Below are 57,671 nucleotides of genomic sequence, written 5' to 3' on the forward strand. Positions count from 1 at the left end.
AGCATCTATAGAAGTTGCTACGTTTGAGTCTCCTCTTGAATCTTCAAGGTCTATAAAATCAGACGCTGTTGCTGTTCCTGTAGTAGATGCAAAGGCATTTGTTATAGTTGCTGTAGCGCCACGACGCACTTTAATTAAGTCAGAGAAATCTACTGTACTAGCTTCATGACGTATGGTTAATCCATTGATCGTAAAATCAGACTGGTTTAAATCAGTAGGTGAATTACCATCTAAGTTACCATCTGCCTCAATACCTCTAGGATCAGAAGTTACAGCGTTATAACCGTTTTCACGTATTCCATATAAATTAGTACAAGTACCTCTATATCCTTGTGTGAAGTCAAACATGTCATCTTTTGCGTTTAATACAAAGATATTATCTGCGTTTACAGACCCACCGAAGAACTCGATCCCATCATCATCACCATTTGCGATCCAGATGTTTGATAACGTAGTTCCAGAACCTACACCATTAAGAGTAAGACCGTTATGCTCTGCTTCACCATCGATACGAGCACCAGTATACTCAATGATTACATATTGCATAGATCCAGAATCGTCTGCATCATCAGTTCCACCAAATAATAAACTTGCATTTACTTCGGTTCCAGCCTCATTACCTGTTGCTGCCTGACCTGAGATTAAAGCTTTTCCGTTTAAGATAATTCCACCCCATGCGGCTGGTGATTGTTGTGTGCTTGTAAATCTAATAGGAGACGCTGCAGTACCGTTTGCTATAAGTTTACCACCTGTTTCTACTAAAAGGTAAACAGAAGTTCCTCCTGCCTGGGCAGTAATAGTGGTTCCAGCTTCTATGGTTAAGGTTATTCCATCTTTTACAAATAAAGGCCCATTTAACACATAGGGATTACCTGCGCTTAAGGTTGTGTTTTCAGTAAGGTTTCCAGATAACACAAAGTTATCTTGAACTCCACCACCTACAATGTTAATATCATCTGTCTCACAAGACGTAAATGAAATTGCTATAATAGCTACTAATAAAAATGATAATTTTTTCATGATGTTTTAAATTAATTAAGTTCTTTTTTTAGTTGTGACAAAGAAAGAACCTAAGGTTGTAATTGATGTTAAGTGTACTTTACCAAAGTTTTAAAACTGGTAGCTGTATCCTAAGCTAATGTCAATTCCACGTTTATACTGGCTTAAGATAACGTTACCTAATCCACCACTACCTTCTCTTTCTAATCGATACTCTGGGTTCAATAGGTTTCGAGCTTTAAGTGATAGTTTACTATTCTCTGTTAAGCCTATGGAACCTATGAAGTCTAAGGTAGGAACTCCTATTTCATTAATATTCTCAAAACCTCTAGTCCCTACTGAGTAAACTCTTTCTGTAAAGTAATTAAATACTAGGGCAGTATTAATGCTGCTCTTATTTATATAAGTGTTATAATTCAAATCAAAATTTACTAAGAAAGGCGCTGCTCCTTGTAACTGACTTGTAGCATTAGTAAACTGAGCTAGTGAATTAGTTTGTTCTTGCTCACTATGAATGTATGAAGCATTTAGTCCTAAGGCAAACTTATTTGAACGACTCACATCATAACCAGCAGCTGGCAATTCCTTTTCAAATATGTTTTTGCGCAACTCAAATTCTAAACCTAAAACCGTTGCTTGATCACCTACATTCAGGTAAGTAAGTGTGTTTCCACCACTTGGAATCTCGGTACGTGCAATAGGGTTATCAATAACTTTATAGAAACCTGTTAATGAAACTAACTCACCTTTTGCAGGGTAGAATTCATAAGCTAGGTCAAAGTTTGACACCTTAGATATTTCTAAGTTTCTATTTCCTTGTGTAGCTGTACCTCCAGGATTATCATATCTAAAAGGAGCGATTTCTTTAAAACGAGGCATGATATAAGACTGGCTACCAGCTAATCTGAAAATGTTTTTATCATCCATAGAATATTTAAACCCTAAACTAGGTAAAAACAGATTTTCATTAATTTCGGCTAGTCCTTCATTTGCACTATTTGCGATGTTAGTATCGTACTCTACTTCTTGAGAAACATTTTCAAATCTCAATCCAGCATTTAGCAATAGCTTATCTGTTAAACCTTTCACATAATTACCTTGCCCTGCAAATAACACTTTATCACCTATGTAATAGAAAGGATTAAACGACTGAGGATTAATAGCACTACCACGACCCGTTTCCAGTCTAAAGTTTCCGTTATTAACATTAGGCTGATTAAAAACAGTATCTGGATTATCTATATCTATTGCGATACGAGTGTCAAACGTATGATTAAAAATAGTCGCTTGGAATACGTGGTGTGTCCATCGCACATCTCCACCTACAGTGAAGTAGTTCAAACGATCATCTTCCTCATTATTATTTAAATCATACTTTAAATTGAAGTTTGCATTATAATCGTTCTCTTGAATTTTACTGAAATATCTCTGGTTGTTACCACCAGAATCTATGTTAGGAGAAAAGAACCCATCTCTTAATAAGTATTCAAAATTTCTACGATCTGGCTCACTACCTCTTAAAGCGTTAAAAGATGCTTTAATATCTAGTTCGAGACGATCAGAGAATTCATAATGAGCTAACAACTGGTTTACAAAAAGGTTATTATCATTAGTTTGTTGTCTATTAACATAAACTAGGTCACCATCTTGCTCTGGATTATTAATACCATTATAGTCTTCAAAACTCTGTGTGTTTTTATGGATATACATGGAAATCCATTCTATATTATTCTTACCAAAATTATATTTCAAATTTCCGAGAGCTATTTGTGAAGTTTCATACTGATACTTTTCAAAGTCCTGGTCTAAGAATATTCTACCTGTACTACCCGTATTACGTATCGTACCATCTATGAATCTATACCCATTATCAAAGGTTAGTAATCCATAAACATTTAAATAATTATCCCCTATATCAAATCTTTTTCCGCCTTTTAAAGAAAGACCTAAGTTGATTAAATTATTCTGATTAGTAGCTGCTAGATTATTATCAAAACTGTAGACATTTAAGTTGTTTACTGGCAACTCAGCATCGCTAAACCCAAAATAACCTTCGCCATCTATTCCTTTAAAGTCTTCACCTAAAGTTTGCATATTTGCTCCTGTAGAAACACTAACTGCTAGATCCTTTTTACCGCTAAGACCTTTTAAATCTATATTTACGTTTGCACCTGCAACGTCAGCTCCTATTTCAGAGGTAAACACTTTATTAATATCTACTGACTCAATTAAATCTGTTCCAAAGAAATCTAGAGCTATGTTCTTATATTCTGGATCTTCAGATGGTAGCGGTAATCCATTTAAAGATGTAGAGTTATAACGGTCACCTAAACCTCTTACAAAAACATTTTTTACACCTTGTTGCTTTGATACACCACTTACCTTAGTAACCGCACCTTCAGCATCGCTCACACCTTTCTGAGAAAGCTCCTCAGCACCTATAGATTGAACTATAGTCACCGCTTTTTTCTTTTCTTCTATTAGAGCAGCGGCACTTTCACGTGTTTTAGTTACGGTAATAATTATATCATCTAGGGCAGCAGCCTCTGCCACCATAGGAACTTGCACATTAGTTGTGTTGCCAGCGGTAACAGTAACTGGCATCTCTACTGTTTGCATTCCTACAAACGTTACAATTAGAGTATGTGTACCTGGAGCGATGGAAATGGTAAATTTACCATCCATGTCTGACTGTGCACCTTTGGTCGTTCCTTTTACTTGAATAGAAGCAAACGCAACAGGCTCATCATTATAATCTTTATCTATAATGGTTCCAGCAATGGTTCCGTTTTGAGCAGATGTGATTGCAGTGATAAGAAAAAATAAAATGTAAACTAACTTATTCATTATGGGTTATTTATAATTTGCAAAGAAACGTCTATAAACTACTCTATTAGGTTATCTGAATATTAACTATATTCTATTTGATTGTTAAGAAATGGTAAATAGGAGCAACGCAATTTTATGAAATAGCCTTCTTATCTTGCAGCTTTAAACTACTACTATGAACTGGGAACACCTACTTTCTTTAAAACGCCATGGAGACACCGCACCTAGACCACGTAAATCACAAGACGAGCTACGTTTAGGATTTGAAGTAGACTACGATCGTGTGATTTTCTCGCAGCATTTCCGCAGTTTACAAGATAAAACCCAGGTAATTCCATTGAGTCAAACAGGTTTTGTACACACGCGTTTAACTCATAGTCTAGAAGTATCTGTAGTAGGTCGCTCTTTAGGACGCATGGCAGGTCAGCGCATTTTAGAAAAACACCCTGAACTCGTGGCAGCTGGTTATAAAATGCAGGATTTTGGCGCCATCGTTGCTGCTGCTTCTTTAGCTCACGATATTGGTAATCCTCCTTTTGGACATAGTGGAGAAAAAGCTATAGGTAGTTACTTTTCTAGTGGTAACGGTAAAGGTTTTATGAATACGCTTTCGCGAAAGCAGCAACAAGATCTCATAGATTATGAAGGAAATGCAAATGGCTACCGACTTCTCAATCTAGATTCTCCTGGAACTCCTGGTGGTGTGAGATTATCTTATGCAACTCTAGGAGCTTTTACAAAATACCCTAAAGAATCCTTACCATTAAAGCCTACAGATCATATCTCACAGAAGAAATTTGGTGTGTTTCAAGCAGACTTAGAACATTTTAAGGATGTCGCAGAAGAACTAGGAATTAAAAACGCAGCAGGTAGTGCTGAGCCTTACATGAGGCATCCACTTACCTATCTAGTAGAGGCCGCAGATGATATTTGTTACACGATCATAGATTTTGAAGACGGAATTAATCTAGGCTGGATTGCCGAAGATTTTGCTCTGGAATACCTCATCAATCTGGTACGTAAAAACATCAAGTCTGAAGTTTACTCTAAGCTTTCCACGACTTCAGAAAGGCTGACTTATTTAAGATCACTTGCCATCAATAATTTAATAACCGATTGTGTAGATGTCTTCATGAAAAATGAAGAGGCTATATTAAATGGAACTTTTAAACATGCCCTTACAGATAAATCAGTTTTTAAACCGCAAATAGATGACATTCTTGCTATTACCGTAGATAAAGTGTACCGTAATGATGAGGTGATTCAAAAGGAAATCGCAGGTTATAAAATCCTTACTGACATTCTACATGCTGTTGTTACGGCTACTATAAATGATCTAGAAGGTCATAAAACAGCTTATGATAAATTAATACTAAACACTTGCAGCGGCTTAAAATGCGATACAGAATCTATGTATGAACGCATGCTTAATGCCTGTGGTTATGTCGCGTCCTTAACAGATAGTCGTGCGCTACAGCTCTTTAGTGTTATCAATGGTGCGATCAAACCTTAAGTATTTATATCTTTAAAAGGTCTAAAAACAGCCTCATGAATAAAATTATAAATCTTTTCATTATCACTACTTTACTATTATCCGTAGTCGGTTGTACAAATAGTAAAGCCCCTAATGACCTAATGGAGGCTAAACGCCTAATTCATAAAGATTTTCTAGCAAATAGTCCTTTTGCTCAGACTAAAAACCTATCTAAAGAGAAACGTAAAGAACTAGGATTACCGCCTAGTGCTTATAATGAGAGAGAATGGGAACTTACCATGAATCCATCCTTAGGAATTCCTACTCCTTTTCTGGTAGAATCTACCACACCTAGTTCCTTAAGCCCTAAAGCAGCACCAGGAACTAATGCAACTCCATGGCAAGAAAGAGGTCCTTTTAATACTGGTGGTAGAACTAGAGTGGCTTTTTTTGACCCTAATGATGTAGGAGTTCATAATGGCGATGGTATAGATTATAACAGAGCATTTGCTGGTGGTGTAGGTGGTGGATTATGGGTTAATAATGATATTACTAGCGCTGCCTCGCCCTGGACTATCGTTCCAGGAGTAGCAGGTGATTTAAGTGTAAACACTTATGCCATAGATCCTAATAATCCGTTAAACATGTACATAGGAACTGGAGAACAATATGCTCAAGGTGCCGCAGTAGGGAATGGTGTTTATAAAACTACAGATGGTGGCGTTACATGGAACCAAGTAAATATTCAACCAGCTGGACCTGGAACTGTAAGTGGTGGTAGTTCTTTATTTAAATCTGGTATTTTTAATGTTAATGACATTATTATCAGAGATAATAACGGTTTGAGCGAAATTTACGTAGGTATAGGATCTATTTTTTATGGCGCGCCTAATGGTAACATAGGAAATCCATCAAACATTTTAGGAGCGCAAAATGCTGGATTATATCGTAGCATAGATAATGGTGCAACGTGGAACAGAATTGAAAACACATCCATGTCATTTAACTTTTCTGGTTTAACCCTATATGTAACACCTAATGATTTTGAAATAGGAGCAGATAATACTTTATACTTCGGTAGTATTGCGTCATCTGGTTTAGGTCAAGGCGGCGGAAGAGTTTATTCCAGTAATGATGGTATTACCTGGACACTTAATCAGGTAATACCTTCTACAGATCGCATAGAACTAGCAAGTTCATCTAGTAATGCAAATCTTATTTATGCCGCTGTAGAGGCTGCCGCTGGAGCAGATTTATATGTCTCAAATGATAAAATGGCAACTATTACGGCAATGAATGAACCTATTGATGCTGATAATGGTATTCCAGCTACAGACTTTACCAGAGGTCAGGCTTTCTATGATCTAGTAATTGAAGTGGATCCTACTAATGACCAAATTATCTATGCCGGTGGAATCGATCTACATCGCTCAGTAAATGGTGGAACATCGTGGAGTCAAATCTCAAAATGGTCTAACAGCCCTAATCTTAATAGCTTAAATGTCCCATTTGTTCATGCAGATATTCATTCCCTCACTTTTAGACCTGGAAATAATGATCAAGCCCTTGTAGGTTCTGACGGTGGTGTTTCTTATGCAAGTGCACTTTCTACAGCTTCTTCAAATCCTAATAGTATCGCAAATAGAAATAATAGTTTTAATGTAACTCAGTTCTACTACGGTGACATAGCAGATACTGATATTACAGATGGTGATGATTTTGCTGGCGGTACTCAAGATAATGGCTCTCAAATAACTAATGATGCTCCTGCAAACGGTTTAGCAACTTTCTTTGATCCCATAGGTGGTGATGGTGCTTATACTAATATAGATAAGGATGGAAATTATGTTGTTTTATCAGTTACTGGACAAACACACCTTTATGTAAATTACCCAATACCACCAGGAAGTACCATAAATAGTCTTTTTGGCACAGGTAGTTTATATGCTATTTCTCAAGGCTCTGGAGGAGATTTTATCAACGTAGCAGAGCTAGATGAAAACTTAGACTTTTTCTTTGCAAATGGTCAGACTTTCAATGGTGCAAATGGTATTCTAGCCTGTTCCTTAGGAGCTAATTCTGCAAATTGTAATACTATAACCGACTCTTCAATAAGTAATTCAAGACCTACAGCTATGAAGGTTTCACCTTTAACCACTTCTTCTTCTAGGTTATTTATAGGAACGGTAGACTCTAAATTAATAAGAGTAGATAATGCAAATACTTCAATACCTACATGGACTGATATATCGGGAAGTCAATTCTTAGGTTCTGTATCAGACATTGAACTAGGCTTTACAGAACAGGAAATACTTGTGACCATGCATAATTATGGGGTAGATAGTATATGGCATTCTACTGATGGAGGAACAACATGGACAAGTAAAGAAGGTAATTTACCAGACATTCCAGTAAAAACCATTCTTAAAAACCCCTTACTTACAGAAGAGGTTATTATAGGAACTGAAGAAGGTATTTATGTAACGGGTAACTTTAATAGCACAAGCCCTACATGGACACAAACTAACAATGGAATGACTAGCGTAAAAGTAGTGGACCTAGATTTAAGGGTAAGCGATAACACCATTCTTGCCAGTACCCATGGTCGTGGTATGTTTACAGGTAAATTTAACACACTAGGTTTTGAAGAGTCACGTAGGGCTCAAAATCAAGTAAAGCTGTTCCCTACCATAAATAATGGAACTTTATATCTCGTTTCAGATATAGAACTTAATAATACTCAAGTCTCGATCTATAATTTAAGCGGCCAAGAAGTGTATCATAAAAAAAGGACCCTTACTGCTAACCAAAAAGAGATTAGTATTAAAGATGCTGCAAGTGGTGTTTACATAGTGCGCATCGCATCTGGAAATTATCATCAAAACCTAAAAATGATCATCAAATAGATAATTTTTTTATCAATCTCAATACGGTCTCACGGTCTATTCCTGCTATTTTATGCAAGTCTGCTGTGGGACCATGTTGTATAAACTGATCTGGGATTCCTAGCTTGTAAATGTTGTTTTTATACGCTTTCGCAGAAGCGTAATCAACAATCACACTGCCTAAACCGCCTATAATCGTTCCATCTTCTATAGTGATCACGTGCTCGTGATGCTCAAAAATAGCATCCAGCCTTTCAGTATCTAGCGGTTTTAAAAATCGCATATCTACCTGTGTAATTTCAAGGTTATTATCTCTGATCAAATCATCTATCATAGCACCTATAGTACCTATAGATATAATGGCAATTTTAGAACCTTTATGAATCACTCGTGATTTGCCTATTTCAAGTTCTTGAAAAGGTACTTGCCAGTTTAAAATACGACCACGACCTCGCGGATATCTAATCGCCATAGGTAAATCCATGCCCAATTGTGCGGTATACATCATATTGCGCAACTCTATAGCGTCCATAGGTGCGGCAATTATCAAATCTGGAATACAGTTCAAATAAGCAAGATCAAAATTACCATGATGCGTAGCTCCATCCTGACCTACGATTCCCGCACGATCTAGACAAAAAATGACCGGTAATTTTTGTAACGCGACATCGTGAATCACCTGATCATAAGCGCGTTGTAAAAAAGTAGAATAGATATTGCAAAATGGGACTAGCCCTTGAGAAGCCATTCCTGCGGCTAGTGTTACGGCATGCTGCTCGGCAATTCCTACGTCATAGGCACGATCTGGCATGGCATCCATCATAATTTTGAGCGAACTTCCCGTAGGCATGGCTGGCGTGATGCCTATAATATCCTCGTTATGCTCAGCTAGTTCTACTATGGTATGACCAAAAACATCTTGGAATTTAGGAGGCAATGCACTCGTATCACTAGGTGTTAAATCTCCTGTAATTTTATCAAATTTTCCTGGTGCATGGTAACGTACTTGGTCTATTTCGGCCTGTTTTAAACCTTTACCTTTTGTGGTACGAACGTGTAATAATCGTGGTCCATTTAAGGTTTTCTGACGTTGTAATTCTGGAATTAAAACATCCAGATCATGACCATCAATAGGACCTGAATAATCAAAATTTAAAGCTTCAAATATATTGTCCTGTCCAGTTTCCTTACCAGATTTAGTTTTAGTCAGATAATCTTTTAACGCTCCTACCGCAGGATCTATCCCTATGGCGTTATCATTAAGAATGACTAATAAATCTGCACCGCTCACTCCAGCATGGTTAAGCGCCTCAAAAGCCATCCCACTAGCAATACTGGCATCTCCTACTACAGCAATGTGTTTTCTATCCATGCCTTTTAACTGACTGGCCATAGCCATTCCCAGTGCAGCACTTATGGAAGTAGAACTATGCCCTACACCAAAGGTGTCATACACACTTTCTTCACGTTTAGGAAATCCAGAAATTCCATCTAATTCTCTATTGGTATGAAAAACATCACGTCTACCAGTGAGTATTTTATGTCCATAAGCTTGATGTCCTACATCCCAAACCAGTATATCATCTGGTGTATTGAATACATAATGTAGCGCTATCGTTAACTCAGTAACTCCTAGACTAGCACCTAAATGTCCTTCTTTGGTCGCTACGATATCAATGATAAATGCTCTTAATTCTTGGGCGATTGTTTTTAATTCGCTTTCGCGAAAGCGTTTTAAATCTGCCGGAGAATTAATTTGAGTAAGTAGCATGTTAGACATGGCTCAAAGATACTTGAAAAGAACTCGAATTTGAACTTGAACTTGAACTTGATATTTAGAATATTTCAAATTTAGTTTAGGTTTCAGGTTTCAGTTCATTGATAACAACTTACTACGTTTTTACAATAGGTTTATAAACTTAAACTTAGATTTCAACTTAGACTTACATTTGTAAAATGATAGAACCCTACGACCACGAGTATTTTATGAAAAAAGCATTGCAAGAAGCACAAACTGCTTTTGATCGCGATGAGATTCCTGTAGGTGCTGTTATTGTGACTAATAACCGCATCATTGCCAAAGGTCATAACCTCACAGAAACGCTAACTGATGTTACCGCACATGCTGAGATGCAAGCCATTACCGCTGGAGCTAGTTTTTTAGGTGGTAAATATTTAAAAGATTGTACGCTGTATGTAACCCTAGAACCTTGCCAGATGTGCGCTGGTGCTTTATACTGGTCACAAATCTCTAACATCGTCTACGGCGCTAGTGATGAAAAACGAGGTTACCGTGCTATGGGAACTACCATACATCCCAAAACCCAAGTAGTTTCTGGTGTTTTAGAAAATGAATGTAGTGAGATATTAAATAAGTTTTTTGAAAGGAAAAGGAAAATGTAATTTATTCCTCTTCATCATCCTTCAATACATCAGGATTCCAGATGAAAGATTTGAGTTTTTTATGTCGGTAACGCACAATTAAAAACGCCGGCATAAGAATAAAGAATAGAAATAAAGTCGCACAGCCTACAATCTTTTGCCCTAAATAATAGTCATCTACATCACCACTGTAGATATAATAAAACCCTACACATAGCGCGATGATAAAACCTATTAGGGATATACGTAGTATTTTATTTTCCATGATATGTTATTTCAAAATCACTCCTTCCCTTGAGGAAAGGCTGCGATGGGTGTTTCTAATATAATATTAAAGCCGAAGCCTTTCCCCAATACAAAAGTAAGACTCGTAAATTACCTATAGTGTTAATTGGTACTATTCAAAATTTTCGACATTCTGTATTCCTTTATCAATATTCGATATTTGATATTTGATATTCGATATTCAAAAAACTCAAATCGTTCTCGACTTTCGCTCGAACTGGAACAAAAAATCATCGAACTCAAAGCGCTCAACTACAACGTCACCTTCAAGTTCAATTCCTTTAACTGCTCTTGATCTATAGCTGCTGGTGCATCGATCATCACATCGCGACCACTATTATTTTTAGGGAAAGCTATAAAATCTCTAATCGTTTCCTGACCACCTAAAATAGAAACTAGTCTATCAAAACCAAAAGCTAGTCCAGCATGTGGTGGCGCGCCATATTCAAAAGCATCCATAAGGAATCCAAACTGCGCTCTCGCCTCATCTGGTGTAAATCCTAAATGGTCAAACATTAAGGCTTGTAATTTCTTATCAAAAATCCTTACTGATCCACCACCTATCTCGTTACCATTCATTACTAGGTCATAGGCATTGGCACGCACATTTCCAGGATCTGTTTCTAGCTTATCAATATCTTCTGGCTTAGGCGATGTAAATGGGTGGTGCATCGCATGATACCTTTCAGTATCTTCATCCCATTCTAGTAATGGGAAATCAATTACCCATAAAGGAGCAAATACTTCTGGATCGCGCAGTCCTAGACGTTCTGCTAGTTCCATGCGCAGTGCGCTTAACTGTCCACGTGTTTTATCTGCTGGTCCAGAAAGCACGCATATTAAGTCGCCGGCTTTTGCACCAGTCGCTTCTGCCCATTGTGTTAGATCTTCTTGAGAGTAGAACTTATCTACACTTGATTTAAAACTGCCGTCTTCGTTGCATTTTACATACACCATACCTAACGCACCTATTTGTGGACGTTTTACCCAATCGATTAATTTATCGATTTCTTTACGTGTGTAACTTGCGCCGCCAGGAACTGCGATTCCTACGACTAGTTCTGCTTCATTGAAGATTTTAAAGTCTCTCGCTTTCGCGAAAGCGGAAATATCTCCAAACTCCATCCCAAAACGGATATCTGGTTTATCATTGCCATATTTCTCCATCGCCTCTCGATAAGTCATGCGTGGAAAATCGGTAACGTCTACATTCTTAACTTTCTTTAATAAGTGACGTGTCATTTCTTCAAAGATGTTCAATACATCTTCCTGTTCTACAAAAGACATCTCGCAGTCTATTTGTGTAAACTCTGGCTGGCGATCTGCACGTAAATCCTCATCACGGAAGCATTTTACAATCTGAAAATACTTATCCAGTCCACCTACCATAAGCAATTGCTTAAAAGTTTGTGGCGATTGTGGTAAGGCATAAAACTGTCCTTCATTCATACGTGATGGCACAACAAAATCACGAGCACCTTCTGGCGTGGATTTAATCAATACTGGAGTTTCCACCTCTACAAAATCACGACCTGCTAGAAAATTACGCACTTCCATAGCTACCTGTGAACGGAATATCAAATTCTCACGTACTGGATTACGACGTATATCTAGGTAACGATACTTCATGCGCAATTCCTCGCCACCATCAGTTTCATCTTCTATGGTAAATGGCGGTGTTTTAGACTCACTAAGTATATCAAGCTCTTTTACTAGAATCTCAATAGCGCCAGTAGGCATTTTATCATTTTTAGATTCGCGTTCTATCACGGTTCCTTTAACCTGAATCACAAATTCGCGACCTAATTTCTGTGCTTTTTCTATGAGGGCTTTTTCAGTGCGCTCTTCATCAAAAAGTAATTGCGTCACTCCATAACGGTCTCTTAAATCTACCCAAACTATAAAACCTTTATCACGGCTCTTTTGAACCCAGCCGGCAAGTGTTACTTCTTTATTTACGTCGCTAGCTCGCAGGCTACCACAATCGTGTGATCTATACATAATTATCCATCTATTGAAGTTGCAAAAATAAGCCGATTTTACAGATGGCAAGTAGCAATAAGACAAAGTTTATGGGCTAATTATCTCCGTACGCGAACTTTACAGACTCTTTTATAAAAACTTTAATTACTGAATTACAGTAAGTTAAGCGATTAATGTAAATTTAATGTTATCTAAATGTTGTGTATAAGTATAATTAAAGTTAAATTTGGATATCTAAAAATGACGGAACGATGAAGAAAATACTTTTTTTATGTGCACTTTTTGTAGGAGTACTAGCAATGGCACAGGACGTAAAACCAGAATTTGAAAAACAAAATGACGGAACTATTAAGGCTACCTATTTCTATTCTAATGGAGATATTGCTCAAATAGGAACTTTTAATAAAGATAATGAAAGACATGGTGAATGGATTTCATATAATCTTGAAGGTCAGAAAACCGCACAAGCCGAATATGAAAACGGAAAAAAAGCTGGCAAATGGTTTTTTTGGAGCGATGAACAACTTACTGAGGTAGATTACAGTAATAATGCAATAGTCGCCGTTAACAATTGGGTAAATAAAAACCCAGTGGCTACTAATAGACCTTAAAGAGGTGACACTATAAACTTATAAAAGAGCTGGAATAACTATCCAGCTCTTTTTTTATGTCTATATTTTTGATCTAATACCTATTTATGTTTCTAATGCCGTATTCTTAATTTGAATTATTTTTTTTGACTAGATGATAAAGAAAATTAAAGCATAGCCTAAACTACGGTTTCATTTTATTTTGAAATATAGGCGAAAAAGAAACGAATTATATGCGACATTAGGAATGTAAATTGGTATAACACTTAAAGACCATCCATCAACTGATCTAAAGATTTTAATTCCTTATGCCTAAAGGAATAATTAAAAATTAGGCTATTTAATTCTTCTTATTGGTATTATTTGCTAGTTGCCCACAAGCAGCGTCTATATCTTTACCTCTACTGCGACGCACGTTAACTATAAAACCTTGTTGTTCTAAGATTCTTTCATAAGCGTCTACGGCTTGCTTAGAAGCTTGTTCAAAACGAGGATCGTCTATGGAGTTATATTCTATAATATTTACTTTACAAGGAATCACTTTACAAAAATCTACTAATGCATCTATATCTTCCTGAGTATCATTAATTCCCTTCCAGACGACATACTCATAAGTAACCCGTGTTCCTGTTTTATCATACCAGTATCGTAAAGCGTCTTTAATATCTTCTAATGGAAACTGATCATTAAAAGGCATTATCTTCACTCTTTTCTCATCAATAGCACTGTGGAGTGATAGAGCTAGATTAAACTTAGGTCCATCATCGGCCAGTTTCTTCATCATTTTAGGCACACCACTGGTAGATAATGTGATACGTTTAGGAGACATTCCTAGACCATCATCTCCTGTAATTTTATCGATAGACTTAAGAACATTATTATAATTCATGAGCGGTTCTCCCATTCCCATGAATACTATATTTGACAATGGTCGATCGTGATAACTTCTACTTTGCTGATCTATGGCAACTACTTGATCATAAATCTCATCTGGGTTTAAGTTGCGCATACGTTTTAATCTTGCAGTTGCACAAAACTCACAGTTTAAACTGCAACCTACTTGAGAAGATACACAGGCTGTAGTTCTAGTAGGAGTAGGAATCATAACTGACTCTACGGTTAACCCATCATGTAATTTCACCGCGTTTTTAATGGTTCCATCCTTACTGCGCTGCATGTGATCTACTCGTATATGATTGATCACAAAATGTTCCTGTAAAAAAGCTCTAGTATCTTTTGAAAGATTAGTCATGTCTTCAAAATGATGCGCACCTTTTTTCCATAACCATTCATACACCTGGTTACCTCTAAAGGCTTGCTGACCTTGATCCACAAAATAAGTTCTCAATTCTTCTTGAGTATAGGATCTAATATCTTTTTTAGTAGCTTTCACAAAGATTATAAAATAAAACGCGCTGCAAAATTAGACAATCTTACAGCGCGCTCTTATGATATCAAGTTAAATTCTTATTCTTTAATAAGTTTTTCTGTAACTGATCCATTTATGGTTGTTACAGTTACAAAATATAGTCCATTTGAGACATGAGATAAATTAATCCTTTTATTACCATCATTAAACACACCAGAACTGATCATTTTTCCCGCAACATTATAAATTTGATAAGAAGCTTCTTCTTCTATGTCAAAATTAAAAATAGCTCTAGACGGGTTAGGGAACACATTAAATCTCAACATAGTAGACGCATCAGTACTTAATGTGGAGTAATAATCACCGTCATACGTTACCACATTTGTGTTATCAGGGTCTAACCAGTTTTTTAATTGTCTAGAAGCTGTACCACCGCTATTCCAGCTTGTGCTCATTCTACCATAAAAGTCAGGTTGCCCATTATCATTAGTTCCTGTACAGGCTGCGCCACCACCTAATAATTGACCTATAATTTGTCCTTGAGGATTAATTAAACAACCTCCAGAAGATCCTCCTTCAGTAACACCATAATCCCAGTTTGCAACAGTCCAGCAAGCTATTCCTGAAACAGTTTGAGCTACTGTAGATTGATCGTTACGGCTCATTTTCATAATATCACCACTAGGGTGATGCATGCTTAACTGTGATGTTGCCGGTGTTGTTGAATTATTCCAACCTGCATAATATAAATCCCAAGAAGCTGGTGGTGTCTGATTTAATTCAAATAATGCAACATCACTTGCTCCTCGATTTGCTCTTAAAACAGCACCAGAAACCACCCTTGTAGGATTAAAAGGACCACTAGTATTTGAAAAAGTGGCGCAATCTGGTGTGTTAGTGAACCAATCGAAGCCGAAGCTCCAATTACTTGCCGAATAAGAGGTTCCAGCACCATCGTTAACGTTCCCCAAGCAATGATTTGCTGTCAAGAAATAAGGAGTTCCATCTTCTCTTACATTATTCACTAGAGTACCCGTACATAATCCACCACCATTGATGATTATTCGTGCAACAGAATGTCTATAATTATTTCGAATAGTTGTCCAATCTTGTCCATTTGAAGAACCTTGATTAGGATCACACATTACGTCTACATTACAATTTCCCGACTCGTTTAACTTTAAAAAACTATCTTCTAAAGATCCGAATCCTCTGTAACCGTGAACTACTTCATCTATAGAAACACGACCTAAACCTTTTACGCTAGCCGGCTCATAATACTCTAACCAGATATCATCACCGTACACGATCCAGGTTCCCAGCACTCCATCTTCTTGATTCTCAGCACTCGTATATGGTCCTATTTTATCAGTATGTTCATTATTATATAAATATAATTCTGCTCCAGCAGGTAAGTCATACCTGTCTAAAAGCAAATTGATTGTTTTAGCGCCTGTGGAAACTATATTAAGTTGCCAGATACGATCACCATTTTCGAGCGTGGTCCATGCACCAGAATTAAATAAATCCATCGAAACGTCAATATTTTTACCAAAACGATATGGTTTCAAGAGAACATCAGCATTCTTTGTAGCATCTTCTAGTAATAACTCCTCTACATTTACAACTGGCATAACCATAGGTGCTGTGTCAGGTGTAATTCCTAATTCCCAGCTAGGTGGCGCTTTTTGATTAGACACTTGTCCAAACGCATAGCTACTGCTTACAATTAATAATATTACAGTTATAAAATTTTTCATCACTATTTTTTTAGGGTGTTTAATAAATCGCAATATAATCATTAAACATAAAAAAACCGCTTAGATCAGGTCCAAGCGGCTAAATATGGTAATAGTGTAAAACTATTGTTCATTAATCTACAATCAACATAGCGTCACCATAAGTAGAAAACTTATATTCTTCCTTAATAGCCTCTTTATAGGCCTTTTTTAATAAATCATAACCAGCAAATGCAGCTGCTTGCATCATTAAAGTAGATTTAGGATGATGGAAATTAGTGATCATCGCATTTGCAATACTAAAATCAAAAGGTGGGAAAATAAACTTATTAGTCCATCCATCAAATGGGTTAAGATGACCATTACTACTTACAGAACTTTCTAGGGTTCTCATAGTGGTCGTTCCTACAGCACAGACATTCCTCCTGGCATCTATAGCTTCATTTACCATGTCACAAGTCTCTTTAGTAATTTGAGCCTGTTCACTATCCATTTTATGTTTAGAAAGATCTTCTACTTCAACCGGAGCAAATGTCCCTAAACCTATATGCATAGTAACAGCTGTTCTTTTAACTCCTTTAATTTCTAATCTTTTTAATAAGTGTTTAGAAAAGTGCAAGCCTGCAACTGGTGCCGCTACAGCTCCTTCATTAACCGCATAAATGGTCTGGTAGCGTTCCTCATCTTCTTCTTCTACCTCACGACCTAGTTCTCTAGGTAATGGCGTTTCTCCTAGGTCTTTTAACTTCTGGCGGAATTCCTCATAACTACCGTCAAAAAGAAAACGCAAAGTTCTACCTCTAGAAGTGGTGTTATCTATTACCTCAGCTACAAGACTCTCATCATCACCAAAGTATAGTTTGTTCCCTATTCTTATCTTACGGGCAGGATCTACCAGCACGTCCCACAATTTAGTGGTAGGGTTTAATTCTCTTAAAAGAAAAACCTCTATACGCGCTCCTGTTTTTTCTTTATTTCCATAAAGTCTAGCAGGAAACACCTTAGTATCATTAGTCACAAACACATCTTCTTCTTCAAAATAATCCAGTACATCTTTGAACATTCTGTGTTCAATTTCACCAGTTTTCTTATGCAATACCATAAGACGCGACTCATCTCTATTCTCTGCAGGATGTTGCGCCACTAAATTTTCTGGAAGGTCGTAACCAAATTGTGATAGCTTCATGTATTCTTTTTAATTTGAACTTACAAATATACGATTGTGAAATAGGCGTTGTCAAGTAAATCGATACTTAAATTTCTGTGATGTTGATATTTAAGCGTTTTAAATCTTCCCAAAATGTCGGGTAGCTTTTAGAAACTACTAGAGCATCCTTAATAATTAACGGTGTTTTACAGGATAATGGTGCAAATGCCATTGCCATTCTATGGTCATTATAAGTGTCTATAACCACTGCATGATCATGTGTTTTTAATGGCTCACAGCTCAGTGTTATGCTATCATGGGTAGTGGTAATCTCGCTTTCGCGAAAGCGTAATCCCACTTCCTTCATTGCTTCTAGACGATCTGTTTCTTTAATACGCAAGGTGTGCAATCCCGTTAAATATGCATTTACACCTAGGGCGAGGCAAGTCGCAAAAATAGTTTGTGCTTGATCGGGTTCATTTACTAAATTCATGACCACGCGCTGCGCCAGCTTATCAGAGATTTTTTTTAATATTAGTTTTCCCTTTTCAAACTTAGTTTGTACGCCAAAAGCCTCATAATAATCCTTTAACTTATGGTCTCCTTGAAGCGTTTTTAAAAAATAATGCTGCAATGTTAACTCATAACCTACCTGCTGTAAAGCAACCCAACTGTACCAGTAGCCAGCACTGCTCCAGTCACTTTCCACAACTAGCGCCTTAGTTATGGCACTTTTTAATGGTTTGATTTTTATAAATTGGCTTTTTGAATCAGCTGTTTCAAGAGTCTTAGAGTTCCATAACACATCTACACCTATGGACTCTAGTTGCTTTGCTGTCATTTCTAAATAGGGTCTAGAAGTAAGTTTCCCTAACAGTTCTATTTCTAGTCCATTTTTTAAGGATGGTGCTATGAGCATTAACGCTGTAATGTACTGACTAGAAACGGTAGCATCTATTTTTAAAGAACTGCCATTAATGTGGCCGCCTTTAATATAAAGAGGTGGATATCCTTCTTTATCTACATAATTTATTTGTGCTCCTATGGAACGCAATGCGTCTACTAAAATTCCTATGGGCCGTTCTTGCATGCGCTCACTACCCGTTAAAATAACTTCTCCATGATCTTTACGAGCAACATATGCGGTAAGAAAACGCATGGCTGTTCCCGCATGACCTATATTAATGGTGGTTTCTAGAGATGCCAGTGCTTGCTGCATGTGCACGGTATCATCACTATTAGAAAGGTTTGATATTTCTAGCTCTGGAAAAAGAGCTTGTAAAATAAGCAGCCTGTTGCTCTCACTTTTTGAACCTGTGATGGTAAAAAGTGGGCTTTTATTTATTGAGTTATGATGAGCTTGCAGCAGTACATCCATTTTTAACCTTTTAACTTCTCGTTATTATGGTGTCTATCGTGATCGCGTTCTGTTTTAAGTTGGAGTTTTTTTGCAAAGGCTGTTTCTAGATCGGTTCCTGTTTGATTTGCTAGACATAGCACGACAAACATCACATCAGCCAGTTCCTCGCCTAGGTCTTTGTTTTTATCGCTTTCTTTCTCGCTTTGCTCGCCGTACCGTCTTGCTATAATACGAGCAACTTCACCTACTTCTTCCGTAAGTTGTGCCATGTTAGTAAGCTCGTTAAAGTAACGTACACCGTGGTTTTTTATCCACTGATCTACTTGCTGTTGTGATTGTTTTAGGGACATATATCTTAATTAAAATTATTAAAATCACTCTCGATTCTTACTATCCATCACAATAGTAACTGGTCCATCATTCACGAGTGCTACTTTCATATCTGCTCCAAAAATGCCTGTTGGGATGGTTTTATCTAGCTTTTGCGAAAGCGTTTTTACAAAACTGTCATATAAAGGAATCGCTACATCGGGTCTGGCGGCGCTTATAAAACTAGGTCGGTTTCCTTTTTTAGTGCTAGCAAACAAGGTAAACTGCGAAACCACTAGTGTATCTCCACTCACATCACTTATGTTTAAATTCATTTTACCGTCTGAGTCTGAAAAAATGCGCATTCCCACAATTTTATTCACAAGCCAATCGATGTCTTCTTGAACATCTTCTCCAGTAATTCCTAGTAAAACGAGTAATCCATGTTTAATACTTCCATGGACTTTACCTTCTATGGTAACACTTGCCTCACTTACTCGTTGTAACACTACTCTCATGGAGTCTGGTATTTATCTGCTCTGTAGCTATCTTCATCGCCATTAACTATTTGCACATAACTTTCATAACGGCTCAGATGAATTTCTCCAGCCTCAACCGCTTCTTTTACAGCACATTTAGGCTCTTCTATGTGTAAGCAATTATGAAATTTACAATCTTGCTTGCGTTCAAAAATTTCTGGGAAATAGCCTCCTATATCTTCTTTTTCAAGGTCTACCACACCAAAACCTTTAATTCCTGGTGTATCTATAATACGGGCGTTAAAATCCAGGTCAAACATCTCTGCAAATGTCGTAGTGTGTTGTCCTTGTTTGTGTTGCAAGCTTATCGCTTTGGTTTTTAATTCTAGTCCTGGTTGTATCGCATTGGCTGTTGTGCTTTTTCCTGCTCCACTATGGCCAGCAAACATGCTGGTTTTACCTAGCATTTTTTCTTTCACAAGTTCGATGTTTTTACCCGTTGCAGCACTAATAGGGATGCACTCATACCCTACTGATTTATATAACTGTAGTAACACACGTACTTGATCCAGCTCTGTCATGGCAAGCAATTCTTCTCCTGTTTCTGGATCTAGAATAATTTCTCCTTGCTCATCATTATAAGTATCTACTTTATTAAAAAGTAGAGTTACTGGAATTTGATATGCTGCAGCGCTCACTAAAAACCGGTCAATAAATGAAGTAAATGTAGGCGGATTGTTCAACGTGATGATCAAAAATACTTGATCCACATTTGCGGCAATAATATGGGTTTGCTTAGATAAGTTAACAGACTTGCGCACGATGTAATTATCGCGCTCCTCTATTTCATTAATGATCCCTATTTCTTCATCGCCCTTTTTTTCTATTTGAAAAATGACTCGATCACCTACCGCTACAGGATTAGTGCTTTTAATTCCTTTTAAACGGAATTTACCTTTAATGCGACAGGAATACATGGCACCATCAGTTCCTTTTACTTCGTACCAGCTACCTGTAGATCTATAGACGGTTCCTTTCATATCGCTGCGCTTAAAAAAATAAAAATAAAACAAGTCATAACTAGTATGAATAGATTCAACAGCACGTTACTTTTATTTTTCATTTTACTTTTTGATTCTATTCAAACATTTTTTGTTGATGATGAATACTTTCTTGATGAATGGCTTTATAAAACGCCTCTATAAATGAATCGCTCAAACCGCCATTTGCGCCTTGTTCTTTCATTTGAGCAAGCATGCGTTTCCATATCTCGCTTTGCAAGATAGATACATTATCCTTTTTCTTCAAGGCTCCTATATCTTCAGCTAGTTTCATGCGCTGGCTCAACAGACCTATGATTTTAGTATCTAGATTATTAATGTCTGTACGTATATGCTCTAGGTTTTCAGTTGACGTTTCATCTGAAAAGTCTTTTTTCCTAATGCGCAAATCCCGCATGATTTGAATCATCTTCTCAGGCGTAACTTGTTGTGCAGCATCACTCCATGCTTGATCAGGAATAGGGTGCGTTTCTACCATTAACCCGTCAAACCTTAAATCAAGAGCGGTCTGGCTCACGTCAAAAATCATTTCTCGATTTCCAGTAATATGCGACGGGTCACATATTAATGGCAAGTCTGGATGCATGGATTTTAAATCGATCGGGATTTGCCACTGTGGATTATTTCTATAATCAGTCTTTCTATAAGTAGAAAAACCTCTATGAATCACCCCTAAATTTTTAATGCCTTGCGCTTGTAAACGTTCTACAGCTCCTAACCATAAGGCAAGATCTGGATTTACAGGATTCTTAACCAGTACAACTTTATCTGTTCCATTTAAAGCCTCAGCGATTTCTTGAACTAGAAATGGATTTACAGTGGTACGAGCTCCTAACCAGAGCACGTCTATATCATATTGCAATGCAATTTTTACATGCATGGCACTACCTACTTCTATGGCTATTTGGAGACCTGTTTCTTTTTTGGCACGCATGAGCCATGGTAACGCAATCGCTCCTACACCTTCAAAACTTCCTGGCCTAGTACGCGGTTTCCACACTCCAGCACGTAACATACTTACATCACTATCCTTTAACGCATGCGCTGTTTCCAGCACTTGCTCCTCGGTCTCTGCGCTGCACGGACCTGCTATAACCAGTGGATGTGCAAGCTGCAAGTCATCTAACCATTTTCTATTTTCCTTAGTAATTTCCATAATTGTTACAAATTTAGCACAATGCCTGCTCAACTTGCTGGTTAGGGCACTTAATTATTCCCTTTGGAATTAGGTGAGCTTTTAATTTTCATGTTACATATTCATGGCATAGCTTATAATTTAATTACGCTTTCGCGAAAGCGTAACAAACACATTTCTTATCTTTACCTTATGTCTATAAATGTTCACAACATATCTAAGTATTACGGCAGCCAAAAGGCGCTGGACGAGGTCAGTTTTTCTATAAAAAGCGGTGAGATCGTAGGTTTTTTAGGTCCTAATGGCGCTGGAAAATCTACCATGATGCGCATATTAACGACCTACTTAAATGCAAATGAAGGTAGCGCCACGGTAAACGGGCATGATATTAAAACAGCTCAAAAAGCCGTACAGCAGTCCATAGGTTATTTACCAGAAAGTAACCCATTATATCCTGAGATGTATGTGCGGGAATATTTAGAATTTAGCGCTGGAGTTTATCACCTTAAGGATTCAAAAAACCGTATTACACAGGTGATCGAGGCCACTGGATTAAGTTCTCATGAGAGCAAAAAAATAAACCAACTCTCCAAAGGTTACAAACAGCGTGTAGGTCTGGCAAATGCTTTATTACACGAGCCACAAGTTTTAATTCTCGATGAACCTACTACGGGACTGGACCCTAATCAGCTCATAGAAATACGCCAGCTTATTAAAAAAGTAGGTCAGAACACCACTATTTTACTTTCCACACACATCATGCAAGAGGTAGAAGCGATGTGTGATCGAGTTATTATTATCAATAAAGGCAACATCGTAGCCGATGATTATTTGAAAAACCTTAAAAGCGATGCAAATCAAATTATAGAAGTAGAGTTTGATTATAAAGTTGAACCAGAGTTATTACAACAAATTTCTAAAGTACGTGAAGTAACAGAAATGATTCATGTGCCTGAGTTCACGTATAGCCTTAAATTTGCAACTCAAGAAGATATGCGTAGTGCGGTTTTTGATTTTGCACATGATAATAAATTGAAGATTCTAGCCTTGAATAAGAGAAATAAGAATCTTGAAACGATGTTTCAGGAATTAACGCAGGAATGATTTAAGTTTAAAATATCAACTCATCAGGTGAGAAAACAGGAATAGTAGAGTGCTAAAACCCTTTTTCTTTCTAGTAATAATACCATCTATACCAGTAACAGAAGCAGCACAATGAAACTGAACTGCGTCTTCAAAGTCATTGAATTTGCTCAATACCGCTGATATGAGCATTTCTTTAGAAACAGAAACAATATCAACGTCTGTTAAAAATATAGCTATTTGTTCTTTTGCAGCTTGAGACCTATTTGTTTTTTTAAGTAAAAGTAAAACGTAGTAATTGCATTATCAGAGGTGAAAAGTTTCCATTTTTTAGTTTCAACACTTTCAATAGCAAGTCTATTTAAATAATTCTGTATTAACTCTGACAAGCTCTGACCAGTATCTTTAGCATATTGCTTTGCATGTTCTATAACTGCTTTTTCAATAGTAAGTGTCAACTTTGTTTTCACAATACGTGCCTTCATAACAACGATCCGTATCTTTTAAATGTATAGCAAATACACCATCTTTGTGCATGCAAAAACCGCAACGCCTTTATTACCTCATTAAGCTGCAATACCTGGGATTCCGTTTTCATGGCTGGCAAAAACAGCCAGATGTTCCTACGGTAGAGAAAATGGTGAAACGCACGTTAAGATTTGTGCTGGATCACCCTAATTTTAAAGTACTTGCCGCTGGAAGAACTGATGCAAGAGTATCTGTTAACGAGACTTTTATAGAGTTGTTTCTAGATGGAGACGCGCTGGATCTTAACACCTTTCTTGATGAGTTCAATCTCAATTTACCTAGTGATATAAGAGCACTAGATGTAAAAGAAACCACGGCAAATTTTAACGTCATACAAAATCATAAAGAGAAGGAATATATTTATTTATTCTCGCATGGAGAGAAATTCCACCCATTTTGTGCCTCATTAATGGTGTACATGAAAAGTGAATTAGATATTCCTTTAATGCAAAAAGCAGCACGCCTTTTTGAAGGAACACACAATGTATGGTCCTACACTTATAAACCTACAGATACAACAGATACGATAAGGACTATTTCTTCCTGCTACATTGAAGAAAACAACTTGTTTACGGCAAATTTTTTTCCAGAAAAGAGTTTTGTTTTTAGAGTTACTGGAATGGGATTTAAGAGACATCAAGTGCGTTTAATGATGGGCGCTTTATTTGACCTAGGGATGCATAAAATATCTCTGGAACAGTTTAAGGAAACCCTAGATGGTAGTAAAAAAATCCATCTATCACATATCGCTCCTGCCAGTGGACTCATGCTTTACAAAATGGAATTCAAGAACTAGTTTTTAATTTGTCATTAAAAATGTCAACGCCTAGAGTATGAAAGGCGCCTAGAAAGGCCTTAAAGAATTTTATGGGATATTATTGATTTTTAATAAGTAATCTACCTTCCCAGGTTTCTTCAACATTAATAGACGCTGGAGCAGATTCTAAAATAACATCTCCATAGCCCACTATGCTACCAGCGATGTTTTGTTTTACGTCCAGTTGCCAGTTATTACTACCACGATGAAATATTTGAGCATTCTGAATTTCTAATTCTTGGGCAAACAGCTGTCCGTCTCCAGAATACCATTCTAGACCAGCATTTTCCACCTGACCACTTAGATAAAAGTTGCTCAAATTATTAGAAACCAAACGTAAATTATTGACATCTAGATCTAGATAAAAATCTCCAGTACTATTAAAATCTGACTGAAAGTTCTCTGAAAATAAGGTCAGCTCATCAAATTCTAAAACACCTATAGATCTTATATCAAATCCTGTACTGCTTCTTATTTCCTTTAATTCAGGAACAGTAACTGTAACGGTAGTTAGTTGATAATCTCTCACAAGATTACAGCCATTAGTATTTTCAATAATAAGCTCATTATTAACTATAGTAACGCTTATATCATTTATAAGATGTTCTCCTGTTTCTACCATCACTTTTTGAGTGGCGCCTTGTTTAATTTTTAAAGTAATGCGTTCTCGTACTATTATTTTTTCAAAAGGAGCTACTTCAATTTCTTGTTCCATAATGGATCCTGCGCTTTGAAAACAGTCTGGGCTATTTGGGTTATCGCATTTGCTCAACACCAGTACTAATATTAAAAACCACATTATCCTCATAATCGATATCCTATCCCTATGCTCAGCGCCTCAGCGCTTGCCGCGTGTGACTTGAGCGTTATACTTGCCAGCCAGTTATTGTTTAATCTGCGCTGTAGACCTATTCTATTATAAATAGTAGAACCATAATTTATCTCATCATATATATAATACCCTAAATAAGTCAGCACACTGGTTTTACCTATATGTAATTCATGACCTGCAAAAAGACCTACTCTAGCTGTGTTTTCCTCACCTGTGATACCGCTATTAGGAAAACTATTAGCCTGAAAATCTCTATATTCTGTTATAAAATCACTGAGCATGAGCTCTGTACCGGCATGAATAGAACTTTTTTTACTTAATCGCTTGTCTGCATAAAAACTCATGGTATAAAAAGGGAACTGACCGCTACCACGCACGTTACTTTCATTACGGCCATACCTTAACACCACATTAAACCCTATAGGTTCTGAATATTTTTGCTTTTCCCAGTTTTTATATCTTGTATTTTCAGGTTCTAGCGACCAGTTAAGGCCTAGATTAAAAAGTAAGGAGTTTGTAGAAGTGTTAGGTTCTTTAATATTTCCATTAGAGTAATGAATTAAGGTCACTCCAGCATGAACACCTAGTGCACCTATGAGATTTTCTTTGCGATAACTAGCTTGCACATAAGTAGCACTGGTTAAACGCGTTCCATAAGCAACATTTCTAAAATTAGTAACCGGATCATAAGGATTAGTCATATAAGCCACGCCAGTTCCCACACCATATTGTAGCTGCCTGTTAAACGCATAAAAGTTATAATGCGCATAAATGGCTAGCGCTTCACCTAAGGACTCATTTTTTAAATCTTGATAAGAAAAAGTAACGCCAAGATCTGGAAATCCATACAGTGATTGCCATTCTTTCTTACCATAAGTACGTTTATTAAAACGGAGCAATATGCCTTCAGGATGACCGGTGATTAAATGAGATATATCTGGATTGTGTTGAAGTATCGCTCCATAAAAATAGCTTGCATCTATGGAGAATGAGCGGGATTTAATAGGCTCGTTAGACTGTGCGAGAGACGCTTTCGCGAAAGCGAAAAAAACAAACACGATGCACCAATTTTTCATAGTGCTAAAATAGAAAATAGTTTATTGCTCTGGTGCTAATTCTACTACAAGTCCTTCCAAGTCTGTAGTAATAGGAATTTGACAACCCAAGCGACTGTTATCTTTTACATGCAGTGCTTCCCATAACATAGCCTGTTCATCATCATTGCGCTCACCTAGATCGTGATCACTTTTTATATAAACCTGACAAGTCGCACACATGGCCATACCACCACAAACAGCCTCAACGGGCAGTTCATAAGCCTTACATACTTCCATGAGATTCATGTTCATATCTGTAGGTGCTTGCACAAGGTGCTCGACTCCTTCTCGATCTATAATGGTGATATTAACGTCTTGTTCCATTAAGCTCCTATTTTTTTAATAACAGCTTTTTCTGCCTCTTTACGAGAACCATCAAATCCATCTATTCCACCTACGGTAGTATATTTAAGAACGTATTTTTTATTAGGATTCATTCTTTGGTAAACACTCTGACACATTAATGTAGCTTCATGAAAACCGCATAAAATAAGCTTTAATTTACCTGGATAGGTATTTACATCTCCTATGGCATAGATCCCTGGAATGTTAGTTTGGTAATCCAGTGTGTTATCCACTTTAATCGCATTTTTCTCAATCTCAAGTCCCCAATTTGCAATAGGTCCTAGTTTAGGCGACAATCCAAAAAGTGGCACAAATGCATCACATTGAACTTCTTGAACCTTTTTAGCTTCATCATGAATCGTTATGGTAACAGATTCCACCTTTCCTTCACCTTTCACATCAGTAACCTCAGCTGGTGTCATGAGGTTGATTTTATTTTGAGTCACTAAATCTTGTACTTTTTCTACACTATCTAGCGCTCCGCGGAATTCTTCACGTCTGTGTACGAGAGTTACTTCACTTGCAACATCGGCCAGGAAAATGGACCAGTCTAGGGCACTATCTCCACCACCAGCGATGACTACTTTTTTATTTCTATAAACTTCTGGGTCTTTTATCATGTAAGCCACACCATGGTCTTCATAATTTTCTATGCTTTCTATTTGTGGTTTACGTGGTTCAAAAGAACCTAGTCCACCAGCTATGGCTACAGCGTTTGCATGGTGCTTAGTTCCTTTATTAGTGGTAACTATAAAAGTGCCATCTTCTAGTTTCTCGATATCTTCGGCACGTTCTCCTAATGTAAAACCTGGCTGGAACGGTTTAATTTGTTCCATGAGATTATCCACTAAATCGCCTGCGAGTACTTCTGGAAAACCAGGAATGTCATAAATAGGCTTTTTAGGATATAACTCGCTACACTGTCCACCTGGTTGTGGTAATGCGTCTATTAAATGACATTTTAATTTGAGCAATCCTGCTTCAAAAACGGTGAATAAGCCCGTAGGACCTGCGCCTATTATAAGAATATCTGTTTCAATCATAACTGTATACTACCTTCTTTAGATCCTAATTATAGGATATTACAAAGGTCGGAATCATAAAGGTTGTAAACAAGTGTACTGGAGTTATTTAAAAAATGAAATAACTTCTATTATTGCTTAACAATCACAAATTCAGATCTTCTATTTAATCGATGTTTTTCTTCTGTACAGTCTACATTATCAGCACATTCATTCACTAGAGCGCTCTCTCCTAAACTTTTAAAACTTAATCTGTTTGCGTTTATCCCTTTTGAAATAAGGTAATTATAAATTTTATTAGACCTTCTTTTAGAGAGCCATAGGTTATATTCATTACCTGCTCTACTATCTGTATGTGATAGAATCTCCAGCTCAACTTCTGGATGTTGCTTTAGAGTTTCTACCATATCATTTAATTTTTTAATTGTTGCACTAATCAGTACCGAGCTGTCCAAATCAAAGTATACAGGATCAAAACTTAAAGTAGTATTATTTGCGCCAGGAATTTCAGGGCTTTTTATTAATGTGATTTCAGGTAATGAAGTTGAAGTATTTGTTACAATATTAGAAAGTGTGATTTTTTGGGACTCATAACCTTCTAAACTAAATTCAACTACATAATCTTGATCTTCTAAAAACTGATTTAAATAATACTCACCCTTAGCATTTGTAGTATGAGTTGCTATAATATTACCAGTGTCATTTTTTAAAGTAATTAGGGAATTTTCTATAGGTTGGTTATTTTCATTTACTAAAATCCCACTTAATTTTTTAAATATCTTTTTAGTAATGAAACTATGGATTTTAAAATCCATTGCATCTATGGTTTTACTGCGTCCTATGAAACCTTTATCAGCATTTGCTGAGGTAAAAACCATAGAAACCTCGTTAAACTCTGTGTTTATAGATTCACCTAAATTCATTGCTCGTGCATAAGAGCCATTTTCATAAGTGGATAAGAAAAAGTCATAGCCGCCTAAGGTATTATGACCGTTTGAAGAAAAATATAAGCTGTCATCATTTTTTGCAAAGACAGGGAAATTTTCATCAGCACTCGTGTTAACGCCTTCACCTAAGTTAATGGGATCTCCTATAGCGGTTCCATCTTCATTTAATTCTATTCTATATAAATCCATGCCGCCATAACCACCGGGAATATTACTGGCAAAAAATAAAGTGTTACTATCTTCTTTAAAAAATGGTGATTCATAAGAATATTCATCTCTTATAAATGATAATTCTGTAATGTCTTCCCATTTCCCATAACGCTTTTTATTCATGGTTGATTTATATATCTTCTGATTTTTATCACCACGAGTGGCCCTAGAAAGGTAAGATGATAAACCATCTTCAGACACATAAATATTCATCTCTTGATCTATAGAGTTTAAAAATCGGGAAAAGAGGTTTGCTTTTTTAATATGCTCATTTAAACCACTTATATCATCTGGATTTTTATGTATTTCCCAACAATATAATTCGTTTGATTTTGCTTTATTATCGAGACCACTGGTAACTATTAAATCATGCCTTACTAGATAAGCAACTGGATAGCCCTCATAATCAAAATCAAAAGTATTGTAGTGTAAAGAATAATCAGGTTTAAGGTCATTATTTTGGGCAACTGTTACTGCAGTTATTAAAAAAACAACGATGTAAATAACTCTCATAAAAATTAATTAGAAAATGATTTTAGAATAAGCTTTCAAGAGATGCACTAAATAAAAAACTATTCAAAGTTTGAGGAACATTTAATCAAAAGCAGCTTATTCCATATCGCTCAAAAATATAAAATTAATCAAGATATATTTATACGGCTCAATTTCTTAACTTCGCACATTAATTTACAGGAAAGATTTGGCTGCTTGCGACCTCGTTTTGACTTCTATCAGAACACAAACGCTAAAACAGTATACTGCGGGATCGCATATAGCCCTTTATTTCTTATTTTTTTAACCTGAAAGTGGATGTTCATTCCGCTTTCGCGAAAGCGTAATAAAAAAAATATGCCTTATTTATTTACAAGTGAATCTGTTAGTGAAGGACATCCAGATAAAGTGGCTGACCAGATTAGTGACGCCTTATTAGATAATTTTCTTGCCTTTGATCCAGAATCAAAAGTGGCCTGTGAAACTATGGTTACTACTGGTCAAGTAATTCTAGCTGGTGAAGTTAAATCCAATACATACATAGACGCACAACACATTGCTCGTGAGGTCGTTAACAAGATAGGTTATACCAAAGGAGCTTACCAGTTTAGTGGTGATTCTTGTGGTGTGATTTCCTTAATCCACGAACAGTCGCAAGATATTAATCAAGGTGTAGATCGTGAGAAAAAGGAAGAACAAGGTGCTGGAGATCAAGGAATGATGTTCGGTTATGCAACGGCAGAGACGGATAATTACATGCCGCTAGCCTTAGACATTTCGCATAAAATACTGATTGAGCTGGCAAAATTACGTCGCGAGATGAAGGACATTACATATTTACGTCCTGATGCAAAATCGCAAGTAACCATAGAATATAGCGATGATAATGTGCCGCAACGCATAGATGCGATTGTGATTTCTACGCAGCATGATCCTTTTAATGAAGATGATGATGCCATGCTCTCGCAGATTAAAAAGGATCTGGTAGAAATATTAATTCCAAGAGTGATTGCACAATTACCAGCTTATGCACAAAAGCTTTTTAATGATCAAATCACGTATCACATTAACCCAACTGGGAAATTTGTTATAGGTGGACCTCATGGTGATACTGGACTTACAGGTCGTAAAATTATCGTAGATACTTATGGTGGAAAAGGTGCTCACGGTGGTGGCGCATTTTCTGGAAAAGATCCATCTAAGGTAGATCGTAGTGCTGCGTATGCTGCACGTCACGTAGCTAAAAACTTAGTCGCTGCTGGATTAGCTAGCGAAGTGTTAGTACAAGTTTCTTATGCCATAGGTGTGGTTGAACCTACTTCTATTCACGTAGATACTTATGGAACTTCTAAAGTAGATTTAACTGATGGTGAAATCTCTAAAAAAGTGGCTCAAATTTTTGACATGCGACCAGCTTCTATAGAAAGACGTTTGCAATTGAGAAACCCTATTTATTCTGAAACTGCTGCTTATGGTCACATGGGACGCAAACCACGCATAGAGACTTTAGTTTTTGAATCGCCGTATAATGGTCGTGTAGAAAAAGAAGTAGAGCTATTTACTTGGGAAAAATTGGATTATGTGGATCAGGTGAAGGAAGTTTTTTCTTTGTAGTAATTTAAAACTTATTTCTATTTATAGGTACGGACTTAAGTTCGCACCTATAAATATCAAGATATAACAAACGCCTCGTGAGATTTACGAGGCATTGTTTTTTTAATAAACCTTCTCACCAGTCTTTAAATACCGTTCCCATTCTTTAGAAAACACATGAACTTTTTCTGTTGTGTTTCCGTCGCTATCTACAACATCATTGCCAGCATCTTTCCATGAGAAAATACTACCATGCAAATTAAAAACGCGGCTAAACCCAGCATTGAGTAACTCTTCTCCAAAGTTTTCACTTCTTACACCAACTGTGCAATAAACCACAATAGGAAGATTATCTGGAATATTTTTCAAATCCTTTTTGTTCAGTTTTTCACCTACCCAAATAGCGCTAGGCAAATGGCTTACCTCGTATTCTGCTTTTTTACGGGTATCAAGAATGGTAAACTGATCGTAATTTTTTTTTAATTCCTCTACGCTTATATAAGGAACTGTTTTCTGATTATAGACAGTTAATAGGCTTTCTATAGATTGAGCTTCAACACTAAATGTAGAAATCGTAAATAAAAAAAATAGTAGTTTTTTCATTGATCTATAAATCTAACGATTTCCCTTGCAACAACCGTTCCTGCTGCGGTAAAATCTCCATGTTATCCCAAATTCCAGTTTCTAACGTAACGGCATATTCTTTAGGTAAATGGTTTTTTCTCATGTGGTGAATTGCCGTTTGATGATCATAAATCACTGGAATATGTGTCGCTTTAAATCCATTAGTATCATCCAGAATCATTGCCCAAGTATTGGTTGTTCCATCATTTGCAGGCATTCCTATCACGCCTGGATTGAGCCATAATAAGTTTTCATAGCGGTCTTTAAATGGCAATCCGCAATGTCCTGCGATGATGGTATCCACCACGAGATCTTGATAACTTTCTATCTTCTCTGCCCAGTCGCTGGACTTGAAAATAAACTGCGACACCTGATCTGCACTTCCATGCACGACTCCTATATTCCTGCCGGCATATTGAAAGGTGATGTGATCTGGCAAGGTGTTGAAATATTGCTTTGAGGATGAGGATAAGTTCGCTTTCGCGAAAGCGTACCAAATTTCACTAAATCCATCACAACGAGATCCTGCGGTAAAATCACATCCACAATCTTCCTGACCGTCACGCAACTGAATTTCTACATTACCCAAAATACTGTAAGCACCCCAATTTTTAAAGCTGTCTAAAGTTTCTTGCGGTTGACCACAATACCCTATAATATCACCAGTGCAAATGCAGTTTTCTGGAGCGATATTATGTTCATCAGCTAGCTGAATCACAGCTTCTAAAGCCTGTAAATTGCTATAAACACCACCAAAAATGAGCATTTTACCACTTTTATGACCTAAATCTTTTACTTTTTGAACCATGTAGGAATTAAAAAAACAATGAAACTAAGAATGATACCATAAAAATTTACCCATAATAATAGGGAATATTTGCCAGTTGTATGGATGAATGGTTCTGGAAATATTTCAAAAATGAGTAAAAACCCAAATACCAAACCTGTGATTACAGAGAGAAAATAACTGATTTTAGGTGCGTTACTCTGCCATAATAAAAACACAGGTGTAAGTCCTATGACCATGGTACCACTTATGGTGGTGGCACTTAAAATTTCTGCATCCAGGAAGACAGGAATGGTTCCTAAAACAGCTACTAAAACCATCGTCACTCTGCCAAAGCTAACGGTATTACCAAGTCCTAAATCTAGGGTGAGTAATTTTGAGAAACTGGAAAATGTGCTGTCTAGTGTGCTGGCCGCACTGGTAATCATGATGAAATTGATGATGAGCAATAAAACAACTCCTAGTTTTTTTGCCACCTCAACAGCAGCTTGTCCTTTTAATCCTGCTTGCTGTGCATACACACCTACTAGACTAAACAGCACAATACAAATGCCGCCTAAAAATGCTGCCCATAAAAAGCTTTTTCTAGTAATTCTGGGCGAACTGATAAAACCACGATCTGTTAATACTGGATCATGAAAGGGATAACTAAAACTTTGCAGAAACGCAGCAAAAAACAGGTTTAGTCCTAACTCCATAGTCCATGAGCCACTGTTCATCATGGTAGTAACCTGAACTTCTGGCTCACTAAAAATGACACCCAAAATAATGATGAGTAATACCGAAAATAACACCATCTGGATGACATCTGTAAAAATAGAACTGCTTAATCCACCTTTTAGGGTGTAGGCTAAAGTTAGTAAGGTAAAAACAACAATAGCCGCATAGTAAGCCGTGCTGCCCATGTCACCAAAATAAGTTCCTATCACCATCGTGTTAGACCAGACTTCATTAAACAACCTGAAACTGATTAAAACAGAAAAAAGATTCACCGCAGTTTTACCAAACTTGGTCATCAAAAAATCATGAATACTTTTAAATCCGCCTTTTACACGTAGTTGATAGATCACAATTCCTGCTACCGCAAAAGACAGGTAATAACCAGCATAAGCAACGCCACCTACGAGCCCAAATTCTAATCCTAGATTAGCAGTATTTGTAATACTTTTTGCAAAAATCCATGAGATAATCAAACTACCAGTAAGCATGAACATGCTAGGCGCTTTACCACGATGTTGTGCTTTAAAAAAAGTCGCTACGTCTTTAGCATGCGGTGCAAGTATGAAAAAAATCACACTGCTCGCTATGATGAGTAACCACTGAAGGGTTGATGTATCTTTTAAGAAGTCCAAGTTTAAGTTTAAGTTTAAAAAAATGTCAATTCGAGCGCAGTCGAGAATGGTTTAAAGAAGTATTTTCAGTTTCGACATAATTTTTTAATAATTTGCTTCTAAAACCCCCTTTGCCTATCGGTATTTCCCTCAAGGGAAACTGTTCTAAAAGCATTTCAATTTCATTATTCCTTAATCAATATTCGTTATTCAAGTTTAAGTTTATCACTCAACACCGAAACCGCTTCTTTCCCCAACCTTAAAGGGTGGAAGCTAGCCTAATAATGTTTTTCTAGACGAAACCTACCCTTTAGGGCTAGGGAAAGGTTTCGACATAATTTTTTAACAATTTGCTTCTAAAACACCCTTTGCCTATCGGCATTTCCCTCAAGGGAAACTGTTCTAAAAGCATTTCAATTTCGACATTCATTATTCCTTAATCGATATTCGTTATTCAAGTTTAAGTTCCAATTCATCACTCATCCCACCACACCGGCACATTGATATCATTATCATTTGTTGCTGCAGCTGCGGTATTATAATTATCTGCGTTTAGTGCTGCTTCTTCTGCAGGATAAGGCATTCTTACTGGAATCAAATCATTATTTAAACTAGCTGATACGTTTTTAAGTGCTGGAAAACCAGTCCTGCGCCATTCGATCCATCCTTCATAACCATTGATTATACTTGCGATCCATTTTTGGGTGATGATTTGTTCCACAGGATCGTTTCCATTTGCATTATAAGCTCCGATTGTCGTTAGATAATCAACTGGTAATTGTGTGTTCCAGTATTCATAAGCCTGTGTTACTCCAGTTTCATATAATGTTTGTGCTGGAGCTGTGATCAAACCACGCTGTGCAGCTTCAGCAAGCAAAAAATTAGTTTCCCAAGCGGTCATATAATTTGCATCTAGCATTCCTGTATTTTCTCTAAAAATGGTTCCTGCCAGTGAAAAATCGGCCAATAACACCGAGGTAGATGATGCATCAATACCGTTTAATAAACCTTCATAGTCATCACCGTTTCCATTATTAGCTCTAGGTCTAAAAAGGACATTGATACGATCATCATCTAGATCTTCCAGAATTTCTTCCATAGTTTCACTCAATACAAAATTCCCAAAATCTCCAGCTCTCAATCGCGCCATACGGAAGTTATTAGGCTCACTATCTGTAAAATTAAACACGGCGTTTTGAGTATTATCTGATATGTAATTGCCATCATCAAAAAGCGCTTGCAATCTAGCACTCACATTCTCTTTATCAGAAATACGCATCAAGGCTTTAATCTTCAAACTATTTGCAAACCGTACCCAAGCATCTAAATCACCATTAAAAAGGACATCACCATTTAATCCTATGGATCCAGAGTAGTTTTCAATCGCTGCAATTCCTGCATCTAAATTGTCTAAAATACCACCTGGTTGTAAGTAGATATCTTCTTGAAGATCATAAACTGGCTGTACAATTCCTTCTTGTCCACGGAATGCTTCACTATAAGGAACATCACCATAAATATCTGTAAGTCCGGCAGTCATGTAGGCTTTAAAAATTAATGCTGGTCCTTCATAAACAGCATCTGCTTCATTAGTTCTAGATTGATTGATAATGATTTCATTATCTCTTAAATTACGGTAAAAAATCGCCCATGGATTACCACCTAATTGCGGACTTTTCAATGCATGTCTATCAAAAAGATTGAAATCTAATGCCGTCATGTGCTGGCTTAACAATCCACCAGCGACAAAACCTTCATAAGACATTTCCTCTCCATAGTTATAAATTACCTGACGCAATAGTAAACTAGGTTGCACACTTACTGGCGCGTTGGTATTGGTATTGATTTCTTCAAAGTCTTTTGTGCAGGAATTTATGATTAGACTAATAAAAGCTAACAATGCTATATGTTTATATGTATGTTTCATTTTCTTAATTCTGATTGAAAAGTTTAAGTTTAAGCTTAAACTTAAGTTTAAACTTTGTTTTAGAATGTAACTCCAGCTTTAACACCTATACTTCTTGTGGAAGCGTAGGACATATCTTCTACTCCACGCACAAAACCTTGTCCTTGTACCGCTAGTTGTTCTGGATCAAAATGTGGTATTTCTGAAATTGCAAATAGATTTCTACCTATCAATGCAACACGCAGTTGAGCACCATCATTAAATACTCCTAAAGCTCCTTTGTTTAACTCAAAAGAATATCCTACAGAGAACTGACGCATCTTTAAAAAACTTGCGTTGTACACATTATTCTCTTCATGATTACGATCGTAAAATTGACGGTAATAACTCTCAGCACTTACTGCTGTTGTATTAGGAACATACACCGGATTTGATGCTGTTCCCGTATTCACAACACCATCTGCAATTATTCCTGCTTCTGGTCTGTTTCCCGTTTCTTCTAGTTGTCCACCTACACCAGCTAGTGCTTGTGTTCTAGAAACAATAATTCCACCATGACGCCAGTCTAGTAAAAATGACGCATCCCAATTTTTATAACTAAAGCTATTATTGAATCCCATGGTAAAATCTGCGTTATAGTTTCCTAGTTTTTGCAACTCAGGATCTGCAATAAAACGGCCATCATCTGTAATCACAAAATCACCATCCTCATTACGTAAGTATCCAGTTCCATAAAGATCACCTATGCGTCCGCCTTCCTCTACTTGATGCCATACCGTTTGATCCTGACTGTCATAAACACGAGAATATGCCAGTGTTAAACGACCATCATCTTGAGGTAAATCTTCTACAATGGCTCTATTTGTAGCAAAGTTTACGGTAGAATTCCACTGGAAATTTTCTGTTTGTACTGGAATGGTATTTAATACAATTTCAACACCTGTATTTCTTACGGCTCCTGCATTTACTACTTGCTGGCTAAAACCTGATGAAACCGCAATAGGTAAGGATAAAATCTGATCACTAGTTACAGCATTGTAATACGTAAAGTCAATATTTAATCGCTGTTTCAACAATCGCAAGTCAAATCCTAATTCTATACTAGAGGTGGTTTCTGGTCTTAGGTTTTGGTTAGGAATAAAATCCTGATTTGTAAAGGTAGGCTGTGAATTAACTGGTGTTTGTGAGATAAAAGTTCCTTGTGTTTGGAACGGATCCGTATCATTTCCTACTTGTGCATAACTGGCTCTAACTTTTACAAAATCCACAACCTTCGGTAAGTCTACCACATTACTCAATATAAAACTAGAGGAAACAGATGGATAGAAAAACGAAGTATTATCTGCTGTAAATGGCGTTGCCAGCGCACTGGACCAGTCGTTACGAGCGGTTACGTCTAGGTAAAGGAAGTTTTTGTAGTTCGCTTTCGCGAAAGCGTACAAACTATTGATTCTCTTCCTAGAAGTGAACCCAAAACTTTCAATAGGACTCGCTGCATTATTTAAGGAGAAAATACCTGGTTGCGCCAGACTAGTGGTTTGCACCTGAGTCGTAGAAGCCGTTTGATCCAGTCGGTTACCTCCAAAACTAGCGTCAAAACCGATGTCGCCTAGTTGTTTTTTATAATTCAGTAAGAAATCAGTATTGATCTCTCTGTAGGTCACATCATGTTCTGCATAAGCACCATTGCGGAATCTATTAGTAGAAAACGCTCGTAAAAAGCGACGTTTTTCATTGCTGTAATCCATACCAGTTCTAATCGTTGCGGTTAATTCTGGCGTTAACTGCTGGTTGATGGACACATTCCCAAAAAGTCGATCGCGATTAAAACTATTGCGGTTTTCATTCAGGATAAAGTACGGATTGTCAAAAAACGTATAGTTAAACGAATACTGTTGCACATCTTCTAATCCTGGTTGCCAGTAATTTCTCAAATTATCAATATTCAATGATCGCGGTCCCCATGCGACTAAGGAGTAATTGACATTTTCACTTCCATAACCATTTGACGGTCTGTTATCAGAGGTCCCATTGACATAATTAATACTAGAACGTATAGTGGTTTTTTCGCTAGGCGTGAAATTAAGTTTTGCAGCAACGCTTTGACGATCTAGATTCATTCCTGGAATAATACTTTCACTGCGTAAATCTGTAAAGCTTAAACGGTAATTTCCTTTATCAAAACCATTAAAAACGGCAATGTTATTAATAAACGTGTGACCAGTTTCATAAAAGTTTTTAAGGTTATCCGGATGACTATTGAAAGGCGTTGCAGTAATAGGCAATCCATTATATAACGCCGTATCACCACCGCGCACTACGGTTCCATCTGGTAAGGTTACCGGACTATCAAATTGCGGAATATTATTCCCTACATCTAATCGCGGTCCCCATGAATAGGTGATGTTATCACTTATTCCGCCACCTAAACCGTCTACAAATTCAAAAAGTCCACCTTGACCTTGACCGTACTCGTTTTGGAATTGTGGTAATTGAAAAGCGGTATCAACAAAAAAGCTCGTGTTATAAGAAATACCTAATCCTTGCTGTTTACCACCATTTCTAGTTTCTATAATAATCGCACCATTTGCTGCTCTAGTTCCATAAAGTGCTGCCGCGGCAGGACCTTTTAAAACAGATACACTTTCTATGTCGTCCTGGTTCATTTCTCCAGCTCCATTACCAAAATCCACTTCTTGAAAACCAGCAGCGGCTTCATTTGTAAAATTAAAAATAGTATTGTTATTCACTGGTGTTCCATCTACAATAAATAGCGGATTGTTATTTGAAAAACTAGCCTCACCACGTATGGTAATTAAAGAAGATGAGCCTACACCAGTAGCGCCAGGAGTTATGGAAACACCAGCCACCTTACCGGCTAGATTATCTAGTAAATTGACGGCTTTTACCTCTTCGATTTCTTTAGAATCTAATGTTTGAACCGCATAACCTAGCTCGCGTTCTTTACGTTTTACTCCTAAAGCTGTGACTACGATCTGATCCAGTGAATCGCCTTCTTGTAGAATAATATTTAATACTTGAGAAGTGGCAACTTCCACAGATTGTGATTGATACCCTATAAAACTAAAAACTAGTGTAGCATTTTCTTGAACCGTTATGGTATAAGTTCCGTCTACGGTTGTTGAAGTTCCATTACTCGTGGTGGTTTCTGATATATTAACAAAGGGGACTGGCTCACCTGAAGTGTCGCTTACGGTGCCCGTAATGGTAATTTGTGCTGTAGTTATGCATCCACATAACCATAGCATGAATAGTATAATTCGTTGCATGAAAAATTTAAAAAATGAAATAGTAAGCCTGAGTAGGCTGTAAAAATTTAGGCCGCTTGAAGAACTGGCGAACCTTTATTTTGTGGTTTATCGACTACCACTTTTAGATGGTAATCATTTTTATGGGTGTGGTTGTTTCGCTTTCGCGAAAGCGTATTTAACAATAAAGCTATGATAAAACGACGTGCGTCTTTCCCGGCTAGAAATTGATACAAATCTGCGTTGGAATCAATATCCTGTAGCGTTTTAAGAACTATCAAATTTCCATCATAATCATCCATATAATGATGAAAGGAAGCTGCTAGATTTGCAGTTTGCCAGGATAAATTCTCAAATTTTTGGGCATTAAAATGCGCTCGATTCATTCCTATGAGGTATAAACCACCATCACAGGATTTTCCGTTTACAGCGTGACCATTTTGAAGATGTACAGCTGCTTGCTGTATGAGATGTACCGTTAATAAAGGTGTGTCGTTCCCTAGACAAATCACAGATTTATATCCCATTGCAAAAACATCCTGAATGGAATTTGTGAATCGACTTGCAAAGTTATCACCTCGTTGTTCTTTCTGAGTAAAATGATAGTAATCTAATCCTGAATACCTAATGGTATCTAGAACTATTTTGTTCAAAATCTCGATCACACCAGTACTTGCCAGCGACTTGTGTGCAGTATCAACTGCTGCCGTCTGGGCAAATAAAAGTATGGCGGTTTTGGAATTTTGATTCATCATATTATGCTACCACACCTTGACAACTACTTCCTGCACCAGCGGTACATCCATAGCAATGTTGTGATATTTGAATGTTACGATCGTTAATTAAGTCTTCATTGTAATCCTTAATATGCTGAATTTTATGATCTATTTTTAAATCAAGCATTTGGTTGAAATCACAATCATACAACCAGCCATCCCATGAAATAGAAATGGTATTGGTACACATCACATTTTCTACAGCAGCAGGATTGTAAGCTTCTACTAATGCATACATGTAATCTTCATAGTTTTCACTAGCAACTAGGTAATCTAAGAATCTAGCAATAGGCAGATTAGTAATCGCAAATAAGCTATGAAACTGGATATTAAAATCTTCTAACAATGCCGCTTTCATTTCTTTTTCCATACTGGCCTGATCACCTGGTAAGTAAGCACCACTAGGATTGTAAACTAAATCTAATTTTAGATCACTTCCAGGCATTCCATAACCACGATCATTCAATTCTTGAAGTGCCTTTATAGATTTGTCAAAAACACCATCACCACGTTGTTTATCTGTCTTACCACGTGTCCAGTGAGGCATGGAGCTTACTACATGAATATTGTGTTTCTTAAAGAAATCTGGTAAATCGTGATATTTAGGATTGGCTCTTATTATCGTTAAGTTAGATCTAACGATGAAGTCTTTAATTCCAGCAGCGCTTGCCTGTTCTACAAACCATCTAAAATCTGGATTCATTTCTGGCGCGCCACCTGTTAAATCTAAAGTATGAGCACCAGTGGTTTTGATCACCTCAATGATCTGACTCATGGTGTCGCGAGTCATAATTTCCTTACGATCTGGTCCTGCATCCACATGACAGTGAGCGCATACCTGATTACACATATAACCTACATTCACCTGAATGATCTCTAATTTCTTAGGCCTCAACGGGAATTGATCTGTTTCTTTAATTTTTTTTGCAAATGATGGTAACTCACCATTAGAAAATGGTTCACCGTTCAGGATCTCCATTTGCTTATTGATATTTGCTAATTCACTTGCTCTCTTTTTGAGAGATGTTTTTGTGTTTACAGCCATATGGAATGGTGTGCTTTTATTGTTGTATTTACTAAGTCGGAAACTTATCTAGGATTATGCATAAATAGTCAGAATATCTCATAAATATGTTACTAATCTTATAAGGATTCCATAATAAGGAAAAACTACCATAATAAAGGTCATATCTACTTGATCAAATTAGGATTGTCTGTGAGTTTGATATTTCCAAGAAAAGAATGCAGTCATTCTAACATTACGTTCATGCAAACTTCATATCCATAGGTGCGGACTTAAGTCCGCACCTATGGATATGCAACAGCTAGTTAGAGATCCCAGATAATTTGCTCTAGCAAATTTCTAGGATAGCAACTTCTACGGTTTTTCGAAGAAAAGCCTTGAATTGCTACATCTCTAACTTATTGACTTTATTCATCATTTGGACTCCATGCACAAGTGTCGCACCACCTTGAATAGCTCCAGCTACATGAACAGCTTCCATCATTTCTTCTTTAGTGATTCCTCTTTTTAAAGCATCACCAGTATAAGCATCTATACAATAAGGACAGTGCACAGCATGAGAAACGGCTAAAGCAATTAATGATTTCTCACGTGCTGTTAACGCTCCTTCTTCAAATACTTTCCCGTAATAATCAAAAAACTTTGTTCCTAGTTCTTCACTCCATTCTGTAATTTTTCCAAACTTCCTTAAATCCTTTGGGTCATAATATGTCTTATCCATTTCTATATTTTTATGCTAAAATAAATTAATTTTTACTGCATTAAAAAACCGCTTCACCTTAGTAAAGCGGTTTTAAAATGGTTTGATAAAAACTTTATTTAGCTACTTCCCATACTCTATACCCGTATGCCGGAAAAGTAAAGGTGTAACCAGCAGGAATATTTGCCTCTCCACCTCGGACTACATCAGTTAAGACACCACTAATAGGCGCAGTAAACTCCACAAATTCATCCGAAAAGTTAGCGACATAAATCACCTTATTCCCATTCTTCTCTCGTTCTATTGCATAGATTTTTGAATCCTCACTAGTGTTTATGCGTCTATAAGAAGCTGCGTTTTTACCACCGTGTAAAGCAGGATTAGTCGCTTTTAACTTACCTAATTTTTCCATCATTTTCCATTCCCTACCTTTTTCATGCGGGATGGTATCTTTTTCAAAAAACTTCAACCTTTTATTCATACCATACTCCTGACCTGAATAGATAAGTGGCATACCAGGTATCATGTATTGAAAAGCTAGCATAGCATCACTTGCTTTTCCCATACGTTCTTGAACCGTACCATTCCATGAGTTTTCGTCGTGGTTAGTAATAAAGTTCATAAGGATATCATCTTCTTGATAATCAGCCTGCACGCGCAGCATATATTCATCCCATTTAGTAGCAGGTATTTTACTTTGAGCAAGTTCATTCATGATATGGTGGCCTTCCCAGTTATAACCCATATCAAAAGATTCTAAGAAAAGATCTTTCTTCTCACTTTCTGCGAGCATAAATACAGGTTTTACACTTCTTATGGATTTTGTAGCATAATTCCAAAACTCCGTAGGCACTTCATGAGCCACGTCACAACGGAACCCGTCGATATTATGGTTTTTAACCCAGTAAACCATTGAAGAAGTCATAGCTTCCCATAGCGCCTCATTTTCATAATTCAAATCAGCAGTATCTGTCCAGTCTGTTCCTTTAGGATGCATCATATTTCCGTTCTCGTCTTTGGTGTAGAAATCAGGATGTTCATCAATCCACCAGTTGTCCCAGCCCGTATGATTTGCTACCCAATCTAAGATGACATACATTCCATTTTCATGTGCGGTTTGTATTAACTTATCTAAATCATCTTTAGTTCCTAAATCTGGATTTACTTTTTCATAGTCTGCAACGGCATAGTAACTGCCTAGATATTTTGCGCGTTCCTCTGGATCTTTAATGTCATGTACCATAAGATCTCCCTTTGCCTTTCTATTTACCTCAGAAATAGGAAAAACAGGCATAAGCCATATTACTTTTACACCTAATTTTTTGAGCTCTGGTATATCTTTAGTAAACTCATTAAAAGTTCCAGCTTCTGAGTACTGTCTTATATTTGCCTCATAAATCACAGCATTTTCCAGATCTTCATTTGTAATAGGCGTATAGGCTGTTTTAGTTTCTTCTTCTACCACTACCTCGTCATCCTTTACAGCTTCTTTACAGGAGAATAAGGTGATAGCTGTACATAGGACAAGCAGCCATTTAGTTGTCGATTTTTTCATAGTTTTTATTCTTGGGTTGTGTTATTTGTGGTTTTAATAATCGCAAAATTACGTGCTTTTACTTGAAATGCCGTTTCAGACTCTATGGTATTAAGGCTTTCTATTTTTAGATTACTAGCCTCGCTAGGTTTAGTGTAAATGTTTAAAGCAACAGCATTTTCATTAAAGAATATGGTAGTTTCTTCGTTAAAGTAGCTGCGCTTTAAGACCAGTAGCCCGTTTGCTTCACTTATAACTTCTGTGGTGCCGTATAGCAAAGACATAGAACTACGCCTCCATAACACCAGTTCTTCTACTAGCTTTTTTAAATCCATTTCTCGTTGCGATAAGTTATCAAACTTCATCATCTTGCGATTATCAGGATCATTTGCTCCTATACTTCCATACTCATCTCCGTAATAAATAACTGGAACGCCTGGAATGGTCATATTAAACGCCTGCAACATTCCTAATCGATCAAAGGCTGTGGTATCACTCATACCTATCTCACGAGTCCATCCTGCTTTTTTTGCATCTTCATTAAAACTTACATCGCCACTCGCATAGCTTATAAATCTTGCTCGATCTTGGTTTCCAGAAATGTTTCCCATTAAATGGTGGTGCCCATAATATTCTAAACCTTTAAAGAGTGTTTCTGTAAGGTTAGCATAGTCGCCATCCGCTTTCGCGAAAGCGGACACAGCAGCATCATACTGGTTAAAATCAAATTGTGCATCTAACATTCCTGTGCTCACATAACTGCGTATTAAGTCATAAGAGCCGTAAGTTTCACCTATTTGATAAATAGGACGATCCGTATTATTGCGTATTTTTTGAGTTAATGTTCTCCAGTAAACTTCTGGTACGTGCTTAGTAGCATCATGACGGAAACCGTCTAAATTATAATCAGTTACCCAATACAAGGCAGAATCTGTCATTTTTTCTACAACTTCTGGTTTTGAAAAATCTAGGGTAGGCATAAAGGTATCAAACCATGTGGTCAATCGCTGATCGTCCCAGCGCTCTGTATTTAAACTGCCGTCTGGCAAGTATAGATTTGTAGCCCAGTCTGGATGATTTTTATAAACGGGATGTTCTTCATGTACATGGTTTGCCACGTAGTCTAGAATCACATTCATGTCTCTGCTATGAGCCTGCTCTATAATTTCTTTGAGCACTTTTTTATCTCCAAAACGGTAATCAATCGCTGTACTAGAGATAGGCCAGTAACCGTGATAACCACTAAATTTAGTGCGTGGCTCAGGCCATAAACCGTAAGCACCTTCTGGGTTTTGGGTAATAGGCGATAACCAGATCGTGTTGATTCCTAATTCTTCAAAATAACCGTCCTTAATCTTTGCCAATATTCCTGCTAAGTCTCCACCCATGTAATTTGCTTTAGGCAAAATCTCTGGATCATCTACTAGTTTAGTATTGCTTTTATCACCATCTAGAAAGCGATCTACCATCATAAAATATAGCACCTGATTATGAAAATCGCTACGGGCGAGTTGTGATGGATCTTGCACTACTTGTCCATTTTGAACCGGAATGAGTAAATCATTAGTACGACCATTGGCATCACTGGCATAAACTCTGACCAGTTGTGTTTGTGACTTGCGGTTTGAAAAATCTTTTTCTGGTAAGTTTACCGTGTATGTATTTCCGTTTTGGGAAGCACTGATCATCTGGTTTTCATAAAGAACTACTATATTTTCTAGCTCGCTGGTTGTTGTAAAAGTGAATCCATTATTTCTTATTTCCCCATAAGATAGTTGCGCTGGATTTGCCTTGCGACTGTTATCAATTACACGATTAAAACCGCCCATACCATTGCTTACTACATTTTCTTCTTGTCCGGTAAGACGTTCTTCGTTTCCGTCTTTGATGAAAATCCACTGAAACTTACCTTGCGGTACCGTGGCATAATAGACTAGTTTATCACCTTCCACTTGTAAATCTACTGGTGCCCAGTTCGTGAATTCTCCTTTAATCTGGACATTTTTATTATTAGCATCTCCATAATAATAAATAGGAATCACGCTGGAGGTACTTTTAAAAACAGGGATATCGTTTCTAATTCCGTCAGTCCATAAACTCACATGAGAAACATAAGGTGCCATAGAATCAGTTTCTATTTTCAAAGGCTCAGCATAATTGCGTGTGTTTGGGTTAAAAACAATTCCTTTTCCATAAGTGATGCTGTCCAGCTCCTTTACATCTAGTAAATAATCTGATGTATAAACCTCAGTTCCACTAGTGGAAGCATATATAGGCGTAGTCATTGCGTCAATAACGCTAGGTCTGGTGTCGTTTTCCTTTTTAGAATCACAACCTACTAAGAAAATGACTACTAGTGCTGTTACTATTTTTTTCATATCAATTTTATCTTGATTTGACTCCAACCTCACAGGTTTGCGAAACCTTTGGGGTTGGAATTAAAACCATCTAGGACCACTTCCTAAATCATCCAAGTCTATAATTAAACTGGTTTTACCAGATACTTTTAAAGTCTTATCCAGTTTTATTTTATCGCCTGAGATAATATCTAATCCTTGTTTGCGATTTTCTATTCCTTCTTTAAATCGCTTTAAATCTAAAGTGATTTCTTCAGGATTATTATTCATGATCACCATAACACGAGAATCATCGTTATATCTAAAATAAACGTAACAATTATTCTCAGGCACGTATTGTAGCAATTTACCGTTATGAATCACTTCTTTGTTCTTGCGGTAATTGAGGAGTTTTTTAGTGAATTCTTGAAAGCCTTTTTGGTAGTCCGTAGGTTTTGTAAAGGCGTTAATTTCATCGCCATTCCAGCCACCAGGAAAGTCTCGACGTATATCACCATCGCCATCTGTATCGCGATTTCCTGCCATGCCTATTTCATCACCGTAATAAATTTGTGGGATACCGCGAGTGGTTAATACTAGTGTCATGGCTAGTTTGTATTTAGCCAAATCGCCGTTATATAAACCATTACCATTGATGCGATTCGTATCATGATTTCCTGCAAAAACCAGAATATTGTCTATGTCTGGATACAAGAAATCATTGACAAAATTCTCATAGACTTTGATCATTCCTTGATCCCATTGCTGTTCATCTTCATTAAAGGCTTTCATAATGGCATCGTGCAAGGTAAAGTCCATCACACTAGGTAAGCCTGAATTATAACTTTGAATAGCGCCTACAGGACTATCTTTTTGCCAGAAAGCAATTTGTGCCTGATCATACATCCATGTTTCTCCTACGATATTAAAGTTAGGATATTCCTTCATGATCGCTTTAGTCCATTGGGCAATCGCATGCTTCTCATTATAAGAATAAGTATCTACTCTAAAACCGTCTAGTCCAGCATATTCAATCCACCAGATCGCATTTTGAATCAAATAATTTAAAACTAACGGTTCACTTTGATTCAAATCGGGCATGGTGCTTACAAACCAACCTTTCTCTGCATAACGATCATCAATTTGAGAAACGTTAGGATCCATTTGGGTGGTCTGACGGTAACTAGAATTTGCATAACCAGCTACTGGGAAGTCTTTTCCGTTATGATCGTCAAATTGGTGCAACCAAGTTTGCGTAGGTAAATCCTGCATCATCCAGTGTGTCGCGCCCCAATGGTTGGTCACATAATCCATGATCAATTTCATGTCGCGCTTATGCATCTCATTAGCTAATCGCTTGTAATCTTCATTAGTTCCATAACGCGCATCTATTTTATAGAGGTCGCTTTGCGCATAAGTATGATAAGAATAGCGCGCATCATTATCTTCTAATAATGGCGTGCTCCATATCGCCGTTGCTCCTAGATCATCGATATAATCCAGATGATTTATAATTCCCTGAATATCGCCACCATGACGTCCACCTTTAAAATCGCGGTTTGCTTTTTCTACCGTATCGTCAGTACTATCATTAGACAGATCACCATTTGCAAAACGATCTGGCATGACTAGATAAATGGCATCACTGGAATCAAATCCTTTGCGGTTTTTTGAGTTGGCCGTTCTTTCTTTTAATTCATAAGTAATTGAAAGTGACTTTTTAGGATTAAAGGTGAGTTCTATTTCAAAACTACCTGCTGTTGCTTGCTTAGTTTCTAATGTAAGAAATATATAATTCGGGTTTTCTGTTTTCCTGATTTTAACAATAGGCAATTCTGAATCTATTTCAGCTGCTAATCCTATTTCTTCACCATATAACATGACCTCGACTTGCGAGTGCTCCATTCCTACCCACCAAAACGGCGGTTCTATGCGGTCTATGGATGGTGCTAGAGACGCTTTAGTGTGGCATAAAGTGTTTTCTAATTCCGCTTTCGCGAAAGCGAAACTAGAAGAACAAGCGAGAGCAACAATAACACTGATAATTCTAACCATCTTGTTCATGATCTAAGCATTTACAGATTGAGGCTGAAGCGTTATACTTTTACCATTAACGATCACATCTACAGGATCATTTCCTTGAGTGGTTACCTGTGTTCCTGTTTTAGTAACTTCTACATGCAACACTTGATGGCGGAAGTTAATTTTAAAGCTAAACCCATCCCATTGTTCCGGAAGTTTAGTATCAAAACTAGGTTTGTTATCAACGATTTTAAGACCTCCAAAACCTTCTACAATACTCATCCAGGTTCCTGCCATACTGGTGATATGACAACCTTCTTCTACTTCTTTATTATAATCATCTAAGTCCAGGCGCGAGGTTCTTAAATAGAATTCATAAGCTTGATCCATGCGGTCTAGTTTAGCCGCTTGAATACTGTGAACACATGGCGATAACGAACTCTCATGAACGGTTAATGGTTCATAGAAATCAAAGTGTTTTTCTAGTGATTCTTTAGAGAAATGATCTTCAAAGAAATAGAATCCTTGCAGTACGTCTGCCTGCTTGATGTAACAACTTCTTAAAATGCGATCCCAAGACCATTTCTGGTTGATAGGTCTGTGTTTTTGATCTAAATCTTTTACCGGTATGATTTCTTTATCTAAGAAACCGTCTTGTTGTAAATAAACGCCTAGTTCTTCATCATAAGGTTCATACATACCATCTGCGACTTCTTTCCATGATGCCGTTTCTGATCCTGTTAGGTGTGTGAGACCTATGATACGCTCATAGTCACTCGCGTATCCATCTTTTACTTTATCTAGATGTTCTAGACATTGATTGATACACCATTTGGCTAAATAATTAGTGTACCAATTGTTATTCACATTATTCTCATACTCATTAGGTCCTGTCACACCTAGGATCATGTATTTATTTGCTTTTTGCGAGAAGGTAGCTCGCTGATGCCAGAATCTAGCGATCGCGATCATTACTTCTAGTCCCATTTCTGGAATGTAAGAGTAGTCTCCTGTATATCTCACGTAGTTGTAAATGGCAAAAACCATCGCACCATTACGGTGTATTTCTTCAAAGGTGATTTCCCATTCATTATGAGATTCCTCACCATTCATGGTAACCATAGGATAAAGAGCAGCTCCAGAAGAAAACCCTAATTTCTCAGCATTTTCAACGGCCTTGTCTAGCTGCTCATATCTATATTTCAATAAATTTCTTGCTACTTGTTGATCTTTAGTAGCCATGTAGAAAGGTATACAATATGCCTCAGTATCCCAGTACGTGGAACCTCCATATTTTTCACCTGTAAATCCTTTAGGACCTATATTTAATCTAGCGTCCTTACCACTGTAAGTTTGATTGAGCTGGAATATATTAAAACGTATTCCTTGTTGTGCTTTAAGGTCTCCGTCTATGGTAATATCTGCCATGGACCATATTTGTGCCCATTTCTCAATCTGACTTTGCAATAATACATCATATCCTGTTAATGTGGCATGAGTAAGCACTTTTCTAGCAGCATCAAACAGTTCATACTGTTGATGGTTTAAACTAGAAGTATATCCTGCATATTTTCTCAAGGTCACATTCTGACCTTCTTCTAGGTCAATACTTGCCGTGTGGCGCACCACTTTATTGTTTTGTTCTAAATGATCTGCATATTGAAGATGCTCGCCATTCTGAACAAGCTCTGACTGCATGAAGGTACAGACATGAAAATTAGTCTTATTAGTACGACTGCGTATGAATCCCTGATGATCCTGAGACTCTAATTCTTCTATTTCCCAGAATGCGTCATCCCAGTTAGAATCTTCATTTGTGATTCCTGCATCAAGGTAAGGTTGAAATTCTATTTTTAGCGTTCCTTTTACGGCAGTTACTTCATAATTAATAACACCTAGCTCATCTACTTCTAAACTTAAAAACCTGCGAGCTGTTACTTGAATTACTTTATCCTCTGAAAGGTGCGCTACAAAGCTGCGTTCAAGCCAGCCTTCTTTCATATTAAGCTCTAGCTTATAATCACTAACCTTTTCTACTAAATGTAAATCAAGCGGTTCACCGTCTATAAAAATATCTATACCTATGAAGTTAGGTGCGTTTAACACCTTAGCAAAATATTCTGGATAGCCATTTTTCCACCATCCTACACGAGTTTTATCTGGATAATAAACACCTGCAACATAGCTTCCTTGAAAAGTATCACCACTGTATTGTTCTTCAAAATTTGCACGCTGTCCCATGGCACCATTACCTATGGAAAATAAACTCTCACTAGATTTTACTAATCCAGGATTCCATCCTTCTTCTATGATAGACCACGCATCAGCTTTTATATATTCCTGATTCATTGCTTCTTTTTATTCAATAATGTTTTAATATAATCTTGTGGCATGTTTGTAAAGTGTGTAAACACCTCATCTGCCTCGTGTAATATGTCTTGTTCTCCTAGACCTATAGAAATCATACCAGCGGTATTTGCTGCTTGTACACCAGCAACGCTGTCTTCAAAAACGACACTATCTATTGCGGTATAACCTAAATGATTACAAGCGTTAAGAAATACCTCTGGATCTGGTTTTGCTTTGGTCACGTCAGTTCCGTCTACGATCACATCAAAAAGATCTTTAATACCTAATTTTTCTAGAATAGGTCTTGCATTTTTACTAGCACTTCCTAAGGCGATAGGCTGTCCCAATTCTTTAAGTTCTAATAAAAAATCATGCACACCAGGAAGAATATCATTTACATCTAGCGTTTTAATAAGCTCGAGATATTCTTCATTTTTCTGGTCCATTTTAGTTTGAAAAATGGCTGGACTGATTTCTTTATTTCCCCATTCCAAAATTTTCTTCAAGGAGTTTACTCGAGAAACTCCTTTGAGTTGCTCGTTTTCTTTTTCGGTAAAATTGATTCCTAGAGAAGCTGCTAATCGTTGCCAAGCTATAAAATGAAACTTTGCGGTATCCACGATTACACCATCTAGGTCAAATATGAATGCTTTTTTACTCATTATCTATGGAAGGCTGATATGTAATTGCCTTTTTATTAGTGATTAATAAATTTGAAAACGCTGCTATGATCAAAAAGATTCCTGCTATAGTCATTGCATGAATAGCTTCTTCTCCTATGAGTTTTTGCAGGAATACGACACCACCTACGGCAGCGATGATTTGCGGTATGACGATGAACATATTAAAAACACCCATCATCAATCCCATTTTATGAGATTCTACTGAGCTGGACAACATAGCATAAGGCATGGATAAAATACTTCCCCATGCAATACCTATTAAGCTAAAAGAAATGATCAACTTTTGCGGTTCACCTGGTATGAAAAACATGTATAAGAAACCTAAACCACCTAGAATAAGACACGCCATATGAATGTACTTTCTATTAATGCTCTTATAAGCTGTGTAGAATGTAAGACCTAAGGCAAAAATCATGGAAGTTAATCCATAGATTCCCATTTTAGAACCTACATCATCAGAGGCCTCATTATAGGCTTTGTCTTTTTGTTTATACTCTTGCTCTTGAGCCTGATTTAAGAAAATGATTTCTTTATCATCATTTTTTAACGCTTCTAGCTCACCTTTTTCATTTGTTGTGGTTTGAGCATATTCTATAACATCGGGTTTAGGTGCGTCATATATATGACTAGTAAGAGCTGGATTTGCGAGTGTCCACATCGCAAAAAAGGCAAACCATGAAAAGAACTGAACAACACCTAACTTTTTCATCACTAAAGGCATGAGCGCATAAGTGCTCGATATAGTTTCCCACATCCCTTTTTTCTCTTCAGGTTCTTTTTCTGAATCGTCAAACTGGGCTAATTCCTCAGGAGAATATTCTTTAGTAGTAAATATGGTCACAAGGATTGCAGTAATGAAAACAAAAGCACCGACGGCAAAAGCGACTTTAACAGAATCTGGAACTACTCCAGCTGGCGCTTCATTTGATATTTCCAGTGTATTATTTACCCATTTAGGTAAGTTACTGGCTACCCAAGTTCCCACACCTATGATTAAGGTCTGTACTACAAAACCATAACTACGTTGAGATTCTGGTAGCTTATCTGCCACCAGAGCTCGGAACGGTTCCATAGAAATATTAATAGACGCATCGAGGACTAATAGTAATCCTGCAGCCATCCACACCTCAGAAGAATAAGGCATGAATAATAAAGCGATGGAACTAAGTATAGCTCCTAATAAAAAGAAAGGCCTTCTACGACCTAGGGTTTTATGCCAGGTATTATCACTGAGATAACCTATAATAGGTTGAACAATAAGTCCTGCAAGAGGAGCAGCAATCCATAATAGAGGTATCTCATCCTTATTTGCTCCTAATGTTTCAAAAATACGTGACATAGTTGAGCCCTGTAAGGCAAAACCAAACTGAATACCCAGAAATCCAAAACTCATGTTCCAGATATTCCAGAAACCTAACTTAGGCTTTTGCATATCGTTATTTTTTTTAATGACGATAAGCCTTATGACTTATCAAAACTTAAATATTTGTGTGTGAAGAAGATAAGTTTTGATGTTCTGTTTAAAGTTTTATCTTTAAAACGCTCGCAAGTTAAAAAATTACGGTGTAGATTCTCTTTCTACGAGAGAAGTTTTTACGATAACGGTTTCGTAGCGTTCATCTTCTTTATGATCAACTTCCAGTTTTTCAATGAGTTTTGCTGCCGCTAGACCTCCCATTTCTTCTCCTTTTTGACCTATTGTTGTAAGCGTTGGGCTTGCATATTTTGAAAGAATTCCATCTGTAAACGCAACAATTGCTACATCTTTAGGAATAGTTTTTCCTAAACGTTGCAGGACCTTACTAGCAGTTACCGCAAATAACTCATTAACTGCAAGAATTCCATCGTGTTCATTTATACTTAGAAACTCTTCTATTTGCTGTGCACAATGATCTATATCTTCTATTTTAAGAATAGCATTTTCATCTATTTCAAAACCACGCTTCATCAGTGCTTCTTTAAACCCTTGAGTACGCAATCTGCCTACATTCACATAATCTGGAGTAGTTAATAGTGCTATTTTTTTACGGTTTTTACGCAGTAAAAACTCTGTTGCTTTATTTGCGGCTTCTACATCATCTATGATCACTTTATCACAAGAAATATCATCTGCTACTCGATCAAACATAACTATAGGCATCCCTTGATTTACTACTTCACGTAAGTGATGAAAATCCTGTTTTTCCATAGTTTCTTTAGAAAGACTCATGATAAATCCATCTATAGAACCATTTGCCAGCATATCCATATTCACAACTTCTTTATCAAAACTCTCTCCAGAAAGGCATATAATTACTTGATATCCATTTTCATTTGCGACTCTTTCTACACCAGAAATTACCGTTGCAAAAAAATGGTGCACAATCTCAGGAATAATAATACCAATTTTCTTAGTTTTCTGATTTTTAAGACTTAACGCAATGTTGTTAGGCTTAAAGTTATATTGTTTTGCATACTCCTTAATCTTGTTACGTGTTTCTAAACTAATCTCGTGACTATCCCTTAAAGCCTTAGAAACGGTGGATATGGAAACCTTTAATTCTTGCGCAATTTTTTTGAGTGTTAACTTTTGAGCCATTTTTGTATAAATTATTTAAACATAATTAGTTACGCTTTCGCGAAAGCGAAATATAATACAATTAAAGCTAGTAAAAAACACCGAAAACGTTTTCGTAGAATTGCATTGCGAAAACGGTTTCTTAACACAGAGTTTACATATTTTTGAGCCGTGTGAGAAGAAGATATTCTCTATTAATTTAAATAATTTCAGTAATGAATCAAAAATTTAAAACTGCTTTATTGTTTCTTGTACTTCCCTTACTAGCTGTAGCTCAAAGTGTTGTGACAGGAACTGTTAAAGATGCAAGTACCGGTTTACCTGTCCCTAGTGCCAGCGTTCTTGTAAAAGGAACCTCTAATGGTACCGCAACCGATTTCGACGGGAACTATACTCTTGGTGATGTGCCAGATGGCGCTACGATAGTTTTTTCATACTTAGGATACACTTCCCAAGAGATTGAATACACTGGTCAAGCAACCATAGATGTAAGTCTTGCCGAGAACCCATCTGAACTTGATGCCATAGTTCTTATAGGTTATGGTAGTACAACCAAAGAAAATGTAACAGCGGCACAAACCACCGTAAAAACTGAAGAATTCAACAAAGGAGCTATTGTATCTCCAGGACAATTACTAGCTGGTAAAGCAGCTGGTGTTCAAGTTACTGCAGCTACCGGGCGACCAGGAGATGGGCCACAAATTAGAGTAAGAGCTGGTTCTACTTTAAGTGCTAGTGCTGACCCTTTATATGTAGTTGATGGAATACCATTAGATGCGACTAATGCAAACCTTAATACTATAAACCCTGCTGAAATAGAAAGCTTTACCATACTTAAAGATGCTAGTGCAACTGCTATATATGGTAACCGTGCTTCAAATGGTGTAATTATCATCACCACTAAAAAAGGTAAACTAAGTAGTGATTTAGAGATAGGTTATGGTGTACAATTTGCCATAGACAGAACAGCTGAAAGATTAGATGTTCTAAACGGTGATGAATTTAGATCATACATGAATGAAGTAGGTAGTGCAGATCAAATAGCTCTTTTAGGAACAGCTAATACTGACTGGCAAAACCAGATTTACCAGAATGGAACACAGGCTATTCACAACATTACACTTCAAAAGGGTTATGATAACACTGCCATACGTGCAAACATAGCGCACACTAATCAAAACGGTGTTCTTAAGACTTCTGGATATAAGCGTACTAGTTTAAATGCTAGTGTGATTCAAAAATTACTTAAAAATGATTTGAAACTTACTTTAAATGTTCAAGGTGCCCTTGAAGAAATTAGAAATGCTGATGAAGGTGCCATAGGATCTGCTATAGATTTTGATCCTACGCAACCTGTTTTTGATGTAAATGGACCTAATGGTTTCTTTGAATATTTCCAAAGCAATGGTGATATAGACCCTAATGCTCCTAGAAATCCACTAGGACTATTACGCAGCCTAAGAGCTCAAACAGATAACAATCAGATCAGAACCACATTACAGGCTGACTATAAAGTACCAGGTGTAGACGGACTAACCTTTAACGGTACTGCTGGTTTAGACTATAATGAGTTTGATTCTTCATCTAGCAGGGTAAACGGTTCTGCAGTGACTCTATTAAATGCTGGTACTGCATCTAGTTCAAACGGTATAAGAGTAAATCAATTGCTTAATGCTCGTTTAGATTACAAAAAAGACCTCGAAAGAATAGATTCTAAACTTGAGCTTACAGCAGGTAGTAGCTATCAAGGTTTTAGAAGAGAAAGCACTTCTTTCAGCCAAGATAATACAGGAGCTGATATTGAACCGTTCCAAGCATATAATGAGAATAGATTAATATCCTTCTTTGGTCGTGCCTCTATTGACATTAAAGATTTATTAGTACTATCTGCTAGTATTTCTAGAGATGGTACTTCAAGGTTTTCTCCTGATAACAGATGGGGAACTTTTGGAGGTGCAAGTGCTGGTCTTAAACTTACTAACACTGACTTTGTACGTAATAGTTCTTTTATATCACAGCTGAAAGTTCGTGGTGGATTTGGGGTTACAGGACAACAAGAAATAGGTCAAGACTTTTTATACTTAAATAGATCTACTCCTAGTAATGACCAGGCACAAGTTCAAATAGGTGACCGTTTTTATACAACGATAAGACCTGAATTAACAACTGATCTTAAATGGGAGGAAACTACTCAATATAACGTAGGTATTGATTACGGATTTTTTGATGATCGTTTAACAGGTTCTATAGACGTTTACACTCGTGACACTGAAGATCTTTTACAATTTGGACCACTAGCAGCTGGATCCTTAGGAAACTTTGCACTACAAAATGTAGGTGCAACTCGCAGTAGAGGTATTGAACTAGACGCACAAGTAAAACTATTTAAAGGAGAAAACTTTAACTGGAGTGTAGGTGGTAATTTAACTTTTAATGAAATCGAAATTACGGATTTATCACTAGGAGATAATGATGCTCCAGTACCACAAACACCGGTAAGTGGTCAAGGTTTTAATAACTTTATACAAGAATGGGCTGTAGGAGCAGATCCTACCGCATTTGTTGTTTACAGACAGGTTTATGATCAAGAAGGTAACCCATTAGATGGGGTGTTTGTAGATCGTAATGGTGATAATGTGATCAATAGCGACGATAGAGTGCGTTATAAGCAAGGAAATCCAGATGCGTTTTTTGGATTCACTTCTAACCTTAACTACAAGAGATTTGATATGAGTTTTACTTTAAGAGGATCTGTAGGTGGTTACAACTATAACAACGTGAGAGCTGCTAGAGAAAATGCAGTTTCAGTAATTGAAAATCCAGGAGATTTCCTTAACAACTCTACAAGTGGTATTCTAGATAACGACTTTAGAAGTGCTCCATTAAACTTATTATTCTCAAGTGAATACATAGAGAAATCTGATTTTGTAAGATTAGATAACCTTTCGTTAGGTTATACGTTTAATACAGACCAAGTAGGTATAAGAGCCTCAATCACAGGAACAAACTTATTTACAATTACTAACTACAGTGGTTTAGATCCTGAGTTAGGTAATGGTGTAGATGGTGCTATTTTCCCTAGAACCAGAGGCGTAATCTTTGGACTTAATTTTGACTTTTAAAATTCTAAGAACATGAAAATATTTAAATCAACAATCCTTATATTCTTTCTTGCAGCTACCTTAGTTGCTTGTAATGATACTCTAGACTTAGAGCCAGAAGGAAATACAGAAGCTGCTGACGGCCTGAATAGTCTTGAAGACTTTCAAGGAAGATGGGCAAAATTATATGCAGGTCTTATCATAGGTGGTCAACAAGGTGGTGACGGCGGAGCAGACATACAAGGTATAGATGGTGGTTTTTCCAACTACAGCCGTTTATACTGGAAGCTTCAAGAACTGTCTACTGACGAGGCTATCATAGCATGGAACGATGGTACTATTAAAGACTTACACTGGCAAAACTGGACTCCAGATAATGAATTCCTTGCAGCTATGTTCTCTCGTTTAAGTTATCAAGTAACCTTGAATAATGCTTTTTTACGAGAATCTACTGATGGAGCTATTACTAGCGCTGGTCTTAGTGGTACTGAAGCTGACTTAGTAAGAAGCTATCGAGCTGACGCTCGTTTCTTAAGAGCCTTATCATACTACCATGGTTTAGACTTATTTGGTACATTACCTTTTACAACAGAAGAAAATGCTGCTGATGGCTCTGATCTTCCAGAATATATTTCTAGCGTAGACTTATTTAACTACATAGAGAGCGAATTATTAGACATTATAGACGAGCTACCGGCTGGTTCTGGATCTGAATATGGTCGTGTAAGTGAAGCGGCTGCACAGATGTTACTAGCTAAACTATATCTAAATGCTGAGGTCTATACTGGAACTGCACGTTATACAGATGCACTTACTTATGTAAACGCAGTTATTGCTCAGGGATACACCATAGACACTAACTTATCGTACGCATCATCTTTCCTAGCAGATAATGATCGTAATGGTGCCCAAAGTGAATTCATCTGGACTCTTAATTTTGATGGTGCAAATACACAAACATTCGGTGGTACAACCTTCTTAGCTCACGCAACAGTAGGAGGAGCTATGGATGCTTCTCAATACGGTCTTGACGGCGGATGGGGCGGAATCAGAACAACACCAGAATTTGTTGAGATTTTTGAAAACGAAGAAAATTCCGCAGATGGTAGAGAAAACTTTTTTACTAATGGACAAAACAAAAGTATTGCTGATGTAGGAACATTTACCGATGGATATGCTATCGTGAAATTTCAAAACATTAATAGTGACGGTTCTTCTACAGGTAACGACCTTTTTGTAAGTACAGATTTTCCAGTATTTAGACTTGCTGATGCATACCTAATGTATGCTGAAATTGTTGCACGTGGTCAAGGTGGTGATGCTGCAACCGCAGTAGGTTATATCAATACACTAAGAGAGAGAGCTTATGGTAATACTAACAATGGTATAACTACAAGTGATCTTACTCTAGACTTTATACTTGATGAACGTGCTAAAGAATTACACTGGGAAGCACACCGACGTCAAGACTTAATTCGTTTTGGTCAGTTTTCTTCAAATGGTGTATGGGAATGGAAAGGAAATGTACAAAGCGGTACGACTACTCCATCATTCAGAGATCTATACCCAATCCCAACAACAGAACTTAATTTAAATTCAAACCTCATCCAGAATCCTGGATATTAATCATAATTAAAATTACATATCATGAAAAAGTTTTCAATATTACTTCTTTCTTTT

At 37.0% G+C, this 57,671-nt stretch carries 44 protein-coding genes (1 of these 44 running past the window's edge); 10 read left to right on the forward strand and 34 right to left on the reverse strand.

Going from position 1 to position 57,671, the window contains the following annotated elements; translation table 11 throughout:
• Together ACTF48_RS02375 and ACTF48_RS02380 are read right to left on the reverse strand one after the other, a co-directional pair.
• Positions 1-1,020 (reverse strand): hypothetical protein (locus ACTF48_RS02375; protein WP_438961535.1); only part of this gene is annotated, 1,020 nt, incomplete at its 3' end.
• A gap of 90 nt (positions 1,021-1,110) precedes the next feature.
• The gene (locus ACTF48_RS02380; protein ID WP_438961536.1) at positions 1,111-3,846 is read right to left on the reverse strand and encodes a carboxypeptidase-like regulatory domain-containing protein; all 2,736 of its coding nucleotides are present in this window, start codon (positions 3,844-3,846) and stop codon (positions 1,111-1,113) included.
• Between the two features lie 157 nt (positions 3,847-4,003).
• On the opposite strand from ACTF48_RS02380, the gene dgt reads away from it, so the two are divergent.
• Both dgt and ACTF48_RS02390 read left to right on the forward strand, forming a co-directional pair.
• Positions 4,004-5,341 (forward strand): dGTP triphosphohydrolase, encoded by a 1,338-nt coding sequence (dgt, locus tag ACTF48_RS02385; protein WP_438961537.1) that lies wholly within the window; start codon positions 4,004-4,006, stop codon positions 5,339-5,341.
• A 35-nt stretch (positions 5,342-5,376) separates the two neighbouring features.
• The gene (locus ACTF48_RS02390; protein ID WP_438961538.1) at positions 5,377-8,208 is read left to right on the forward strand and encodes a T9SS type A sorting domain-containing protein; all 2,832 of its coding nucleotides are present in this window, start codon (positions 5,377-5,379) and stop codon (positions 8,206-8,208) included.
• Here ACTF48_RS02390 and ACTF48_RS02395 read toward each other — a convergent pair.
• Positions 8,201-9,967 carry a 1-deoxy-D-xylulose-5-phosphate synthase gene (locus ACTF48_RS02395; protein ID WP_438961539.1) on the reverse strand — a complete coding sequence of 589 codons (1,767 nt, stop codon included), beginning with the start codon at positions 9,965-9,967 and terminating at the stop codon, positions 8,201-8,203. The two genes, ACTF48_RS02390 and ACTF48_RS02395, sit on opposite strands and share 8 nt — an antisense overlap.
• Before the next feature lie 176 nt (positions 9,968-10,143).
• On the opposite strand from ACTF48_RS02395, the gene ACTF48_RS02400 reads away from it, so the two are divergent.
• The gene (locus ACTF48_RS02400; protein ID WP_438961540.1) at positions 10,144-10,590 is read left to right on the forward strand and encodes a nucleoside deaminase; all 447 of its coding nucleotides are present in this window, start codon (positions 10,144-10,146) and stop codon (positions 10,588-10,590) included.
• 1 nt (position 10,591) lies between these two features.
• Here the strand turns inward: ACTF48_RS02400 and ACTF48_RS02405 are convergent, their stop codons facing one another.
• Positions 10,592-10,834 carry a hypothetical protein gene (locus tag ACTF48_RS02405; RefSeq protein WP_438961541.1) on the reverse strand — a complete coding sequence of 81 codons (243 nt, stop codon included), beginning with the start codon at positions 10,832-10,834 and terminating at the stop codon, positions 10,592-10,594.
• 272 nt (positions 10,835-11,106) lie between these two features.
• The gene (gene aspS / locus ACTF48_RS02410) at positions 11,107-12,855 is read right to left on the reverse strand and encodes an aspartate--tRNA ligase (RefSeq protein WP_438961542.1); all 1,749 of its coding nucleotides are present in this window, start codon (positions 12,853-12,855) and stop codon (positions 11,107-11,109) included.
• A gap of 233 nt (positions 12,856-13,088) precedes the next feature.
• On the opposite strand from aspS, the gene ACTF48_RS02415 reads away from it, so the two are divergent.
• Positions 13,089-13,448 (forward strand): toxin-antitoxin system YwqK family antitoxin, encoded by a 360-nt coding sequence (locus ACTF48_RS02415; protein ID WP_438961543.1) that lies wholly within the window; start codon positions 13,089-13,091, stop codon positions 13,446-13,448.
• 319 nt (positions 13,449-13,767) lie between these two features.
• Here the strand turns inward: ACTF48_RS02415 and rlmN are convergent, their stop codons facing one another.
• From rlmN to ACTF48_RS02455, 8 genes are all read right to left on the reverse strand, one after another.
• Positions 13,768-14,820: a 23S rRNA (adenine(2503)-C(2))-methyltransferase RlmN gene (gene rlmN, locus ACTF48_RS02420; protein ID WP_438961544.1), complete on the reverse strand. Its 1,053-nt coding sequence runs from the start codon at positions 14,818-14,820 to the stop codon at positions 13,768-13,770.
• A 74-nt stretch (positions 14,821-14,894) separates the two neighbouring features.
• The gene (locus ACTF48_RS02425; RefSeq protein ID WP_438961545.1) at positions 14,895-16,556 is read right to left on the reverse strand and encodes a T9SS type A sorting domain-containing protein; all 1,662 of its coding nucleotides are present in this window, start codon (positions 16,554-16,556) and stop codon (positions 14,895-14,897) included.
• A gap of 112 nt (positions 16,557-16,668) precedes the next feature.
• On the reverse strand, positions 16,669-17,721 hold the full coding sequence (gene queA / locus ACTF48_RS02430) for a tRNA preQ1(34) S-adenosylmethionine ribosyltransferase-isomerase QueA (protein WP_438961546.1): 1,053 nt from the start codon (positions 17,719-17,721) through the stop codon (positions 16,669-16,671).
• 67 nt (positions 17,722-17,788) lie between these two features.
• On the reverse strand, positions 17,789-19,060 hold the full coding sequence (locus tag ACTF48_RS02435; protein ID WP_438961547.1) for a 3-phosphoshikimate 1-carboxyvinyltransferase: 1,272 nt from the start codon (positions 19,058-19,060) through the stop codon (positions 17,789-17,791).
• A gap of 2 nt (positions 19,061-19,062) precedes the next feature.
• A complete protein-coding gene (locus tag ACTF48_RS02440; RefSeq protein ID WP_438961548.1) occupies positions 19,063-19,392 on the reverse strand; it encodes a nucleotide pyrophosphohydrolase in 330 nt (109 codons plus the stop codon).
• Positions 19,393-19,416: 24 nt separating this feature from the next.
• Positions 19,417-19,869 (reverse strand): D-aminoacyl-tRNA deacylase, encoded by a 453-nt coding sequence (dtd, locus tag ACTF48_RS02445; protein ID WP_438961549.1) that lies wholly within the window; start codon positions 19,867-19,869, stop codon positions 19,417-19,419.
• Positions 19,866-20,870: a ribosome small subunit-dependent GTPase A gene (gene rsgA / locus ACTF48_RS02450; RefSeq protein WP_438961550.1), complete on the reverse strand. Its 1,005-nt coding sequence runs from the start codon at positions 20,868-20,870 to the stop codon at positions 19,866-19,868. Before rsgA ends, dtd begins: the two co-directional genes overlap by 4 nt.
• A gap of 97 nt (positions 20,871-20,967) precedes the next feature.
• Positions 20,968-22,047, reverse strand: coding sequence for a chorismate mutase (locus ACTF48_RS02455; RefSeq protein WP_438961551.1), 1,080 nt, complete (start codon positions 22,045-22,047; stop codon positions 20,968-20,970).
• A 171-nt stretch (positions 22,048-22,218) separates the two neighbouring features.
• Here ACTF48_RS02455 and gldA point away from each other — a divergent pair, with 171 nt between their 5' ends.
• Positions 22,219-23,130, forward strand: a complete 912-nt coding sequence (gldA, locus tag ACTF48_RS02460) for a gliding motility-associated ABC transporter ATP-binding subunit GldA (protein ID WP_438961597.1) — start codon at positions 22,219-22,221, stop codon at positions 23,128-23,130.
• 215 nt (positions 23,131-23,345) lie between these two features.
• On the opposite strand, the gene ACTF48_RS02465 is transcribed toward gldA, so the two are convergent.
• Complete coding sequence (locus tag ACTF48_RS02465) at positions 23,346-23,594, reverse strand: DUF6364 family protein (RefSeq protein ID WP_438961552.1); 249 nt, start codon at positions 23,592-23,594, stop codon at positions 23,346-23,348.
• 50 nt (positions 23,595-23,644) lie between these two features.
• Between ACTF48_RS02465 and ACTF48_RS02470 the strand changes: the two genes are divergently transcribed.
• A complete protein-coding gene (locus tag ACTF48_RS02470) occupies positions 23,645-24,433 on the forward strand; it encodes a tRNA pseudouridine(38-40) synthase TruA (RefSeq protein ID WP_438961553.1) in 789 nt (262 codons plus the stop codon).
• A gap of 79 nt (positions 24,434-24,512) precedes the next feature.
• Here ACTF48_RS02470 and ACTF48_RS02475 read toward each other — a convergent pair whose 3' ends face one another.
• The 5 genes from ACTF48_RS02475 to ACTF48_RS02495 all read right to left on the reverse strand — a co-directional run bounded on the left by ACTF48_RS02475 (position 24,513) and on the right by ACTF48_RS02495 (position 29,420).
• Positions 24,513-25,253 carry a head GIN domain-containing protein gene (locus ACTF48_RS02475; RefSeq protein WP_438961554.1) on the reverse strand — a complete coding sequence of 247 codons (741 nt, stop codon included), beginning with the start codon at positions 25,251-25,253 and terminating at the stop codon, positions 24,513-24,515.
• A gap of 5 nt (positions 25,254-25,258) precedes the next feature.
• Positions 25,259-26,362, reverse strand: a complete 1,104-nt coding sequence (locus tag ACTF48_RS02480) for an acyloxyacyl hydrolase (RefSeq protein WP_438961555.1) — start codon at positions 26,360-26,362, stop codon at positions 25,259-25,261.
• A 21-nt stretch (positions 26,363-26,383) separates the two neighbouring features.
• Entirely contained in the window at positions 26,384-26,707 is a 324-nt protein-coding gene (locus ACTF48_RS02485; protein ID WP_438961556.1) for a 2Fe-2S iron-sulfur cluster-binding protein, read from the reverse strand.
• A complete protein-coding gene (locus ACTF48_RS02490) occupies positions 26,707-27,771 on the reverse strand; it encodes an NAD(P)/FAD-dependent oxidoreductase (RefSeq protein WP_438961557.1) in 1,065 nt (354 codons plus the stop codon). The genes ACTF48_RS02485 and ACTF48_RS02490 overlap by 1 nt, the downstream gene beginning before the upstream one ends.
• Positions 27,772-27,881: 110 nt before the next feature.
• A complete protein-coding gene (locus ACTF48_RS02495; protein ID WP_438961558.1) occupies positions 27,882-29,420 on the reverse strand; it encodes an OmpA family protein in 1,539 nt (512 codons plus the stop codon).
• 336 nt (positions 29,421-29,756) lie between these two features.
• Between ACTF48_RS02495 and metK the strand changes: the two genes are divergently transcribed.
• The gene (gene metK, locus ACTF48_RS02500) at positions 29,757-31,013 is read left to right on the forward strand and encodes a methionine adenosyltransferase (protein ID WP_438961598.1); all 1,257 of its coding nucleotides are present in this window, start codon (positions 29,757-29,759) and stop codon (positions 31,011-31,013) included.
• Between the two features lie 102 nt (positions 31,014-31,115).
• On the opposite strand, the gene ACTF48_RS02505 is transcribed toward metK, so the two are convergent.
• The 15 genes from ACTF48_RS02505 to ACTF48_RS02575 all read right to left on the reverse strand — a co-directional run bounded on the left by ACTF48_RS02505 (position 31,116) and on the right by ACTF48_RS02575 (position 52,911).
• Positions 31,116-31,595, reverse strand: a complete 480-nt coding sequence (locus tag ACTF48_RS02505; RefSeq protein WP_438961559.1) for a rhodanese-like domain-containing protein — start codon at positions 31,593-31,595, stop codon at positions 31,116-31,118.
• A gap of 4 nt (positions 31,596-31,599) precedes the next feature.
• Positions 31,600-32,424, reverse strand: coding sequence for a metallophosphoesterase family protein (locus ACTF48_RS02510; protein WP_438961560.1), 825 nt, complete (start codon positions 32,422-32,424; stop codon positions 31,600-31,602).
• Positions 32,409-33,698 (reverse strand): sodium:solute symporter family transporter, encoded by a 1,290-nt coding sequence (locus ACTF48_RS02515; RefSeq protein WP_438961561.1) that lies wholly within the window; start codon positions 33,696-33,698, stop codon positions 32,409-32,411. Before ACTF48_RS02515 ends, ACTF48_RS02510 begins: the two co-directional genes overlap by 16 nt.
• A gap of 511 nt (positions 33,699-34,209) precedes the next feature.
• Positions 34,210-35,661, reverse strand: a complete 1,452-nt coding sequence (locus ACTF48_RS02520) for a SusD/RagB family nutrient-binding outer membrane lipoprotein (protein ID WP_438961562.1) — start codon at positions 35,659-35,661, stop codon at positions 34,210-34,212.
• A 59-nt stretch (positions 35,662-35,720) separates the two neighbouring features.
• On the reverse strand, positions 35,721-38,930 hold the full coding sequence (locus tag ACTF48_RS02525) for a SusC/RagA family TonB-linked outer membrane protein (RefSeq protein WP_438961563.1): 3,210 nt from the start codon (positions 38,928-38,930) through the stop codon (positions 35,721-35,723).
• A 47-nt stretch (positions 38,931-38,977) separates the two neighbouring features.
• Positions 38,978-39,661: a TIGR04282 family arsenosugar biosynthesis glycosyltransferase gene (locus ACTF48_RS02530; protein WP_438961564.1), complete on the reverse strand. Its 684-nt coding sequence runs from the start codon at positions 39,659-39,661 to the stop codon at positions 38,978-38,980.
• Between the two features lie 4 nt (positions 39,662-39,665).
• Entirely contained in the window at positions 39,666-40,730 is a 1,065-nt protein-coding gene (gene arsS / locus ACTF48_RS02535) for an arsenosugar biosynthesis radical SAM (seleno)protein ArsS (protein ID WP_438961565.1), read from the reverse strand.
• A gap of 364 nt (positions 40,731-41,094) precedes the next feature.
• The gene (locus ACTF48_RS02540; protein WP_438961566.1) at positions 41,095-41,430 is read right to left on the reverse strand and encodes an arsenosugar biosynthesis-associated peroxidase-like protein; all 336 of its coding nucleotides are present in this window, start codon (positions 41,428-41,430) and stop codon (positions 41,095-41,097) included.
• A gap of 94 nt (positions 41,431-41,524) precedes the next feature.
• Positions 41,525-42,964: an alpha-amylase family glycosyl hydrolase gene (locus ACTF48_RS02545; protein ID WP_438961567.1), complete on the reverse strand. Its 1,440-nt coding sequence runs from the start codon at positions 42,962-42,964 to the stop codon at positions 41,525-41,527.
• A gap of 5 nt (positions 42,965-42,969) precedes the next feature.
• The gene (locus tag ACTF48_RS02550) at positions 42,970-45,321 is read right to left on the reverse strand and encodes an alpha-amylase family glycosyl hydrolase (protein ID WP_438961568.1); all 2,352 of its coding nucleotides are present in this window, start codon (positions 45,319-45,321) and stop codon (positions 42,970-42,972) included.
• Between the two features lie 60 nt (positions 45,322-45,381).
• Entirely contained in the window at positions 45,382-47,334 is a 1,953-nt protein-coding gene (locus ACTF48_RS02555) for a glycoside hydrolase family 13 protein (protein WP_438961569.1), read from the reverse strand.
• 12 nt (positions 47,335-47,346) lie between these two features.
• Positions 47,347-49,650, reverse strand: a complete 2,304-nt coding sequence (locus ACTF48_RS02560; protein ID WP_438961570.1) for a glycoside hydrolase family 65 protein — start codon at positions 49,648-49,650, stop codon at positions 47,347-47,349.
• Entirely contained in the window at positions 49,647-50,312 is a 666-nt protein-coding gene (pgmB, locus tag ACTF48_RS02565) for a beta-phosphoglucomutase (protein ID WP_438961571.1), read from the reverse strand. The genes ACTF48_RS02560 and pgmB overlap by 4 nt, the downstream gene beginning before the upstream one ends.
• Positions 50,305-51,765: an MFS transporter gene (locus ACTF48_RS02570; RefSeq protein WP_438961572.1), complete on the reverse strand. Its 1,461-nt coding sequence runs from the start codon at positions 51,763-51,765 to the stop codon at positions 50,305-50,307. The genes pgmB and ACTF48_RS02570 overlap by 8 nt, the downstream gene beginning before the upstream one ends.
• Before the next feature lie 126 nt (positions 51,766-51,891).
• On the reverse strand, positions 51,892-52,911 hold the full coding sequence (locus ACTF48_RS02575; RefSeq protein WP_438961573.1) for a LacI family DNA-binding transcriptional regulator: 1,020 nt from the start codon (positions 52,909-52,911) through the stop codon (positions 51,892-51,894).
• 194 nt (positions 52,912-53,105) lie between these two features.
• On the opposite strand from ACTF48_RS02575, the gene ACTF48_RS02580 reads away from it, so the two are divergent.
• The 3 genes in view from ACTF48_RS02580 to ACTF48_RS02590 are tightly spaced (at most 21 nt apart) and all read left to right on the forward strand, a layout consistent with a single transcriptional unit that may run on beyond the window.
• Complete coding sequence (locus ACTF48_RS02580) at positions 53,106-56,012, forward strand: SusC/RagA family TonB-linked outer membrane protein (RefSeq protein WP_438961574.1); 2,907 nt, start codon at positions 53,106-53,108, stop codon at positions 56,010-56,012.
• A 12-nt stretch (positions 56,013-56,024) separates the two neighbouring features.
• Positions 56,025-57,617: a RagB/SusD family nutrient uptake outer membrane protein gene (locus ACTF48_RS02585; protein WP_438961575.1), complete on the forward strand. Its 1,593-nt coding sequence runs from the start codon at positions 56,025-56,027 to the stop codon at positions 57,615-57,617.
• Positions 57,618-57,638: 21 nt separating this feature from the next.
• Positions 57,639-57,671, forward strand: partial view of a SusE domain-containing protein gene (locus ACTF48_RS02590; protein WP_438961576.1) — the start only. It continues 1,065 nt past the right edge of the window; 33 of the gene's 1,098 nt are visible here — the first part of the coding sequence; the start codon lies at positions 57,639-57,641; its stop codon lies off the right edge, out of view.

It is taken from the genome of Nonlabens sp. (genome assembly GCF_965660805.1).
Classification (GTDB): domain Bacteria; phylum Bacteroidota; class Bacteroidia; order Flavobacteriales; family Flavobacteriaceae; genus Nonlabens.

Bases quoted from the DNA above. Each gene is read 5' to 3' on its own strand.
- ACTF48_RS02380 (WP_438961536.1), bottom strand. From the start codon at position 3,846: ATGAATAAGTTAGTTTACATTTTATTTTTTCTTATCACTGCAATCACA.
- dgt (WP_438961537.1), top strand. From the start codon at position 4,004: ATGAACTGGGAACACCTACTTTCTTTAAAACGCCATGGAGACACCGCA.
- ACTF48_RS02390 (WP_438961538.1), top strand. From the start codon at position 5,377: ATGAATAAAATTATAAATCTTTTCATTATCACTACTTTACTATTATCC.
- ACTF48_RS02395 (WP_438961539.1), bottom strand. From the start codon at position 9,967: ATGTCTAACATGCTACTTACTCAAATTAATTCTCCGGCAGATTTAAAA.
- ACTF48_RS02400 (WP_438961540.1), top strand. From the start codon at position 10,144: ATGATAGAACCCTACGACCACGAGTATTTTATGAAAAAAGCATTGCAA.
- ACTF48_RS02405 (WP_438961541.1), bottom strand. From the start codon at position 10,834: ATGGAAAATAAAATACTACGTATATCCCTAATAGGTTTTATCATCGCG.
- aspS (WP_438961542.1), bottom strand. From the start codon at position 12,855: ATGTATAGATCACACGATTGTGGTAGCCTGCGAGCTAGCGACGTAAAT.
- ACTF48_RS02415 (WP_438961543.1), top strand. From the start codon at position 13,089: ATGAAGAAAATACTTTTTTTATGTGCACTTTTTGTAGGAGTACTAGCA.
- ACTF48_RS02425 (WP_438961545.1), bottom strand. From the start codon at position 16,556: ATGAAAAATTTTATAACTGTAATATTATTAATTGTAAGCAGTAGCTAT.
- queA (WP_438961546.1), bottom strand. From the start codon at position 17,721: ATGAAGCTATCACAATTTGGTTACGACCTTCCAGAAAATTTAGTGGCG.
- ACTF48_RS02435 (WP_438961547.1), bottom strand. From the start codon at position 19,060: ATGGATGTACTGCTGCAAGCTCATCATAACTCAATAAATAAAAGCCCA.
- ACTF48_RS02440 (WP_438961548.1), bottom strand. From the start codon at position 19,392: ATGTCCCTAAAACAATCACAACAGCAAGTAGATCAGTGGATAAAAAAC.
- dtd (WP_438961549.1), bottom strand. From the start codon at position 19,869: ATGAGAGTAGTGTTACAACGAGTAAGTGAGGCAAGTGTTACCATAGAA.
- rsgA (WP_438961550.1), bottom strand. From the start codon at position 20,870: ATGAAAGGAACCGTCTATAGATCTACAGGTAGCTGGTACGAAGTAAAA.
- ACTF48_RS02455 (WP_438961551.1), bottom strand. From the start codon at position 22,047: ATGGAAATTACTAAGGAAAATAGAAAATGGTTAGATGACTTGCAGCTT.
- gldA (WP_438961597.1), top strand. From the start codon at position 22,219: ATGTCTATAAATGTTCACAACATATCTAAGTATTACGGCAGCCAAAAG.
- ACTF48_RS02465 (WP_438961552.1), bottom strand. From the start codon at position 23,594: ATGAAGGCACGTATTGTGAAAACAAAGTTGACACTTACTATTGAAAAA.
- ACTF48_RS02470 (WP_438961553.1), top strand. From the start codon at position 23,645: ATGCAAAAACCGCAACGCCTTTATTACCTCATTAAGCTGCAATACCTG.
- ACTF48_RS02475 (WP_438961554.1), bottom strand. From the start codon at position 25,253: ATGTGGTTTTTAATATTAGTACTGGTGTTGAGCAAATGCGATAACCCA.
- ACTF48_RS02480 (WP_438961555.1), bottom strand. From the start codon at position 26,362: ATGAAAAATTGGTGCATCGTGTTTGTTTTTTTCGCTTTCGCGAAAGCG.
- ACTF48_RS02485 (WP_438961556.1), bottom strand. From the start codon at position 26,707: ATGGAACAAGACGTTAATATCACCATTATAGATCGAGAAGGAGTCGAG.
- ACTF48_RS02490 (WP_438961557.1), bottom strand. From the start codon at position 27,771: ATGATTGAAACAGATATTCTTATAATAGGCGCAGGTCCTACGGGCTTA.
- ACTF48_RS02495 (WP_438961558.1), bottom strand. From the start codon at position 29,420: ATGAGAGTTATTTACATCGTTGTTTTTTTAATAACTGCAGTAACAGTT.
- metK (WP_438961598.1), top strand. From the start codon at position 29,757: ATGCCTTATTTATTTACAAGTGAATCTGTTAGTGAAGGACATCCAGAT.
- ACTF48_RS02505 (WP_438961559.1), bottom strand. From the start codon at position 31,595: ATGAAAAAACTACTATTTTTTTTATTTACGATTTCTACATTTAGTGTT.
- ACTF48_RS02510 (WP_438961560.1), bottom strand. From the start codon at position 32,424: ATGGTTCAAAAAGTAAAAGATTTAGGTCATAAAAGTGGTAAAATGCTC.
- ACTF48_RS02520 (WP_438961562.1), bottom strand. From the start codon at position 35,661: ATGAAACATACATATAAACATATAGCATTGTTAGCTTTTATTAGTCTA.
- ACTF48_RS02525 (WP_438961563.1), bottom strand. From the start codon at position 38,930: ATGCAACGAATTATACTATTCATGCTATGGTTATGTGGATGCATAACT.
- ACTF48_RS02530 (WP_438961564.1), bottom strand. From the start codon at position 39,661: ATGAATCAAAATTCCAAAACCGCCATACTTTTATTTGCCCAGACGGCA.
- arsS (WP_438961565.1), bottom strand. From the start codon at position 40,730: ATGGCTGTAAACACAAAAACATCTCTCAAAAAGAGAGCAAGTGAATTA.
- ACTF48_RS02540 (WP_438961566.1), bottom strand. From the start codon at position 41,430: ATGGATAAGACATATTATGACCCAAAGGATTTAAGGAAGTTTGGAAAA.
- ACTF48_RS02545 (WP_438961567.1), bottom strand. From the start codon at position 42,964: ATGAAAAAATCGACAACTAAATGGCTGCTTGTCCTATGTACAGCTATC.
- ACTF48_RS02550 (WP_438961568.1), bottom strand. From the start codon at position 45,321: ATGAAAAAAATAGTAACAGCACTAGTAGTCATTTTCTTAGTAGGTTGT.
- ACTF48_RS02555 (WP_438961569.1), bottom strand. From the start codon at position 47,334: ATGGTTAGAATTATCAGTGTTATTGTTGCTCTCGCTTGTTCTTCTAGT.
- ACTF48_RS02560 (WP_438961570.1), bottom strand. From the start codon at position 49,650: ATGAATCAGGAATATATAAAAGCTGATGCGTGGTCTATCATAGAAGAA.
- pgmB (WP_438961571.1), bottom strand. From the start codon at position 50,312: ATGAGTAAAAAAGCATTCATATTTGACCTAGATGGTGTAATCGTGGAT.
- ACTF48_RS02570 (WP_438961572.1), bottom strand. From the start codon at position 51,765: ATGCAAAAGCCTAAGTTAGGTTTCTGGAATATCTGGAACATGAGTTTT.
- ACTF48_RS02575 (WP_438961573.1), bottom strand. From the start codon at position 52,911: ATGGCTCAAAAGTTAACACTCAAAAAAATTGCGCAAGAATTAAAGGTT.
- ACTF48_RS02580 (WP_438961574.1), top strand. From the start codon at position 53,106: ATGAATCAAAAATTTAAAACTGCTTTATTGTTTCTTGTACTTCCCTTA.
- ACTF48_RS02585 (WP_438961575.1), top strand. From the start codon at position 56,025: ATGAAAATATTTAAATCAACAATCCTTATATTCTTTCTTGCAGCTACC.